The sequence below is a fragment of the Sulfobacillus sp. hq2 genome (assembly GCF_002903155.1).
GTDB classification, from domain to species: Bacteria; Bacillota; Sulfobacillia; order Sulfobacillales; family Sulfobacillaceae; genus Sulfobacillus; species Sulfobacillus thermotolerans.
Genome location: NZ_NWUL01000047.1, coordinates 461371 through 514495 on the forward strand (window position 1 = coordinate 461371; position 53125 = coordinate 514495).

A 53125-nucleotide genomic window follows, 5' to 3' on the forward strand; every position below is an offset into this window, starting at 1 on the left:
GAATATATTCATGAAGGCGCATTATATGGCCATTTACCGCAAAAGCAATTAAGCCCGGAAGAGATGCGCGCGCTGAAAAAAGTTGGATGGACCCCGCGCGACTACCGCGATAATCCCATTATGGAAGCCCCTCAGTCCACCATTAATTGGGATCAATTAAGCGCGGAACATCGCGATCATGTGTTACACGCAATTAGCCACCGGTTGCCACAAGGAGCGCCATGGGCGGGCAATCGCCAAGCTATCTTAGAAGAATTAATCGCGTCGGCTTGGGACGAAAGGGAAGAGGAGATGCGTATTCTCTTAAATTCGTGGACATTTGCTGCCGCTTGGTCTGGCCATCCCAACCAAAACGACCGGCTCGTTGAAAGCCGCCAAACATTTTATTTTTACACAGCCAAAATGCGTGATACCGCCGAACAGGCTCTGCATTTAGCGACAGAGCCTCCGGGAGATGATGATGCTTTTTGGGGATTTGTCGAAGCGCTTAATAGCTAGGCCTATCTATAAATATTTGGCCATAAACACTTCCGCCACCATGCGGCCTTGGATCACAAATTGGCCAGGCCGCGCCGCTTCCTTGTGATATCCATGATGCTCATAAAACCGGATGGCTCGCTCGTTACTTTCAAATACCGATAATGCGATCTTTTGCACGGCCCCGCGTGCCGCCCATTCTTCCATCGTAGCGATTAATCCCGCACCCCGGCCTTGACCGCGAAACGCTTCACTTAAAGCCATTCCAAAGGTCACGACGTGACGATTTTTACGAAACGTTCCGCGCACCGCTTCTAAGGTGCCAAACACCTGTCCTTGGCTTTCCGCCACCAATACCAATTGCACGGCATCATTAAGCTGCGTTAGAATGCGCCGTTGTTGTTCGGCAGAATAATAGTCCTCTTCGTTGGCAATATACACCTCTTCTCGACCCACGGTGCGAATCAGCGAAACAATATCGTCCGCGTCATCGGGATACGCGGACCTTACCACGTAAGGCATTCCGCTTTTGTCTATGTACAGTGACTTGATGGGCATGGGACTGATGTGTCCTCCTGATAATGGCCTGTCTTGTTCTAGACAATAATTCTCCATGCCCATACAAATCTCCTGCTACCGACCGACGCGGTCGCGACCGTCTAGGAGAGGTGCCAACCAGCTCTACAGAAATTAACCACGTCGTGGGAAATTCAAAGCACCGTGGACGTTCATGAGGATGAAACTTTCCCCACGCACGAAAAGAGTGAGAAAACCACTGAATATGAGTGGCATAGAATGTGTGCTGACCCTTGAGGGTGACTTCATATAGAGTACGCATGCACACAGCATGGACCATAATGGGCTTTTCTATTCGGATGAGACCAAAACTCTTGACATGGCCTGCAAAAATCGGCGAACAATTTTGGCCATAGCCACTGCGTCGACCAAAAAACTGTCGTGCCCCCACGGCGAGTTTAAGGTCTCAAAGCGAGTACGCACACCAGCCTCGCGCAAAATTTCTGCGTGCTGACGAATTTCATCATATAAATATAATTGGTCACTGGTAATGCCTACCATCCATACGGGTACACTGCGCATGGCGTCCACCGCCTCATCTTCCAACAAATCAAAGCGGTCCATGGCTTCGGTAATTTTTAGATAGGTGTTGGCATCAAATCGGCGGACCAGTTTGAGACCCTGATAACGCAAATATGAAGAAATCTGAAACTCCTCACGTTCGGCGGTTTGATAATGGCGACCAAATTTCTTGTCCATTGAAACGGGACTTTGATAAGAAATCATATCCGCCATCCGGGCTAATGCTAAGCCATGCGTGGGATAAGAACCACTGAGATAATAATCGCCATTGTTGAACGCGGGGTCGCTTGTGATTGCCATGCGTCCAACCGTGTGAAAGGCAATAGCCCACGGAGAATGTCTAATCGGTGAGCCAATCGCCAAAATGCCGCGGATATCTTTGGCATAGAGGGCGCCATAGGCATAGGCTACCATCCCCCCCATGGAACCTCCAATGAGAATCGGACGATCGGCCAATTGCACCGCCTCTTCTAACAAAATCCGACTAGCCCGTGCCATATCATACAGGGTAATGCGGGGAAACCTGCTGCCATAGGGATGCCCATCTGGGCCTGGCGAATGCGGGCCGGTTGTCCCCATTGCCCCCCCTAAGACGTTTACCGAAATCACATGATACTGATGTAAATCAATGGCCTTCCCAAAACCGACCATAGCATCCCACCACCCTGCCGCATCTTGGTAGGTATGCCGGGTCACATGGCTATCCCCTGTGAGAGCATGGAATATTACGACGGGAATTCCCGAGCCAATTTTTCCCCATTCCTCATAGGCCAGAAGCAATTCTGGCAGGGATTCCCCGCTGTCCAAAACAAAGGGGCCTTTGGCGCGGTAAAATTGCAGCCGCGGCCAAGGAAACCCCTGACTAACCTGCCATGGCCAAATTGGATAAGGATATCTCCCCATAATGTGAAGCCCTCCTGCTCCCCTCGTCACGGTGCGGGAGTCATGCACCATTCCCCGTGATGTCGCGTGATGAGTTCTCCCTTCACGCCTGAACATCATGATAATATCAAACTCTGTCATCGACAGCGACCCACGAGTCGACACCTTGGTTAGACAGATTCTGACCCACATGGAGTAAGCCAGGGCCCGCTCCGCCTTCTTTCTTTCCTTAAAAATCCGCGCGCTTTTCCGTACCTTACCTTGACAATCTAAAAGAAACCCATTAGAATTTGCATAAAATTTCATCGCTATTCACGATGACTGAGGCTGAGGGAATGGATTGTGTTTTAGCGAGCGACGCATGGTGAAAGGTCGTCACAATCGTCCCGTCCCATCTCAACGAGTGACCGTATAGGCGAGTTCCTCACGTTATAGAGGCATTGGAGATACATCAAGGCACAGCTTTGATGTAACTAAGGTGGTACCGCGAATCCCATTCGTCCTTAGGGTTGAATGGGTTTTTCTTTTTTTATTTCCTTAAGGGGGCAATATCATGCGAAAGATCGTCATCGTAGGTTCTGGCCATCTCGCGCGCGCTGTGGTAAGCCGTTGGCAACAAGCCCGTGCGTTAGATATTCATGTGTTAGCGCGTTCAAACAAATATTTATCCAAAGGTTGGAGCCTTGACGAGCAGGCGCTCGTGACATTTGACACATCTGTACTGCGTGACGCTGACTTGGTCTTGCTCGCCGTCAAACCTAAAGACATGCCTGGTACATTAAATCAATTAAAAGATGAAATAGCGCCTCATGCCGTAGTTCTCTCCGTAGCCGCTGGCATCAGTATTGACCAAATTCGAAAGATTTGGCCCGACCACGCTATCGTCCGAACCATGCCAAATATTTGCGCGGAAATTGGCCGTTCTGTCACCGGCGTATCCTATTATCACATTACCGATCACGACAAAGCCTGGGTCAACGATTTGCTCACACTTCTCGGATACACCCAAGAAATGCCAGAACACTTACTTAATCCCATGACAGCCCTCTATGGCAGTGGCCCGGCCTATGTCTATATTTTCATTGACGCGATCATGCAAGCGGCACACGAATTAGGAATTCCTGCAGAACACTCTCGATCGTTCGCAGCCTATATGGTTCAAGGAGCTTGTGAGATGGCCCTCACCGACCATGACAAAACCCTTGGACAATTGGTCGACGAAGTTGTCTCTCCAGGCGGCACAACCGAAGCGATGCTCAAAGTTCTCCGCAATGCCGGATGGCAAGACATTCTCAGTCAAGCACTCCAAGCCGCTGGGGAACGAGCGATTCAGCTGGGCCAAAACGTGGACCCCGTAAAGGCCCCCTCGTAATCCAAGGAGGCGGATATCGCCGCCTCCTAAATGCGTGTTTGGCCCATAACGGCCGCGGCTAATGCTCCTTGCATACCGGACGCTGTCCCTAGTTGTGCGGGAACGATCCGCACCGCAGGAAACATCGCGTCCATACTAAAGCGCTGAGTATTATCATGAATCGATTGTATCCATTCGTGGTGATTGGCCATGACTCCCCCGCCTAAGACAATCATTTCGGGGTTATAGAGATTCACCAAATACGATAGGCCCAATCCCAAATAGAACGACGCTGTATCTAAAATCGACTGACATGTCGCATCCTGAGCGTTCGCACCTGAGAAGACCAAAGCCGCATCGATCGTCTGGGATTGCTGCAGAAAGGGGCTGTCTGCTAAACGTTCCGCCGCCATCCGAGCAATAGCTGTTCCTGATGCCAATGTTTCTAAACAGCCGTGTTTGCCACAGCGGCACAAGGGACCATCCGGCTTCATGACGATATGGCCGAACTCTCCCGCGTTGCCTTGAACTCCCGCATCGCGCATGCCATTCACCACCATTCCGGCTCCAATGCCCGTAGATATGGTGACATAGACCATGTGCTTCAAACCCTTGCCTGCTCCGTATAGCCACTCTCCCATGGCCGCTGCCGTGGCGTCGTTTTCAACCACTGTCAATATGCCCGAGCGCAGACGGAGACCCCCTTCAATATCCAACCCCTCCCATTCGGCCGGCAAATTGGCGGTCTTAAATAACTTCCCTCCATTTAACGGTCCGGGGGATCCGACACCAATGGCGCGCAATTGTGCCCGTTCAATGCCTAGCCGCTGGCACAAGGCATCAATTTCCGCAGTGATGGCATCAAGCGCCTCGCCTCCCCCGGGTAAATCAGCCGTCACTAACTGACTCTCTAAAAGAATGCGACCGCTGGCATCCCCTATGCCGACCGCTATTTTGGTCCCCCCAATATCGACCCCTGCAAAGTAATCCAATATAGTTTCCTCCTATGTCGCAATCAACCCGTACGCATTGCCTGCCGATATCGACCCTTGCTGATTTCTCAATAAAAATCGTAAAATTGCTCTGAAGAGGAAGGGTCATTATCCAAGGCTTTTATTGCTGAGAAAATGATTCTTTGATGCATGGTTGTTCCCACCGCGGACGCACCTGAAAATTCTGGTTCCTCAGCTCTTCTGTGGGTGCATAGCCGTGACCCTTTCTTTTAGGAATGATTATACCAAAACACCAGGCTTCACCATGCCCTGATGCGCTCGCTGCATGACTGTACTGAAAATATCGATTCGACCATATTCGCCAGACGCTTTTGATAATGGCGCACGTTGCTAATCCCAGCAAGGACTACTAAAATTAGCAACAGATGAACAGCCTACTCAAGATGAACAGACGAAAGAGGTAGTTGACACCACAGAGCACACTTGGGCGCGCATCTCACCCATTAACCACGAAGGAGCGTTGCAATGAATTCTCAAAATTTAGATCTTCTTTCTGTCAACACGATCCGCACACTAGCCATCGACGGCGTACAAAAGGCTAATTCTGGCCATCCAGGGTTGCCCATGGGTACCGCCCCGATGGCTTATGTTTTATGGACGAAATTCCTTAAGCATAATCCTCATAATCCGACATGGTTCAACAGGGACCGATTTGTTCTGTCAGCGGGACACGGCTCCATGTTACTCTACGCCCTACTTCACTTGACGGGGTACGACCTCTCATTAGATGATCTGAAGAATTTTCGTCAACTTGGCTCCAAGACTCCGGGTCATCCCGAGTACGGACATACACCCGGTGTAGAAACAACGACAGGACCTTTAGGGCAGGGATTTGCCACCGCCATTGGTATGGCCATTGCCGAGCGCTACCTCGCCGCACGCTACAACAAGCCTGGGCTCCCTATCGTCGATCATTATACGTATGCCATTGTCTCCGATGGCGATTTAATGGAAGGTATCAGCGGCGAATCGGCTTCTTTGGCTGGCCATCTGAAACTCGGCAAATTGATTTACCTATACGATGATAACCACATCTCCATTGAGGGCACGACGGACATCGCTTTCTCAGAGAATGTTCTCGAACGCTTTCAAGCATATGGCTGGTATACGGATCGCGTAGCCGATGGTAATGATACCGAAGCCATTGAACAGGCGATTTTAAGGGCACAAGCTCAGGACCGGCCCTCGTTAATTGCCGTACGGACTCATATCGGTTATGGTAGTCCGAACAAACAAGATAAGCCGTCCGCGCATGGCTCCCCCTTAGGCGAAGAGGAAGTGCGTTTAACGAAAGAAGCTTATGGGTGGCCTGTGGATAAAACCTTCTACATCCCGGAAGAAGCCCTCGCCCATTTCCGCGAAGCGGTCCCGCAAGGTCAGGAATGGGAAGCCGAGTGGAACCATCTTTTCAGCCAATATCAAGCCAAATATCCTGACCTTGCCCGGGAATTCGAACAATCGTTAAAGCAAGAACTCCCTCAGGGGCTATTTGAGCATTTACCCACGTTTAAAGAAGGCGACATGGTCGAAACCCGGTCCGCCTCTGGTAAAGTCATTAATGCACTAGCCCCTCACCTACCCAATCTTATTGGGGGTTCCGCGGACTTAGCGCCCTCGAACAACACCCATATTCAAGAGGGCGGTGATTTCTCGGCCTTTGACCCCGCTGGGCGCAACTTGCATTTTGGCGTTCGCGAATTCACCATGGCGGCGGCGTTAAATGGCATGTCTCTGCACGGCGGTTTGCGTGTCTACGGCGGGACGTTCCTCATTTTTTCGGATTACGCGAAACCCGCCATTCGCCTCTCCAGTCTGATGCATCAACCCGTGATTTACATCTTTACGCACGACTCCATTGGACTGGGCGAAGACGGTCCCACTCACCAACCGATTGAACAATTAGCTGCACTTCGGGCCATGCCGAACATTTTGGTGATTCGTCCAGCCGATGCCAACGAGACGGCCGAAGCATGGAAAGTGGCGTTAACCACGCACGATAAGCCCATTGTATTGGCTTTAACGCGTCAAAAAGTCCCCACAGTCCCTGCAGCGAAAGCCGAAGGATTGACGCGCGGTGGATACATTCTGGAAGAAAATGCAGCCGAACCGGATTTGATTTTAATAGCCACAGGTTCTGAAGTCGGATTGGCCCAAAATGCCTATAAGATCTTAGCAGCTGAAGGCCACCGCGTGCGCGTGGTATCGCTTCCGTCGTGGGAACTCTTTGAAGCGCAGCCCCAGTCTTACAAAGACGCGGTATTGCCCCCATCGGTCACGCGCCGCATTGCCATTGAAGCTGCTTCAACCATGGGTTGGGAACGCTTTGTCGGCAATGATGGCAAGATTATTGGCATGACAACCTTCGGCGCCTCCGGAAAAATTGAGGACTTAATGGCGCATTTCGGATTTACACCCGAACACGTGGTGGAAGAGGCACATGCTCTCCTAGCGCGTTCCTGAACAATCTCTCTTGATGTGAGCAAAGGGGAAATGACGATGAGTACAGCGATCCACCGTTTAAACGAACTGGGCCAAAGCATTTGGTATGATAACGTCCGCCGCGGACTTATCGAGTCGGGTGAATTGTCCGACCTGATTGCCCAAGGTGTTTCAGGCGTCACGTCCAATCCCACGATTTTCGAAAAAGCTATCAATGGTTCGCATGATTATGATGCCGCGCTGCGTCAGCTTGTCGCCCAGCGCGCATCTTTGGAAACGATTTATGACACGCTTGTTTTAGAAGACATCGCGAATGGCGCTGATCTGCTGCGTCCCGTGTATGACCGAACTCATGGTCTCGATGGATACATTAGTGTGGAGGTGCCGCCAACTTTGGCGGCCCAAACGGATAAAACGATTGAAGAAGGCCGACGTCTGTTCAAAGCCTTAGGACGTCCCAATGTGATGATTAAGGTGCCGGCAACCCCCGAGGGCATCCCAGCCATTCGCCAACTGATTGCCGATGGGATCAACGTCAACGTCACCTTAATTTTTAGTCTCGACGCTTACCGCACGGTAATCGACGCCTACCTCTCAGGACTAGAAGACCGCGTCAGCCGCGGGCAACCTATTAACCACGTTGCATCCGTCGCCAGCTTTTTCGTCAGCCGCCTCGATACCTTGGTGGATCAATTAATCAAAGAAAAAGGCTTGCCCCAAGAGCTGGCGGGTAAAGCCGCCGTGGCCAATGCCAAGTTGGCCTATGAGCTCTTTACCCAGCTCTTCAACTCACCCCGTTTTGAAGCCCTAAAAGCCCAAGGCGCCATGGTGCAGCGTCCCCTGTGGGCCTCCACAAGCACCAAAAACCCATCATATCCTGACCTCTTATACGTCGATACCCTGATTGGTCCGGACACCGTCAACACGCTCCCTCCGCAAACGGTAGCCGCCGTTTTAGACCATGTCACCGTTAAGCGGACCGTCGACGAAGATCTCGCGGGCGCTCACCAAGTGATAGATACTTTGGAAGCGGCAGGCATTTCGATGCATGCGGTGACGGACCAATTGTTGCAAGAAGGCGTCGAGAGCTTCTCCCAGTCCTTTGTCACCTTATTCCGGGGTCTGAAGCGTAAGCGCGCCGCGATTGTCAGTGAGCTTGAGCCCGTCGACTGGTCGCAAGATATTCTTCATGCAACGGCCGATGCGGTGGTAGAAGAGCTCACCAAACAAGACGCCGTGGCCCGGGTATGGAGTCACGATGCGTCGCTATGGAAGACCGATCCAGACCATCAGGCGATCATCCGCAACGCGTTGGGATGGCTAAGCGTGCCGGAAAAGGTGGCCCAAGATCTGCCCAACCTCAAGGCCTTTACCCAGAGTGTTATTGACGACGGGTACACCGACGTTGTGGTGCTAGGTATGGGAGGAAGTAGCCTTATCTCCGATGTATTGCTACACACCTTTCCGGCCCCAGCACCCTATCTGCGCTTGCACGTGCTGGATTCAACCAGTCCCGACGCTGTGCAAGCCGTGAGAAACCGCTTGCCCTTGGCGACTAGCCTCTTCATTGTCGCTAGCAAGTCTGGCACCACAACCGAACCTCAGGAATACTTCCGGTACTTCTGGGAAGAAGTCAGCGCGATTAGCAGCAAACCTGGAGAGCACTTTGTTGCCATTACCGACCCCGGGACATTGCTCGTTGAGGAAGCGGCATCTCATGGATTCCGCAAAACTTTTTTGAATCCCGCCGATATTGGGGGGCGCTACTCGGCCTTGTCATGGTTTGGTATGGTTCCTGCTGCACTCAGCGGCGTGGATTTAGAGGCGTTGCTCACCAATGCGCAAGACATGCAGCAACTATGCCATGTCGCATCGGTGAAGGATAACCCTGGCGCCTTACTCGGAGCCTTGATGGGCGCCTTTGCCGTAAGCGGTCGTGATAAGATGACCCTGCTTATGCCCGAAGCCCTCAGCCAGTTCTCGGACTGGATTGAACAATTATTGGCCGAATCCACCGGCAAAGAAGGCACAGGACTTTTGCCCATCGCCCACGAACCAGCGCTGCCCGCCCACGAATACTCCCATGACCGGCTATTTATTGCCTGCCAATTGGAGAGTGAACCCGATTCGGACCTGGACGCCCGAATTCAAGAGTTACGTCGGGCTGGCCATCCGGTGGTTGTATTACCCATGGCCGACCGCACCGCATTAGGCGGGGAACTATTCCGCTGGGAATTTGCAACAGCGATTGCCGGATCGGTACTGCGTATCGACGCTTTTGATCAGCCTAATGTCCAAGAAAGCAAGGACAATACCAAACGTGTCCTTCAAGAATTCAAAGAAAAGAAGGCTTTGCCCGAGGAAGAACGCGTTGGCTCCCAAGCCGGGTTCTATTGGTCTGCAGCGCATTTTGCTATTGCGCCTGGATCCTCTCTTGCCGAGAGTTTGACGGCTCTTATGCGCACATTCAAGACCAATGACTACGTTGCCATGATGGCCTATGTCGATCCCAGTTCCACATCATGGGAAATGCTACAAGCCATTCGTGCAGAAATTGGTCGGCAATGGAATGTTCCGACAACGCTTGGATTCGGTCCACGCTTCTTACACAGCACAGGCCAGTTGCATAAAGGGGGAAATGATCACGGCCTCTTTATCCAAATTGTTGCAGATGCGGGCGCCCACGTTCCCATCCCAGGCGAGCCATTTGATTTCCTGACTCTCATTAAGGCTCAAGCCATTGGTGACTATCAAGCCTTGCGCAGCCATAATCGACGCGTCATTCGCATTGTCATGACAGAATCCACGGTAGAAGGATTGAAGGTTCTCGAAAATACTGTACGGGCCCTCCGTACAAAGTGAGGCGACGCATGATGAAGATTGGCATGATTGGATTAGGTCGCATGGGCGGAAATATGGTCAAGCGTTTAACGCAAAATGGGCACGAAGTGGTAGCCTATGACCGCAGCCCGGATGCGGTCACAGAGATTGCAAAGAGTACGGGAGCCGTAGGAGCGGCATCAATTCCCGATCTCGTCAATAAACTTGAAGGTCGCCGTGTCGTGTGGATGATGGTCCCCTCTGGCGACCCGACGGAACAAACCCTGGAGACATTGCTAAGCCTGCTGTCTCCAGGCGATATTATTATTGACGGAGGCAATTCGAATTTCCGTGATTCCATGCGCCGCGCAAAATTAGCGCATGCCCAACAAATTGAATTTATTGATTCGGGCACCAGTGGTGGCGTTTGGGGGTTGGCGAATGGCTACTGCCTCATGGTGGGAGGCTCTGATGATGCTGTTCACTACTGCGAACCCATCTTCACCACCTTAGCTCCTGAAGACGGTTATTTGCACACCGGTGCCGTCGGCTCCGGCCACTTTGTCAAAATGGTACATAACGGTATCGAATATGGCTTGCTCCAAGCCTACGCAGAAGGATTTGAAATACTCAAAGAAAGTCAATTCCCGCTAGATTTGCCGGCCATCACCAAATTGTGGAACCACGGTAGTGTTGTCCGTTCATGGTTATTAGAACTGCTTGAAGATGCCTATGCCAAAAACCCAGGTCTCAAGGATATCCGGGGTTATGTCGAAGATTCCGGAGAAGGTCGGTGGACTGTGCAAGAAGCCATCAACGAAAACGTCCCCGCGCCCGTCATTACCGCCTCGTTATTTGCCCGTTTTGCCTCCCGGCAGGAAGAATCTTATGGTGCCAAAGTCATTGCCGCATTGCGCAATGAGTTTGGCGGGCACGCCGTCAAAACTGAGTAAAAAGTGACTTGCGAAAGGGACGGAGAGAAGACATGATCGATATCCACAGCACAGCGAATCCTCTGCGGGAGGGGCTCGTTGAGAGCCGCCGTCCACAGCCTTTTACCATGATCATCTTTGGTGCCGCGGGGGACCTCGCGCACCGCAAGCTATTTCCTGCTCTCTACAACCTGATGGTGGACCATTGGCTTCCCCATCAGGTCAATGTTGTAGGATTTTCTCGGCAGCCCTTTGATGATGACAATTTTCGCAAGGAGATCAAACACTCCATCGAACAATTTTCTCGTCAACCCTTAAATGCCGATGTGTTTGACCAATTCGCAAGTGGCATGCATTATATCTCGGCCAACTTCAACGATCCGCAAGCGTATATCGAATTGCGCAATCTCTTAACCCGTCTCAATGAGGAACAACATTTGCTGGGCAATTACTTGTTCTATCTCGCAACCCCTCCATCTTTTTATCCCATTATTGCTGAACATCTTGGAGCGGTAGGGCTAAACGTTTCGCCTAGTGAGCAAGGATGGGTCCGGATTATCGTGGAGAAACCCTTTGGCCGTGATTTAGCATCGGCCATCGAACTCAATGCCCAATTACACAAGGTCTTTGATGAAACGCAAATCTTTCGCATCGACCATTATCTTGGAAAAGAAACGGTGCAAAACATCTTGGTATTCCGTTTTGCGAATGGGATTTTTGAGCCGTTGTGGAACCGGCAATACATTGACCATGTGCAGATTACCGTTGCCGAATCGTTGGGAGTCGAGGGACGCGGCACCTATTATGATACGGCAGGAGCATTACGGGACATCGTGCAAAACCATATGATGCAGCTGGTCTCCCTTATTGCCATGGAACCGCCTGTTGTCTTTGAGGCCGATGCCGTCCGCGACGAAAAGGTCAAAGTGCTAAAAGCCATTCGGCCACTATCTACGCGTGACGTCACGCAATTCACCGTTCGCGCCCAATATGACGAAGGCTACGTGGAAGGTTCCATGGTGCCTGGGTACCTTGATGAGCCGGATATCCCTTCAGATAGCCGCACCGAATCCTATATGGCCATGCGCCTTTTAATTGACAATTGGCGATGGGCCGGAGTCCCCTTCTACTTGCGCACCGGCAAACGGCTCGCTAAACGGGCGACCGAGATTGCCATTCAGTTCAAAAAAGCCCCGCACCGATTTTTCAACCAAACTGCCACCCCCGACTTGGAACCGAATCTGCTCACGCTGAAGATTCAGCCGGACGAAGGCATCGCGCTGCGCTTTGGCGCCAAGGTCCCGGGACCTGTGGTACGCATCCGCACCGTAAACATGGACTTTCTCTACGGCACCTCCTTTGCTGACCAAGCCCCAGAAGCCTATGAGCGCCTATTGTTGGATGCGATGATTGGAGATTCCACGCTCTTTACCCGCAAGGATGAAGTGGAAGCCGCTTGGTCCCTCGTCACGACGATTTTGAACGGTTGGGAACGCGCCAAAGGTCCCATTCCAACTTATGAAGCGGGTACCTGGGGCCCTCCAGAAGCCGATGAATTGATTGCCCGTGACGGATTTCGGTGGCGGCGGCCCTAACAACGTCATAAAGCGGAGGGAAGACACGAGTGGAAAGCCAAACATTACATTGGAATCATCCGAATATCATGGGACCGGAGCTGCTTGAACTCCTGCGCACCTCCGTGCCGCAATCCCTCGGCGGTACTCTTCCGGTCACGGCGACAGTACTGACTTTAGGATTGTATGTGAAAGGCATTTTACCCACCGATTGGGCAGAGCTGGCCGGAAAGATTTCGCGGGTTCATCCCTCTCGGGTTCTCATCATCAACCCCATCGTTAATTCCGCCAACGCTCCAACCCACGTTGATGCGGAACTTTCAGCCACCATTACATATCGGCGACCGCATGAGCCGCCTATCTTGTTTTCCGAATGCGTCCAAATGAATCTCCAAGGCGGCTTGGCCAACCACTGGATCGATTTAGTTCAATCCCTTATCAAATCCGACCTTCCCGCCTATTTGCTGTGGTTAGGTATGCCGCCTCTGCCAGGATTTCGTTGGGACTTATTAAGTACAGGGTTTAGCCATCTCGTCATCGACACCGAACAAACGGGGATTGAGCCGTGGCATCATGTGATGTTGCAAAGTCCTCGTTTAGGGTTGATGATTGATGATCTCTATTGGCAACGCCTAGGGCTATGGCGCGTCCATTGGGCCAATGTAACGGACCGACCCGAGGCCCTAGCGGTAGTCAGCACGCCTGAAAGTATTAGCGTCGTATGGCCGGTGGAGAAATCCACGGGATGGCAGATGCTTCTCGGATGGCTTGTGAGTCGACTGTCGTGGCAAATCGTCGATATTGCGCCCAATCGGCTCCTCGTAGCCACTGAATCTGGGGATACCATCCCTGTCCATATCACAACGGGGGCGGATCCCGGGATTACGTTTTATCAAGGCAACCGGCGTCTGTCATCGCAAGAAGCACACAATCAATTGACCACTCAATTTGAGATAGGATCTGACGTGTTGTATGAGATCAGCGATCCGTGCAATCTAGCTGATCCCGTGTCTGATGTGGTAAAACTGTTGAACCGCGGTCATGACCAACTTTACGACGAAGCGATGTCGGCTTTGCTTCTAAGCGAACGCCCCGAGCAATAACGATACCTAAAAAGGGAGAGAGCACCATGTCGGACCCGATTCTTCATGTCGGCCCCACTACGCCAGACACGATCCATGATTTGGCTCAGTGGTTATGTCAGGAGGCCGAGTTAGCCATTCGCGACCGCGGACGGTTTCTTTTGGCGTTGTCTGGTGGCTCGACGCCGCGCCAACTCTATACCCTGTTAGCCGAACCGTCATGGCAACAGCGTTTGGATTGGGCGCACACTCTCGTGTTTTTCAGCGATGAACGCGATGTGCCTCCAACCCATCCCGATAGCAATTTTAAAATGGCCTCAGATGCCCTGTTATCCCATTTAAATCCCGTACCTCAAGCCATTTACCGTTGGCATACCGAATATTCTCCCGCGATGGCCTTAGCAGACTATCGACACCATTTAACGTTGGACAATACCTTACCCGTGCCCCCTACCTTAGATGTGGTTCTGTTAGGCTTAGGGCCAGAAGGACACACGGCTTCACTATTTCCTGATCGCCCTGTCCTAGATTCCGAAGACATTGTGAGTCACACCTATGTGCCCACGCACAATTCATGGCGCTATACGTTTACACTTCCGCTGTTGAACGCCAGTCGCCATATTGCCTTTCTTGTCACGGGTTCGGAAAAACAAGAGATTATTGACCAGATTTTCACGCACCAAGCAGCGGTTCCCGCCAGCATGATTCACCCGGTCCCAGGTGACGTGCATTGGTTTTTAGACAGCGCTAGTGCACAACGCCTAAATCCCAATATTCTGCCGTCGTGACCATGCCAACATCCCCTATCCTATTGCTATGGGATATCGACGGTACCCTGTTGTTAGTGCCAGGGGCAGGAGCTTCGGCTATGACTCAAACGTTCCAGCGTTTGTTTGCAATTCCTAATGCTTTTGCTCATGTAGAATTTGCCGGGGGAACCGATTCCTATATTGTCGACTCGGCGTTCCAGCAGCACCATCTCGATCATCAGCAGTATGGCATGCTCTTTAAGACCGCATATTGTCGCCAGCTTTCTCGGACGCTTAAGGAATACCCCGGACACATTTTGCCCGGGGTCTCTCAGTTATTACAGACCTTACATAAGGACCCCCGTTTCGACCTGAGTCTAGCCACAGGAAATTACCACGACGCTGCCTACATCAAATTGGCGCACTTTGGTCTTGACCACTACTTTCCCACTGGCGGATTTGCTGAAGATGGATATACTCGCGATGCCATTATGACGGCAGCCAGGAATAACGCCGAGCTCTATTACCAAAAACACTACACGTCCTGTGTGGTGATTGCAGATACCGTACAAGATGGTCTAGCCGCCAAACAGTGTGGCTATCCTCTCCTTGCCGTAACGACAGGCAAACAAAGTATCCAAGACCTGCAGACCGTGACGCCCTATGTGGTCCCATCACTCGACGATTCGTCCCTCGTCCATCTTTTACTAAACATAGCCCTCTCGCATTAAAAAGGGACAGGCCAATGCCTGCCCCCCGTTACGTGATCGATACCGACCCTTGCGTCGTCACCATGTTCCACGGCCCCGCAATGATGGGAAGCGCTACAGTCATTTGAACTGTAGCGGTCAGCGTGCCTTTCTCATCTAAAAATGACATGGTACGCAGCGGCATTTGGGGAAGTTCACTTTCCAAATCGGTCATAAAAAGACTCTCAGCCTCATTCGCGGGACCATGTTGACTCTGAACCGCTAAAAGCGCACTATCCATAGCATCTACCAACGCTTGATGTCGCTCCATCAATACAGCGGTATCAATAAACATGGGAAGCACTCCCATGACTAGCATCAACCATAAGAGAGTCCAAATAAATACGTTACCACCACGGTGCTGGAGCATTGTTATTCACTCCCGTTTGCTCGACGGCTGAACGCGTCGACGATATGGTGTAATACGGCCACATCGTCGCTTGAACGGGCAACGACACGGTCACCTCATCGAGACTTCCTTGCTGAACATATTCTGCCGTGGCCCCTGACGGATTATATCCCTCATTAGTAAGGGTAAGACGCACATATTCTTGAGCGAGCGTAGGATTTCCCGTGGCCGCCCATTCTTGCGCCGCGGCTTGTGCCGCATTGCCAGCGATATCGCTCACTTGCGCCCACTGGAAAATGCCGATTGTTCCAAAGATAACGGTGAGAACTAAAGGCAGCACTAATAGGATTTCGATAAAACTATTGCCCTGGCGGTCCTGAACACGCCTTACGGGATCGTATTGAGATTGCTGGTGATTTGATTGAATGCGCCGATTAGCGCATTGCGCAATGCTTCTATTGGCAAAATCATAGCCAATACGACAATTATGATCCAAAGTGTTATCGTGTGATCGCGTAAGAGAAAAATCTACGATTGGTGCGGCCTTTCGGGTTCTCCGATGAATTGTATCATAGCATTGATAACTCCGTCCTCGCCAATTGACACGGTTATTTTATTGATCAGCCGCCGAGCAATCTCTTGCCGCGTGGCAAAGGGCAAGGAATCCAGATGGGGTCCCATACGCGTTCTGACATCCGCAATCAGTGTTGCCAATGACGGCTGAAGGGTATGCAAAGCCGTCTGCCGTTCACGCAGGCGTTGTTCCTCACCTTTGAGTGTTTTCAGATCCCGTTCGGCATCTTCTAAGGTGATCAAGTCCTTCCGCACTAATTCTAACAAGCGATGGCGACTCCGTTGCACCCGTTGCAACTCGTGTGCGATCTGTTCGTCTTCGCTTGGTCCAGTGGGTTCATGCTCGGTTGTTTCTTGAGCCGCCCGCCACCCTTGGGGATCATCAATCACTTTGACGATGTCGTGCCATACCGCCTCTTCCAACGAGTCGGCAGGGATCCATGGGAGAGTACACAGAGTGTCACGGCCTTGAGGCGTAACGGTTTGGAACTTACGGGGATAGCGACGAGGGCAAAAATAGTACCGATATGTAGTGCCCTTCACGGTTCGAATATTTGTGCTCATCATGTGCCCACACACACCACAATACACGAGACGACGCAGAAGCATCGGCACTTCTTGCCGTCCCTTCCAAATTTTTTGGTAATGGTAAATCACCTCACGTGCCTGCGCCCATTGCGTAGGCGTCACCAACGCAGGCACCTCAATCGCTATCCATTCGTCGGCATGACGCTCGCGATTATGATTCCCCGAATCGTATCGATGCACATAGGCGATTCCCGTATAGGCTGGATTGCGCAAAATCTTACTAATGGTATCCCGCCACCACACCGTGCCGCGTGGCGACGGGATCTGCTGCTGGGCCAACCGTTGGGCAATTTTCCCTGTGCTCAAGTGTTCATCGGCCGCGAGTCGAAAAATTTCTTGCACCACCGGTCCGGTGACGGGATCAATCGCGAGGGTTTTGGTCTGCGTATCGTACTTATATCCATAGCGTTGCATGCCCGCCACCAACTGTCCACTATACGCCTTCGCTAACCATCCTCGACGGGTGCGCTCACGAATTTTCTCCCGTTCAAACTCCGAAATCGCGCCGCGCAGAGAATAAAACAAACGGCCTTCTGGCGTATGTTGCCACTCAAAGTTGACAAATTCCAACACCACCCCCCGCCGTTCAAATTCTTCCGTTAGCAGGAGTTGATGTACCAACTTGCGCGACAAGCGATCAGGGTCAAAAATCACCAATCGGCTAATCTCGCCGCGCTCCGCCGCTTGCCGAAGCGCGGTCAACTGGGGACGTTCCAAGAGCGTGCCGCTTACGCCCCCGTCGATAAATTCCTGCACCGGCTCAACCGTGATTCCAATGTGCTTGCGGCATGCTGCTACTTGGGTTTCCAAACTCGCGCCATGTTGGGCTTGCTCCTCCGTACTGACCCGTGCATAAATAGCAATCACGAAGACGCCCCCTTGGATACTTGTCGTCCTCCGTGGGAGCCCTGCTGTTTGATCGCGTGAATCGCCACACAGCGCGCCTTATCTACCATAGTCGCCAACGGTGTATTCTCGTGACGCACAACGACTCTCTCGCCAACGTGTCGCATTTTTTCGCCTCCAAACGTTGATACGCCTGTCACATGGGCGCAAAAAACATCACCCCCCTATGGTTATAGGGAGGGTGAACCGTCGTGAGTGTTGCGTGCGTTAACGCATGTGACTTCCCCATAGCAGGCCCCACGTCACCACCGCCACGCTCCAGAGCCCCGGTCCCAAGGGCACATCGATATGCGAGGGCCACGGGCCCATGACAATGCGTCGTACTGCCATTCCTAGCCCAGTCAGCAGATACCCCATGGTGATGATTGCCACAGCTGGAATGCCCCCAAAGACAATGCCGAAGGCAGCCATACTCGCAACATCTCCGAGGCCCAACCAGTCCCGCCACCATAGGGCGGTCGCCACACCGCCGATGATTGCGCCTGCCGCGAGATGCCCGATCCAGAATCCCCTTCCTCCTGAGGTCATAGATGTGGCAATCGTTCCTATCAAGCCCACTCCAGTCGCTAATCCCGTGGCTTCAAACGGCAACAATTGGTCTCGCCAGTCCCGCCAGATTTGGTATGTTGCGACTCCACACCAGGCCAAGATCACCACCACCGCCACGCTGTGTAACACGGATCCACCTCCTTAGTCACGCAAAAAACGACCGCCTCAGCGTGTGAGCGGGACGAAGTGTAGATTAGCAATCCCAAACGACTTGTCGGAAGCCCCCTCAACTCCCGTCTCGGCTCTTCCTTCCCTGAGGGTCACCCATGCCGAGATTTGCCGCCTCCGTCCGCACTCTCATTTGGACCGGGGGACGCAAGATTAGCAGTAATAATCATACAAAAACTTACATACTCCCCAGCATTGCCATGCTAGGGACAGGCAATCCCGCTCTCATCCGCAGCTATCTGTATGAATCCACGGAGGCTGATCGGGTGTGGCTCCGGCTTTGTACGTCGGCAGAGCCTCCGTCTAACCGAAGAGATGTTCGTCCATCCACGTGATAATCGTGACAAAGATAGTGAACGTTTTCGGGGCGTGTTTCGTCATCGGGTGGATTCGGCGACCACGCGCAATCCAAAAAACAGGGATCGCTTTGGGGATCAAGATAATAAGGCCGCCCGAGTAATTCAGGAATCGTGTCATCCTGAATTTCTAACCACCAGTGCGCACGGGTCCCATGAAGAATCCAGCGCCATCGAGATTGGGCGGGGCAATCGGGATTTTCGACTTCTACCACGTTGTCGGACCCTTTGTCTTTTTGGAATTCATCATATAAGAATGTGAGAAAGGCGGTTTCTAACTGTTGCCGCGCGTCGGCTGTCAATTGGGCACTGGGGCGCGGGGCCACTCGGGCAGATCGACGATGGTATTTGCAGTCACGCATGCACGGTGGCCTCCTTGTCTCAGAACAAGCTCACGAGTAAGTTTTAGGCTGATCGTATCCTAACGTTGATCCACCAGGGAATAATGGACGTATTTGCTCGTCCATGCCAGGTTTTCTTGACATAGTGGCCCGCAAATGGTCGAACTAGATAAAACGTACGCCGTTCGTGCCGGTCGTTCTTGTACGTTACAAATTAAGGAATGGGTCTACTAGGCCTCCTCAATGTCATCGAGTTGAGGAGGCGCGGTAGTTGGCGCCCCGGCTTCATACACGTGGATTGCTTCGGTTTGGCCTAACAATTTTTCTTCCATTGCGACGACTAATGAACCGACACAATAGTTCATGCGTTTATCGGGCTCAGGATGATGTGGGTCACAAAAATCGTCACACAATCCGAGAAACAAGCGACTCTGATACGGAATCAAATCATAGGGGCGGTCTTGGCCTAACTCTGGGAGGCGATCGTCCCATACTCGTAGTCGCCAGGCGGTGGGCGTCCCTATAATCTGCCATCTCCAGCTTGCTAATTCCGTGCGATTCCAATCGGGATGGCTCGCGTGCAATGGCTCCAGGTTGATCTCGGGGTGATCCGAGCCGGGCCCGAATCGGGGTTTCGAGTGCACGTGCCCCTTTTCACTAAAATGCCATAACTCCTGATATAACTGGATGAAAAATTCGTCACAGTCACAGGGTTGCGTGTGAGGCATTGATACTCCTCCTTGACGTGATCCTAGAGAGAACGGATCCGAAGCGTTAGAATTTATTCGTGGATGGATAGAGTCCATCGTTAATCCACCAGGGAACAATGCTGGTGTTTACCCGATTATGCCACGTTTTGGTGACATAGTGGCCATAGATCGGGTAGCCCGTGATGACCGCACCCGGTCCGTGACCCTTGGAAGTCACTACTCCTGTTGCATTGCCATTATTGACAATCACTTCGAGTAAAATAGTCCAATTCTCAAACGGCACAGTTGTTTTCCACCAATGATCGTAAACAGGATGCCCATACCGGTCTTCCCCAGATGCTTGGGCATCCGCCACGGTATATTTCACACAATCTTGTGCGGCTGCTGTATTCTTCCAGTTATGGCGATATTGCATATGCTGCCAGCCCCATCCTGGCTGTGCCCCCTGGTAAAGTATTACAAACTGTCCTGTATAGTTACCATAGGCATCCCAAATGGCTGTATTCGCAGGATAGGCCATTGGCGCGACGGTCGAAGGCACTGCGGAAGGGGTAGAAGCCGTTAAGTCATGATGTACGTCAAACGTATAAATGGTGGTTTCTACGTAAGCAATTTGCGCTGTATTTAAGCCATGGTGCGCTAAGATTGTCGGAGAGACATCCACATATCCCGAAGTCGTGTTAATCTGTTCTGTTTGCCGAGCCACTTGCGCGGCTTGAACACGTTGAGTGGCGGTCAAGGCGGGTCGACTCGCCGGAGATGTTTGAGCCAAAACCGGACCCGACGTGATTAAAGGGATTCCGATAAAGGCGATGGAAGCCAGTACGCCCACTCCTAATATCCCTTTGTGGGGCAACCTATCGCCGAACAATAAAAACCTCTCCCTTAGATCGTTTTATGTCCTAGGGTTTCTGAAGAAGATCACACAATCCTGCTTAAGGCAGTAAAAAACGCTCGACATAACGCGACGCTTTTTGCAGGATGAATCGACCGGTTAGAATGAGTGATAGGGTTATCTAGTGCAAGTCGTTGAGCAAAGGACCTCATGGATGCCTCTACGCAGAAAAAAGAATCTACCGCACCCACCAATGCCGACGCACGACGCCGTGAGCGTCGGGAGTGTCCACCGTGACACGCAACAGGCCCGCCTGCGTCAGCCGATCGAGCCAATGCCAGGCTGTTCCCCGCCCGACATGCCAGATGGCGACCAGTAAGTCCACAGTGACTGGCATCCCGGACGGCCACTGACGCACACGCTGTGTAATCGCCGCCCATGTTGGTTTGTCAGACGCAGGGGGAAGCGGATTCTGGGGCAGGCGAAGGTGTCGGGGAGGCGGTGCGACAGAATTCCGGGGTCGCGGCTGCCATACGCGCCCCCACCACGCCCGCCACGACGGGGGCATTTGGAGGTCATCGGTGTTCGGCGTCATCGCCCTCACCTCCTTGACAATTCGAGTTTCTCATTGATCGGCTCTTGGAATCCCAGCATAGTCCCTGCACGATATCAGAAAGAACATGACCCGTTATATAACTGGTTTAGGTATTGTCAAGAAACAAGGCTTTTCTGCACTAATGAGTGTCATCGGTAAATACGGCATGTGGGGTCTGAATTAGATACACGCACAAGATGCACGCTATCTGAAAATGTGGTCGCGCAAATTCCCCACTTACACGAAATGCGGAAGAGCCATTTTTATTTGACTATAACCGCTAGCTAGTTCTTGCTGAAAAAGTCTCTTTGTGTTTAGGAACCTCTCTGGGAGTTATCGGCCGAGGCCTACCTTTCGCGGGCCGAGGACGTTAGCCAGCCTGCCGCTGGGCCCAGCGGCGCACATTATGAGCGAAGATCCCTAACCCGATCCCCGTCGCCACCGTTGAGCTCGGCGAAACGCGGGGGTGCGTCCCTCGAGGAGGCGCGCCTCCGACTTTTTGCCCCGCTTGGGAATGGCGATGGTCCCCATGTCGCGGTCACGGCCCTCTTGTTGATTGCGGGCGCTGTCGTCACCCCGGTCGGTGGCGACGATGTCCGGATCGCGCCCAAACTGGGCGCGATGACGATCCAAGGCAGGGCCCAGTGCCTCAGCATCCGGCGGGTTCCCGGTGTGGACTGAATAGTCCGTCACAAATCCATTTTCCGCTTCCGTGATTTGCACTTTATAGCCCAATGGCACAGGCTGCCCCCGTTGGCCTTTTTTAATCGGACGCGCATCGTGATCCGCTACGCTCACCATTCGATCGGGGATCCGTTCGCCCGCAGTGGCCGCACGACTTTGGCGGATGACCGTCTTGAGATCCTGCAACGCATCCGTGACTCGAGCAATCCGGTGGGCGGCGACTTGATCCTCCATCGCAATCTGCTTCTTGGCTGCGTCGAGCAATTGGGCCACTGCACGACCTTGAGAGAGGCCAATCTTGGCCACCTCTTCCGTGATGCGACGCACCTCGGTAAGGGCCTCCCCCGTGCGTCGCTTGAGCACCTTCCCAATTTCGAGGATCCGACGTTTCACACTGCGTGCGCGGTCCCGAATGGCGATCGGGGCTTTTTGGATGGCGGCGTGCAATTGGCGGGCCCGTCGCGTGACCCGGCGAATGGCATCCGCTAGCAAACCCGGATCGGTTGGATGGTGAATGTCGGCGTCCGTGACCGTGGAGTCCATTTCTATTTGGCCATATACACCATCCGAAATCGGCGCCCCCGGATCCCCTGATCCTCTCGAAGTCGGGCCGTGACGGCCCGATTGATGACCCCAATGCCGTCCGTCCCCAACCGTTGGCGCCAATGCGTGAGCGTGGTCGGATGCGGCAAGGCGTCCACCACCCCAAAGTGGCAAAACTTCCGCCAGTGAAAGCGATCGGACACTTCCGGATGAGATCGCGGTCGGATAGCTGATAGCGGTCCTTTAAATAAAACAGCCGGAGTATTTGGGCGGCGGGTACGGATGGACGACCCCGAACGGGGTCGAGTCGATTTAGGAGGGGAGCCAGCCTCGCGGGATCCGCGAGCAAGCGATCGACGACGGTCAATTCCGCGGACAGCGTCCACACCTCCGGGGGCATTGCGGCCGTCAGAAAGTCTCATGGTTAATGATCTGAACGTTGCATATCATGTCCGAAGCAGGAATGAGACGTCGGGATCGCGAATCCCTGCTCATCGGGGTTCCCCCCTTCGAATTGGAATACTGGGTGCTGGATAAATTCGACAATTGAGCCAGGAATCCCTTCTTTTATGCGGCTTTCAAGGATCGGTAGGGTGAAACTTTTTCAGCACGATCTAGCTACATAATGATAGCACGGCACCTATTACCCATATGTTGCGTTCTACTAATTTCAGTAATGTGATGTTTTTCCGCTCACATCTTGGAACTGAATGACATTGCGATGAATTCGGTGAGTAAGAAATTTCGGCGGTATTTCACTTAGGTTATTCTAGACAAATTTTACCCACACCTAACATCTACTAAAGTAAACATTTTTAGTTATTTTCTCATCTTTTTCGAATTACTTTCTGTGATTTTTACGTCTTAAAAGACATTAGACAACCCGTTTCTATTGGGTGTACGCTATCGTTAATAAAAACTCCCAAGACTGTCACGGAGGAACAATCATGACAGAACAAGAACTGAAAACCTTTTTTGGACATACCATAGCCAAACTACGAATGCAAAAGTCGATGAAGCAAGAAGAGTTGGCGCAACAAATTGGCTGCACTTCACGGCATATGTCCTCCATCGAACGCGGAGAAAAAATGCCCCGACCTTACTTAATAGTCGAATTAGCTCGAGTCTTAGAGGTTCCCGTTCGGAATTTCTTTCCCGGCGACGACAAAGACCAATCTATCTTCGAGTTACTTCCATGGCCCTATCAAGAAACAGCGCGGATTATGATTCGTCGATTGGAGCTATTAAGTTGTGATAACAGGAGGAAACACTAATGAATCTCACTTTCAGCGAGGCGTTTATTCTTAATTCTGCGACAGGAAAGGGTCAAATCGTCCCATCCCATGCCTTGGACGACCTATATGGAGCTTCTCTCCCACAGTTGCCAATAGTAGCTACGCTAGAACAATTGACCAAGCACATTAGCGATGTCGCTAACGCAAAAGGTTTAGCCTTGCCAAGTCGCGAAGCTTTATCCAATGCTCGTGGTACATGGTTTGAAACTCTTGTGGTGGCAAGCGCTTGGAACTACATCATTAATTTGGGAATCACCGATACGCTGGTCGTGCAATTACCGAACGTTCAACGTTTCGACTTTCGGAATCTCTTTGATCAGTCAAGTCAGTCTATGCTTGACGACCTTGAACGCTCTCTCAGGCGACACGAGGTGGATGTGGAAATGGTCACATCAAATCCCGACTTGATTGTCATTAAGTCTAAAGACATGTTGTCACGACTAGCTCCCCGAAAAATCGCCAACCTGTCATTGGCTAACCAACATTACTTGAGTGGATTTTACGAAAATCTCAGAACAAAATGTCCTTGGGACTCTATTGTCGCCGGGATCGGGCTCAAAACATCTGTCCGACCTGACCGACGACTTCAGTTGGTGCATGAAGGTAATATCCTAAAATCAACATTCGCCCATCTAAAAATGCGACATTGGAACAGAGACTTCCGTTTTCTCTACGTCGTCGCATCAAGCGAAAAGTTCAATGATGCAGATAAAAAAGCGCTAAAGACTGCCGCCACACATACCATCGTCAATGTAGATGCAACACCAGAACGTTCGGTTGATGAATTGTATTGGCTCACTGAGTTTGAAGACGTTGAACGTATGCTAGGCGATGTAATCACAACCATTAACCGATAATTGCCACCGCATTTTGAGCCTCAAGCGTGTAATAGCTGTCCAAGACCACTTTTATCTGATCGGCAAGCAACTCAGCCAGTCGAAAGGCAACCCCGTTGGAAATCATCTTGAACATCTTGTCTAATGGAGTCCCTTCTTCGAACTGATACCAATCCGGCACGGATTGAAGGCGCAATGCTTCTCGCACTGAAATTCGGCGAGGCTCAGTGGGGTGAAGATGCACTTCGTTGTTCCCATAAGCTACCGTCGGACTATAACGAAAACGATGTAGGCGCTTAAATGACTTGCGACGGTCGTCTCCTTCGGCAATGACCGTGAATTTATCCGATCTCGGTTGAAAAAACACATGATTGGGCAGTCCACTAGTCGGTACATCTTTGATGGCCGAATGAACCGTAAGGGCATATGGTACTACCAATTCATGAATGAAGTCCTCTTCATCTACTTGAGTCCCGTAATCCCATGTATCGATCCAATCAAAATTGGCTTTCGCCCTAGGATAGATAGGTTGTGGAAACTCGAAGGTCGGTAACCCATGAATGCGAAGAGCCGTAGCAATAGCATGTTTCACGCCCACTAAAAAGACCCGTGACCGATCTTGGGGGATGCCGTAATCCAAGGCATTCAGCACTTGAAAATCCACCTCATACCCAAGATCTGCGAACTGAGCCATCAAAGGAATTAACGCTTCTTCACGATTTTTTCGTATTTTGTACAAACCCTCGACATTCTCAAATAAGAAGAAATCAGGATTTACGGTGGCGACTTTGTCTAAATAATCCCAAACCAATTGCCCGCGGGCTCCAGCAACACCAGGTTTATTCGCATTCCCAACCGAAAAATCCTGACACGGAGGGCCCCCGATAATTCCAGCAGCTTTAGGAATACTATCAGGACTAACTTTCGTAATGTCAGCGGTTTGAATGGTATCTCGACGCCCTTCTCCATAGCGAAGCCTTAAATTATAATTATGAGCTTGCGCGAAATAAGGCACTAATTCACAGCCCCAAACCACATCAAAGCCGTGTTCCATGAAGCCAAAGTCCAAAAAACCCGCCCCAGAAAATAATGAAACCACCGAATATCCTGCCATTGGCAACGCCTCCACACTAATCAATTTTGACAAGACAACCGCTTTCATGCCAGAGAATGAACTCTCCAGCCCATTCTATCTCCATCCAGGTGAGGTAGATTCCTAGTTCTGGAATCACTGCGACAGGATCGGTGTCTACAAACATAGATTTTATCCATTTTCTCCTCATAACCTTATTATGGGGCGAACATTTGGAACTGTCGAGACCTTTACTTGCCCCCCCGTTAAGCTTATGGCCAAAAGGGAGACAGACGGATGTGATTCAGAATGTTTCTGCTATGTCAACTAAATCCGCGCAACACCCCCTGGTTAAAGAACGCCATGACTGGAAACACCCTAGTCATGGCGCGGTGGAATCCGACCCCTCAATCCGTTTCCTGGCATAGCCTCTGTCCTTTTCCTCCCTTCAGTTGACATAATATCATGACTTGACGGCCTGTCAAACAATGACAATAGCAGGACCCCAACAAATGAGCCTCCCTGCTCAAGCCGTTTGCGCAGGAAATGATCAAACATCGTCTTGATTGGCATTTGCTGAGGATGCGGCATGGTCTTTGCAATTGACGGGGCATGTGCAGCCACACACATTGGTAGACAGACGCGCCCTGCCCACCCTCGAAAATATACGCCAAGACGGGATATACAGGCAAAAATTCCTCTTAAATAGATTGTGGTACACACAAAAAGCGGCTGGGCCTCGTACAGACCCAGCCGCGACACACTCTAAGGCCATTACACATCTCACGTGTGACACGTTCGTCAGGGCGTCGTCCTCCATAATTCTCTTGCAAGATATCGGCCGTGGCAGTAAAGGGCCAATGGCCTGTGGGCGGAAGCTACCCCTCGTGCTCTCACCCTCTCACGTAATACCACAGGCGATGGCCCACCTAGACACACGGCCACCCGAGAGCCTTTCACACGCTTTCCACCATAGTTGTTTTGTCTGCCGCTAGATTGTCGCACAGATGCACTATCACAGGTCTCCCCCCGCTATCTGTCCCTGCGACGTTAGTTAGACGTATTGGATGCATTGGCCCCGGTTCCGCTGGTGACGGTCACCACGGGATACGGACAAAATGTCGGATCGTAGGCTTCTGAATACTTCGGCGGTCCGTCCGGCACTCGTGTTTGCGTACACTCAGTGCCATCAACGCAGGTGGTCGTGACCTTGTATTGGGTGGCCCTGTCAATAGCCCACCCGGGCCCCGGCAATAACGTATCGGGCGTGGCCCCGCCGGCTTCAACCCATGTATCGCCTTCTGGAGCCGCAATGGGTTGCCCGTTGTCTTCACGCATCACGGGGTTGGGCATACATGCGACGGCTGTTGGCCCGACGACCTGGGTGGTGGTCGTAATCGTGGTGCGGGGCACACACGATGTTGTGGTATGCGCTTCTTGCGCGGGAGCACAGTGGTCTCCAATAGTCTCTTGCCGCCACTCGGTTTCGATTTGCATGCGATACGCCGTATAGGAATAATATTCCGGCACCGCATGCCACTGGGTGACTGCTTGCTCTTCGTAACGGATCTGGTCCACCATCCCCCCATAACATGTCGTGTTGATGCACAACGCCCGAGGGCTCCATATTTCCGTCCACACAGGAACCCTTTCGTACACCGTATACGGCTCTTCCTCATACCGCACACCGGTGAGGGTATACGGAATGGAGATGTCATAGGTATAGGACACTGTTTGCGTCACTGGAGTACACACCGTTTGTGTGGTATAGGTGGTCTGGGTCTGAAGTTGATCATCGTAAGGACACGCTGGAGGCGATGAGCTAACAATCGGCAGAGGCGTGGCCGTTCCCCCAGACGTTGGTCCCGTATAATGGTATGACGGCCTGGTGTGCTGGGTGTGGTTCGATGTTGACGGATTAGATGATGGAGCGGGCGATGATGCCGTAGAGGTTCCCGTCACGCATGCCACTTGTTCTGTGCCTTTAAGTGCTCCGGAGTGCGCCCCCCAGATATACTCCGTTTGCGTTCCATTGTTGCACGCGCCAAACGTCCATTGTTGATGGGTTCCCGCACACTGGCTGGCCGATCCGGTACACCCCGGCGTGCCCTGGCACACCCCGTCTCCGTCAATCTGACTTTCCCCTGCGGGGCAACTCGACGCGCAATAACTTTCATTGTTGCCGTTATACGCCACGACTCGCCCTTGCCCACATGAATTATAAGTCACTTGCCCGGTGTGTTGACTCGCTTGTGTGTCCGGTCCCGACGTGTTGATGGGATTCGTAAAAGATCCTCCGTCCTCCCATGCGCCACTGGGCGTAGCACTCGCACTGTTGGACGCTGAATTGCTCGCAGTCGATGAAGATTGCGAACTGCTCGACGACGTGGAGGAACTACTAGCACTACTCGATGACGAGGAACCCCAATGGCACAGGGTTGCCGTGGAACATTGCGACCCTGACGCATTGCCGCTATGACAATCGTGATATTTCCCGCCGTAATAATTGCACCATGTCGCTGAGCCACATCCGCTGCATCCCATGTTTTCCCATGCCGCAAAACTTGGGTGCGACAGCCCTAAGATGCCGCTCAGGACGATACCCACCCCTGCCGCCAGCAGTAGGCGGGATGGTCGTGCGAGGCGGTAGAGGGAAACGAATTGACGCATAGGGCACTCCTTTCTTGACAATATGACCGCTATGTTGCCAGCGGCGTGCGATACCGATTACTTGCGACGCACTACCGCTCATCGGGCAAAGTGATAGGGCGTTGGCCGGGCACTAAGTCAAATTCAGTTTGACCGATCATCCAAGTGCTTGTGCGCGGCGTCCTGCCTACCCTATCCATGAAGACTTCCCCCTCCATGGTTTGGGTCACTCGATGCCCTGCGAGGCTTTCGTAGAGCCGGACCCGCATTGGCACAAGTAATTGAGCCGTGACAGGCCATCGCGCTGACTTCGGGGGGGTGAGCTGCCGCACGCTGATGGGATAACTAGATGGATACGATGTCACCACGGTAATCGTTCCTCCATAAACATACCGCCGCGATGCCCAATCCCCATAGACTAACAAATACCCATAATCAGCGGCGAGCGTGGAGGCTTCGCTCGGATCTAGGCGGCCAATCACCTGTAGCGGATTGTTGCCCAAGGCCATCCGCGCCGCGTCTGCGGCGGTTCTGATGCCCGCCTGAAGAACCTGGGGTGTCAGACCGGGCACAACGCGCTCAACGTGATGAAAATAGGCCGCATTGGCCCGCGTGGTCCCCTGAATCCCGGCGACCGTCCAATGGGACCATGACGAAGGTGCGGACGGCGCGTGAACAAGGCTCGCTGTAATGCGACCTTGGGTGGCGGCCAATGGCGAATGAACCGTGTGCAACCACTTCTGAGCATATTGCACAACCTGCACGTTGGCTTCGGGAGAGGGAGTAGCCCGCCTTGGTGGAGACATACGGGGGATTCCCCACATCCATACCCCTATTCCAACAAGCCCTGCCACACCGATTCCGACCATGCCATGACGCATTGTGATGGGCATTTTTCTCCCCTCTTTCCAAGACAAAGCCGCCGTGTATAGAACTCACACGGCAGCTACGATAGTGCAAGGCAGACTACCCTTCGTAAGAAACCGGTATCCATCCCCACCCGCTAGGAGCCGCGACATCCGGCACTAAAGCGAGCGTCAGGTCCACGTCCATGGGGGCAAATTGTCCGGTCGTCAGGAGCGAAGCATTCGCCGTTGATGGGCCGTAGCCCCACGCCACGACTTGCATGGGGACGTTGAGTTCCACGACCCCGTTAGCGGTTTTAGAAAGCAACAGCTCGAGTGACGACGACGATGGCGCCGGAATCACTGCACTGCTCGGCACAGACGATTCTAAAGTCATTTGCAACAAGAAACGCCAGTCGTTCATCTGGGTATAGATGTTTTCACCTTCCATAAGATTCGTGACTTCCGTTTGTTGCCACGCAGAGGGCATGAGTCCCCAATCCATTTGCTTCAACGCTAAGGCCGGATTATTGATGTAAACCGGAATATCTTGAGTCGCCACCGTAAGCCCTGCCGCCCACACGCTTGACGGAAGCGTCAAACCCAGACTTTGGGCTTGTTGGGTAAGGGTTGTGACGGCGGTCGATTGTCCGATCACGGTGTTTTGTGTGAAGTGATATTGTTGCGCTAACGTTGTCAGGGCAGCCGTGTACGGCACCGAGTAGGTACGAAACGTGTTGGGAGTCAGGACGTTCGCCAGATGGTGTTGCGCTTGAACCCAATCATCCCACAGCGACGCGGTGGTTACCGCTTGCCCGATCACGGGCCCCGTAGCATTCGGACTCAAGGTCGCTCCTATCGCCCACCCGGTGCTTGTGGGAGGTGTCCATTGGACTTGATTTTGATCTTCCAAGGTTTGTGCTATAGGCAAAGGAGTCCACGTTGACGTTGGGGAAGGTTTCACCCAAAACTGCACATTAAATGCGATTTGCTGTTGGTCCAGCCAATTGACGGGGCTAATCGTCGCCGTGATGGTCATCGGTTGACCGGCTCGCACCGGATGGCTCGCGCTGATTTCTTGTCCGTTTTGTGTCAGATTAGTAATCCGAATAAAGCTTGTCGGGGGCATGGCGTTTGCGTCTGCCACGGGGGGTGCCATGAGGGGACTCTGGACGGCTCCCACGTGCCAGACCGCAAATTGCGCCGTATTAGGCGCTGACGGATCTTTGGCATAGACCACATACGTATAGCGCCCCGTTTGCGCCGGGGTGAAAGTAAACGTGGGATTCGCCGTGTAATTGGAGCCGATCCACTGTCCACTCGGCGTTTTATACCAAAACTGATACACGGGGTTTAATAAATGCGTCGCCGTGGCCGTTAATGTCACCGGAGCGCCTGCTGTGGGGGTGAGAGTGCTGGCCATCAACGTCACGCGACTATCTACATTGGCGATGAATTGCTCGTGTTGCGCAGCTCCCCATTGATGCGCCTGAATTTGGTTCGCGTCCAGTGCATAAACCACAACGGGGTACGACCCGGCCTGGGCATCTGGGATCGTCAGGGTATTTCGGGTCGAATAATTTTGTACCACACGCCAGCCTGCCGTCGTGTCCTCCCACCATTGAAACTCTGGCTGCCCTCCATTCCCATTCGCATGCGCGACATAAGTTAAGGTGGTACCCGTGTTCTGAGCACCGTTGGGCCCTTGCACCGTAAGCCCACTCAGGGAAGGCCACGCGGCTGCCACCGGCATCGATAGACCTATGACCATCACACTCGCTACAGCACTGCTTAAGACCCGGTTTTTCCACACTTTTGTCAACATTAGGCTATACTCCTTTCTCCTGTACGAGACGACCTCTGAGTGCAACAAAAAAAGACTCCTGTGATTACAGGAGTCACTCCCAACACGCCCGCACACAAGAATGGGAATGGTGGAAAAGGGGATGCAGAAAAATCGCGTGATTTTTGTAGGCTGAGCATACCAATGCCCGGGTTCCGAAGAGACTATAGTCATTGTACCACGATGGAACGTTGACCACAAATCGGAGGCGAGGCCGTTGCCCAGAGGCGTTGGGCCCACCTCCGATTTGTGCGGAAGGATCGCTAATCGCGCGGGCAGGGCGCATCGGTGAGGCTTGGCGAGATGAGGGACCCTGTGGGCATCATTAAGCCTTCTTGGCCCATCCATCACGAATCACCTGCCAGACCCCTTCGGTTGCGAGCGGAGTCTGGCCCCGAATGGCCACCCCCATACTACTGCTTTTAAACAGAGCGTCTCCTCGACCGAGCAGGGTTTCGGCCCCGGGGCTATCTAAGATGACTTGCGATCCCACCGTGTTGGCAACTTTCAACGCTAACCGAGTGGGTAAGTTGGCTTTGAGCGTCGAATCAATCGTTTCCGCCAAGGGGTGTTGGGTCGCAATCCACAGCAACAGACCGGCTCCGCGAGCTTTTTGCCCCAACCGCCCAATATTGCGTTCCAATTCTTTGAGATCGTCCTTCTCCAATTGGTCCTTGAGGTCCTTATATTCATCCACTACCAAGAGACGATACGGATATTGCGTCCACCCCGCCGCCATCGCTGCCGCCAGATCCTCGACCCCCCCATGGGCAAACTCTTCAAAGCGAGCATCCGCTTCGTCCGCCCATTGTGCGACGAGTTGGCACACCTCCTGGGGCGTTTTGACCAACGCATCAACATGGGGCGCGTGCTTAGCCCACGGGAATGACGCGCCCGCCTTGGGATCCACGAGCGAAATGCGCAACCGCGTCGGCGGAACCGTGATCATGAGACTGGCTAACCATCCCACCAACGACACGGTTTTTCCGCCGCCCGTCGTGCCCCCCGCCAATAAGTGGGGCCAAGTGGCCGCATCCGACCAAAAGGGGGTGCCGTCCGATTTCACCAGGCAGCACACAGGCAAGGCCATGTTTTTCAAAGACTGCCGCGTCTGTTTATCCGTTCGAGCCAACGCCGTCACCAAGTCCACAAACTGCCGATCCGGGCGGGGACGCTCTACGGCAATGACTCCGGGTGCCCCCTCCACATAGGCCATCCGCAAGGGTAATTCGCCGTGCCCTAATTGCCCCGCAAGGGTCGCGGACTCGCCCAAAATCCTCTTCGCCAACGCTGCTGGCGGCCGAATTTTGGCCACATCCACCGTTAAGCCCCGTTGGCCTCCGATCGCGACGGTATCGGGAAATCCCAAGTGCCCCAACACGCGCACTACGTCCTGCACCCGTTCGGGGGGAATAGGACCCGACAGGACGGGGAGAGGGTCCGCCGCCGCTGCCCGTAGTTGTCCCCATCTCAGTCCGTCCTGGCCCCATTGGGTCGCGTCAGGCAGCCCCTCGACTGTTGACTTGGGGGGTTCCACAGGCGGAGCGTCTTCCCCCCTAGGACTCGAGGCTGACTCGCGTCCTCGCCGCACAATCCCCTCCGCGCTGACCGTCCATGTGCCTGTGATTCCCGCATGATGTAACGCGGTTTCAGCCCATTGGGTGGCCCATTGCACCCACTCTTGCATGGTGCCTGCATGAAATCCCATGGCCCAATGGGGGTGAATGAGCCCGTCGGCAGCGACCACGGTCATACGACGCGCCGTCGTCCCATCCGGTAAGGTCGTCCACGCCACATCGGGTTTGCTCGTAGCAAATCCGGCATCCAAGACGTGAGCGGCGTGGGCTAAATCTGCCGTCGCAGCGGGAGAGTCAGTGAGCATCACCCAGGTGCGTTTATGCCGAGCCCAGGCCTCTTTTTGTGCATCCCCCCGGTGGAGCCACTGGGCGACACTAATCACGGGCCACCGCCAGACAATCCAATCGCGCCAAACATCGCCGCGACGGGCCGAGGACGGCACGTTATAGAGCCAGACGGCTGTGCCCCACGCCATCCATGCCACAATCAGCAAGGCAACAGCGAGCCCGATCCAGAGCCCCCAATGCGTCGCGTAGCCCCCTAACGCCCGGGGAGTGAATGGGGTTACGCCCTTCGCCAGCACGCCTTGCACAGGCGGGACAGGCGCCAATGCCGACCGCGCAGGCATTCGACTAATGGATGAAGAATGCGTAACAGCCCGCCCCTGCGTCAAGGCCGCCCACGCGGCCCCTCCGTGCCATCGCAACGGCGGGACAATATGGTAGTGAGCCAGGAGAGTCCACACGATGCCTATCCCCAGTACAATGACCACCAGCCCCGCGATCAACGCCATGGAAACACCTCCTTTAGCCTGGCGTTGCACTCAATTGATTCGGCGCTCGAGCCTGCTGCAAGATGATCGACCACGCATCCGGGTTCCACAGAATGGCCCCGACCATAGGGACTCCATTCCACATGTTTTGGGCATCCCACAAATACTGCACGCCATAACACCCGTGGTGCGAGCCTATCGCAGGCCACCATACGGTAATCGTGGTAGGGAGCGCCGGGGCTCCCGGCACCCATGCCAACGTCCACCCCACAGGGTTTTCCACCCGGTGCTGAATCGCTTGCCATGATTCTGTCCCGCCTGCCACGGGCGGCCACAGCGTCTGCCCCCCATATTCGACGGCATCCGTCCAATACATCATCGTATTGGCCGGGCCATAACCGGGGTTCTGCGGATCACCGTCAATCGGCAAGGGCACCCAGACCCATGCTTTGTGAGGCTGGCGAAAGCCCCACCAGAGGACAGGAACGCCCTCGGCATTCTGGGCGGCGTCATTGGCGATAGCCCACATCCCCGAATGACGCAGCGCAGGACTGGGACTCAGTTGTAAATAGGCCGGAGGCATGGGCATTCCGTCGCGATGAGCAGTGCGCACTAACGCACGCCACGCGGCGGCCTGCGCCGGAAGAATCGTCGGGGGAACGTTCGTCGTTCGGACCTTTTGTGCCGACGCGCCGACAGGGGGTGAGGATATTCCCGGTGGGGGTGTGGCTGGGGATGGTGTAGTTCCCCCCCAGCCACACCCCACCATGCTCACGCCGCCCACCCCTGCGCACAAGACATACTCCCATTTACGCATCGTGATGCTCCTTCACTGGGCTTATTGAACCGAGGCCCGCTCCATCGGAGGGGCGTGCAACGATCGGCACTACACCGGACTCTGCCTATCACGCGGCCGCCGCGATCTCGACGGCAGTTTCGCCCGCCGACTCCAAAATGTCCACCCATTCAGCTTGCCACGTCTCGGCGGGCGTGGCAGCCAATCCCGGCAACGCCGAAAACGGCAATAAGGAAGGGGTGGGAATGTTCATTGCTTTCACGGCTTCTGCGTAGTTGGCGACCCCAGGAAGCTGAGGCGTTCCCACCACATACGTCGCATCTGTCAAACCGTGGTTACCCGCTGCGGGGCAGTGATTGAGCAACTCCGCCGCCGTGCTCCACGCTACATTACCCATCACCCCTTGGGCCTGTACCCACCCGGCTCCCGCGTAATAGGCCGCTGATGCTAGAAACCAATTTCCCCCAAACATGCGAGCATTCTGCGTTAAGTATTCTCCAGCCAGTATCAGACTTGCTTGCGCATTATGGCGGTCTCCCGGCTGATACCCAGGCAGGGCTTGGGCTGTACCTAACTGAAGTTGCATCAAACCGTAGGCTCCTCCGTCACTCGCTTGGGGATCGCCTGTCGGATTTTCTTTTAACAACTCTCCCGCCAACCAAATAGCGGGCACTCCGGTTTGATCACTCGCGACCAAAATATCGTGCCAGTAGTGGGCAACGGTGTTTTGGTCACTGAAAGATAAATATGCGGGCGACGCGTTCACGGCGACTTGGGCTTCCGAATCGTCGTCGCCGCGCCACCGATGATGTTGATAATTGGCCGGCATCTGCGCCACAAATACCCACGGGAGCAAAAAGACCCCGATAATCCCGGCGATAATGCGTCGGGTGCGTCGCCGTTGTTGACGGGCGCGCACGGACGGTGACCTGCCCATGATTACGGATGCTCCTGAATTTGATAGCTAATGCGCCAGTCATCCGGTTCGTAGACAGGAAGCCCTTGCCCCATCAGCCATTGTGTGATGGCCTCGATACCCTCCGTCACCACGATTTGCGGCACGGCTACAAGTAATCCTTCGCCTTTTATCTTCACCCATTGCTGACGCGCGGTGGCGTCAAAATCTTCCACGTGCGTACGCACGGCTTCAGCCCCCTTTCTGCGTGAGTCGCTCTGTGTAGAGAAGACTCACACAGAAAGGCCGCCTCATGGGGCGGCCTTGTCAAGACAGCGTGTTAGCCTCGGGTCTTATATAACCGCGCCTCGTCCGGTGGAACTTCAGCCCGCGCCGTCACCCATTCATCGTGCCACAAGCGCAGTAAGACGGTTTGTTTAGGCAACTCAACCAGAGTTCCCGCCACCGGCGCGGGCATTTGTAACGCCTGGGCCGCACTTTCTACTTGGGCTTTTTCAAGTCGTAGGAAGGCTTTCAACGGCGTCGTAGCCCACAGGGATTGACCGACAGATGTGGACCACAGGGGATCGGGCGTATTGGTAGCCAACAGCATCACACCATTCCATTTCCGGATCGTCGAGGCCAGATCCGCCACCGACGATCCCAAAATGGGCTGGGTCATCACCCGCTGACCTTCATCCACCACAATGGCCGTCCATTGCCCGGCCCGGCGCTGACGCCGTAGCCACTCCCAAATGGTATGCCACACCAAAACATAACGGCCCGCTGTTTCGGGAGGCAAATGGCGGGCGTCCACCCCCGCGTGTTGAGCCAGGTTCCCCAAGTGCCACACCGTCAGAGGGCTGGGGATGGTGTCCCAGACTTCGGGACGCCCCGCGAACAAGTATCGTTGTGATCCGTGAATGTACACCCACAATCGTTTGGCAGCGTTCATGGCGTCCGGGTCCTCGGTCGTGATGTTCAATTGCTCCCAGACCTCGGCCATAGTCGGATGGGGGGCATGGGGGGTGCGGGTCCATGTGGCCGGGTCCTCAGGGGAGACTCCGTATCGCTTCCATACGGTAATGACCGCTCGCTCCACGGCGGACTTCGTGACCAGATCAAAATCCCCCAGAATCTGGGTCAAGCGGCCTACCGTGTCTAACATCCGGTCCCACCGCCGCGCATCCGTGGCCTCGTCCCCTACGGGCGCGGGAATGGCAAGAGGATCAGGGAAAGCACTGGCTTGTGTGCCAGACACGTCAATCCATGTCCCTCGTTCGGCCTCACACACCGCCCGGTACTCCCCGTCCACATCCAGCACGACCACACGGAACCCTTGGGCCAGCAGCCCCCGAATAACTGTTTTCATCCAAAAACTTTTACCCGTCCCCGTGCTTCCGACCGCTAACAAATTGGCCGCCGTCCCGGCAACATCTTGGAAAAAATCGACAAAAATGGGGTGCCCTTGTGCCGTGTGGCCAACATAGACCCCTCGGGTCGGATCGTCCCCGGTGAGGCCCCACCCCGGCCATACCAGTGATGCCGCACGTTCGGCGGTCGTGACACGCGGTTCCCACGTCGGAGATGACGCGTGCCCCCCAATCCACCGTTGAATGCGGTCGGACCACGTCGAGCCCGTCGCGATAGGCAAGGGCCCCGCCCCCCACGCACGCACAGCCGCCCATTGCTGGTCGTAAGGCAACGGTCGCACTTGCACCCCCAAGGCTTGCCAGCGGGCAAGCAACAACATCACGTCTTCCTCTAACAGATCGGGCGTAGAGGTGACGAGGACGACGGTATCCACGTTAACCAAAGATTCCCCTTGAAACACCAGTGCATCCCGCATGGCTTTAAGTCCCGTGAGGGCGGTCCATTCGTCCCGGCGTGGCCCGGTTTCTTCTTGGGCCAGATCCCGGACGGCCATTTCTAGGCGACGGATTTTGCGAGCCAGTTCGCCGTTTAACAGCAAAGGACTTGGGGTGACGCGCCAGACCCATTGCACCAAAGGCCAGGTATCGGACCGCAGGGGATGCGCCGCCAATGCCAGGCGGTCTCCCACAGCCCCTTGTGGCCACTCGACCACCGCAAACGCCCGGTGTGCCACGGGTGATTGGGGGCGAAAACACTGAATCGCATCCCGTTGCTCTTCCCATCCATCCATCGGTTGGGCTCCTGTCCCGCCCTGACGGTCTGAACGCCGAAACCACCACCCCATCATCGTTCAACGCGGCAGAACACGGCGCTTCCCTCCTTTGGAACCCAATCGAGGCAGAGGCGCCAACCTCAGCCCCGTGTGCACGTTATCCACCCATCGGCTATAGGCCGCCGCTGGATTCGCGGCGTCCTGTGTGATGGCTTGGGCGCTCGCTGCGGATACCCATTGCCAATCGCCGGGCCCCGGCACAGCCCGCCAGGCTTGTTCTACGGATTGAAAATGCACCCATGCGGGATCTCGACGCGGATCGGGCCATCCCATACGCAGGTAGACCTCCGTGTTGACACTGCGGGGCCCCACGGCCTGCACCCACCACTGCCACCGCGCCACCATGACGGGATCGGGGGTCGTAGCTGGCATCACAGCTGAGCCGGGCAATTGGGCGGTGCGAATATCCAGCACCAATCCATGCGCCGCCGCAACACGCACTGCTTGAGCCAGTCGATGATGCCATGCGTCCACCTGCGACGCATCCACAAGGTTTGTCGGGGGCAGGACGAGGCGAGCGACGGCCCACGTCGCTCCTCCGACCGACCACACCGGGTCGGGTGCTTGGTTCGCCGGAATCCCGGGTGACAGCCCGGGCGGATTATCCGTTAGAACGTGCCGCTGGCGCCACCGAAGCCGCCGTGCCATCATCGCGGGCCCATCCACGGCAATCCACACCCCCAAGCCACTGCTGAGTACCAACGCGATAGCCATAGCGACAAGCCACCCCAACAACGGCGTGACAAGGAACAATACCATCGGAACAAGGATCGCCATACCGCCCAAGAGGATGGCCAACCCGCTGAACGTCATTTTGCCAATCACGTGCGCATCGGTTCGAGGATCTAAATCAGGAATGACAGGGCGGTCTGCCACGGGCACATCATCCTTTCTGTCCTATTGGCCCTGCACTTGATGACGCCAATGCTGCGCAACGGGTGGAAAATCAGGATAGGTGCCCCGTAGAGGCCTTGGACGATTGTGCTACCCATACGCCTTGCCGTAATTCTTCCGTACGCCCGTACCGTTGACGAGTCAAGGGCGCATGGTGCGTGGTCGGGTGGGCCAACGTCGTCGCCACCGTTGGAGGGAGCATTGCGCCCGAGCGCGCTTGAACGGAAACTTGAGCCCCGTTGGTATGTATCAACGGCATAGCTCCGTGCTCCGCCCAGCGATCATCCGAATACTCTGTGGTGAGAATGGTCGCCGCCAGCGTTTTAGCCCGAGTGTCGACCCATTTCTTAATCTCTTGCGGATGCGCTTGAGACAACGGGGTGCCATCGGGTTGCACCTGGCTCGTGACCTCCGCCTGTGCCTGCTGCGCCGCCTGCGTTCTCGCGTCCCCTTCATGCATGGCTCGCCACGTCATAGGGTCATCTGCGAGGCCCGCTTGCGCCCACGTTTTATGCAATTCGGTCGCAACTTCAGCAGCGTGACTGGGCGATCGAGCAGTTCCTTGCCAGCCTGCACCGTCCGCCGTTTCTTGCCACCGTACCGTTGCGGCGGCGTCGGGGACTGCCATCGGGGTTGTCTGCACGGCCCATCCCGCAGGATGCGCAAAGGGGGAATCCGTTGATCCGCCCATACGGGTAGTATCGGCACTGGTGATTTCGGTGTCACGCCACCCGGCTTGCGCCCCACGCCACGCCGCCCGATCCTTGTATTCCACAGCGGCATCGCTCACATGGGCCCCGGCCGTAGTGGTGGACTCCCCCCATTCGGCCATCGTCGTCCCCCACCTTTGCACAACATCCCCAGCAACACCGGGCAAAATCACTCCCAATTGTTCCAGCCGTTGCCCCGTCGTTTGCGCACGTTCCCCTAATTGAACCGCCCTGTCGCCTGCTTGTCCCGCCAAGACCGCCACGTTTTGGCGCATGGCCGTCCACCAATTGGCGAGGTCGATTTGCACGTGGCGTAATAACAACCACGCCGGCATGGCAAACCCGCGCCATCCTACGACAATCCATACCACCGTCCACCCCAAGCTGAGCCACGGTGCAAGCCCTACAAAGCCGGGAGATAATCCCAACGGCCCGTGAGGCCCCCCATCGATGGCGGCAATGCCTCCGACCCATATCCACGCGCCCAATTGCAACGCAAAGGCCCTAGCCGCCACGCCTAATACCGCCCACATCGCCTCAGGAGACCACGGGTCCAATACGGCGATCCACGCCCACACGGGAGCGATTCCCAGCCAGACCCCGGCCCCTACCAGCAGGAGCGTCCAGAGGGCCACAGCGACCGTCACCGCCACCATCAAAAGAATCCCCACATTGAAAAACTGATACACAAAATTTGCAACATCGCGATAAATGGACAGTTGCCCGCTGATCATCCCTTCGCCGCCCGTAAAGGCCGTAGTCAGCGCATGCGCGACTCCGCTCGCGACGCCCAAAACGCCCGGGGCTGCAATTAAATCGCCAATTTTCGTCAGGCTCACATGACTGGGCCCGGACAACCCCCAGATTGCGCCCCAGATCCAAAACGGGTTCTGTAATGCGGACGGAGCAGCCCCAATCGACGACGCAATTGCAGTCGAGACCCGAGGCCCCCACGCCCCCCACAAGGTGCGCAGAAGGGGGGGCAACACGGACGGCGTGGCGAACACAAATATGCCCGTCGCAAGGGGGGCCCACAGCATGACGGAGCGAGGTCGTTGACCCCCGCGAAAGGCTACGAAGACTCCAAGCAAAATACCCAACGCCCAAATCGCTGCAACCAACACCGTCCAGACCGGCGGTTCGTGCATGGTGAGAAGAGTGTGAGTGGGCGTCCACGGATCACTCCACCCGGGGGTGCCTTTGGGATGCACCACGCGCAGCAAAGCTGGAAGCCCCGCGCTATGGCCAGTCAGATATTGCACCAGGTCCGTGAGCATTTTCCCGAAGTGGTTCCCAAACAGCAGAAACAATAACAGCACGAAGGGCAAAGACCAAACCCAAACGTTGACCGTATGCCCAATGTTGTTAAATCCGCTCGTAATCCCTTTTTCCGCGCCGTTGGAGACCGCGCTGGTGAGCGGGCCAATTAACCCTTTTAGCAATGATCCCATGCTCCGCCTCACTTAATTCGACTGACTTGCTGGCCTTGATTGCACGAAAGAGGCCAGTGGGGTCCACACATGGTCCCACGCCGCCGACCCCACCCCCTCAATCCCCAACGGCTCTGAGGGTAAGATAAGCCGGCGTGCCCCATCTCCTTTGGCCGTCCCCCGTGCGGCAATCCAGGTATTCAGAGGCACTTGGGTCGTGGAGGCCCCATTCGCCACCACGCAAATCATTAAATCGGCTGTGACGGTGGGAGGCGTCAGCCCCGCGTCGACCACAACGGCTGCGTCGGGCATCATTTTTAAGGCTTGCGGCCACTTGCGGGCCGCGTTCACGAAATTCATCGGGGTGCCCATCGCCCAGACCGTGAGACGATCCGTGAGTGTGATCACGGTCGGCGGGGCTCCGGCTGGCGTCCCCGCCTGCCACGAGGCTTCCCATCCCCACCCGGGACGGACGTGGGCGGTCCGAATGAGCGACAGCAACCCCGGCTGCGTGAAATGCCCATCAAGCAGGCGCACGGGCGTTGTTTGGTGCCATGCAAGCCATCGAGCCAAGGCCAAAGCCACCGACGACGTACCGGCTTTGCGGGCGTTGCCCCATACCCACGCGATCCACGGAAGTCGGATGGCCGACGGGGCGGGCTCGGACGGTGGCGAGACAACCCGCAAGGCAGTTGGCAGGGGCGAGCGCTTAGAGGATGGAGGGGCTCCCGCCCCTGCCGTGTTGTCTACATCGCCGAGCGGAGATGTAGACGCCAGATTAACGCCCGGCACTGGGCGTCGTGGGGGCAACGTTATATCCGAGGATGGTTGATCCCATCGCGATGGGCGAGCCGGACGCCAGTGCACCACAGGTCGCAACTGTCTGCGGATCGTCGGCCTGGTGGGATTCTCTCTCCGACCTGACGGGGCGTCTCTTTGGGAGGCAGTGGCATCGAGAGGATCCTCGGTAGGAGGTGGCGATGCTACTGACTCCTTCCGAGATCCGGACGCCGCATCCCCCTGGATGTTAGTCTAAATTGTGGACACCTCGAATTGAGACAAGATGATACAATCATTCTCAATTGAGGTGAATCCGATGGCCAATCAATATGATCGAACGTTTAAAGAACAAGCGGTGCAGCTCGTGTTGACCCAACAAAAAAGTGGCGCCCAAGTGGCGCGCGAACTCGGTATTCCCAGCAAAACGTTGTATGGGTGGATTGCCGCCTACAAAGCCGACCCGGTCGAACCCTTTGTCGGGAGTGGGCATCTGAAGGCGGAAGACCAAGCCCTGCGCGATTTGCAGCGGCGTATTCGGGATCTCGAAGAGGAAAATGCGATCCTAAAAAAAGCGATGCGCATCTTCACCAACGATCGGAAGTAATTTTTCAGTTCATTCATGAACACCGCTTCACCTTCTCGATCACGAAGATGTGCCAGATCCTCGACGTCTCGCGAAGCGGGTATTATGCCTGGTGCCATCGTCCACCCAGTCCCCGGGCGCAAGCCCGGGCCCGGCGGGTCGAACGGATTCGAGAGGTGTTTACGACATCGGGCGAACGGTATGGTAGCCCCAAAATCACCGCCGTGTTACGGCGGGAAGGCGAGCGCATCAGTCAAAAAACGGTGGCGCGGTTGATGCACGACCATCGGTTGCGCTCTCGCGTGACACGGAAATATAAAGCCACCACAAATTCTCGGCATACGTTGCCGGTGCATGAGAACGTGTTGAATCAAACGTTTACCGCGGATCGCCCGCATGCGGTGTGGATGGCGGATATTACCTACATCCCCACGGAGGAAGGATGGCTCTATTTAGCGAGCCTTCAGGACTTGTACACCCGAAAAATTGTGGGATGGGCGGTGGATCGGCGCATGACGCAAGATTTGGTCATCCGGGCCTTAGACCGTGCGGTGATCCACAGCCGGCCGCCGGCCGGCGTGCTGCATCACTCGGATCGCGGTAGCCAATATGCCGCCGCGGCGTACCAGGAACGGCTTCAGCAATACGGCATGACCGCGAGCATGAGTCGCAAAGGAAATTGTTACGATAACGCCATGATTGAATCCTGGCACAGTCTCCTCAAGAAGGAGCTGATTTACCTGACGAGATTTCGAACACGGGCAGAAGCGGAAGTCGCGATATTTACCTATATCGAGATTTTCTATAATCGGCAGCGGATCCATAGTGCCCTGGATTATCAGACTCCGGCCGAAGCCGATGCGGCGTATCATGCGCGATACGGCTAATGTCTCAATTTCGGGTGTCCATTTTATTGACATAGGTCCACCCGTCTTCGAGTCTTCAGAGCCGACGGGGGGCTGATCGGGAGCAGGCTCGCAGGACGAGAGGGACGTCTGCCGAGCCTGCTCCTGTTTCATCATGGCGAGCGTTCGAGCCGTTTCAGCTTGAATCCGGGCGGTTTCCGCTTCCATTTGGGCGATTTCTTGCTGAATCCGGGCGGTATCTTCTTGGTCCTTTTTGATCCGTTCGGCCCTTATCCGGGCTTCTTCCGCTCGGGCTTGCTCTAATGCTGCACGTTCTGCCGCTTCTTTTTCCATGCGTTGGCGTTGCGCTTCGGCTTCCAAACGGGCTTGCTCCACCGCTTGCCGGGCGGCTTCCACCCGGGCTTGTTCAGCTTTCTTCCGTTCGGCTTCCTGCTTCAAACGGCGGGCTTCAGCTCGAGTGCGGGCCTCTTGTTCCCGTAACTGAACCGTCGCATCATCGATGGATAGCGCACTTGGGGAATTCGAAGATCTGGACGCTACCCGGCCACCGGGCGCGGTTTGAGCTACACTAATCGCTCGATGAATGCGTCGCTCCCACGATTCCGAATCGGCCACCATCGCGGTGCCGACGCGTACAGCCCCTAGCGCTTCCCAAACCCGCCGGGCCCATTCTGCTCCCGTTAGGGCGTCGGGGCCCTTGGGCCACGCACACCAAAATCGATCGGGCCCTGATCGGACCAAGACGGCATGAGGACTCGCGAGGCGCTGAAGAACCGCCCCAGCCACCGCCATGTCTAACGGTTGCTCGTCCGAACTATACACCACCCCGACCATCCATGTCCCCGCGAAGTGCATTCGAGTTTGCCACAGGGCTCCCACTTCTGGCGTCCATGCCCCCGTTTCGGGATCACGCACGTTGGGGGTGTGGGGAGGCCATTGGACAGGATTGCCCACGGGCCACTGGAGTTGTAAGGGCCGAGTCGGGTCCCACGACTCATCTCCGATGCGGACGGTCGTGCCGTGGCGCGCACATTCGGCACATGCTTGACGCCAGACTTCCGCCTCCCGCGATCCAACCAATGGCAACGCCTGCACCGGAATCTCCAGTACGCTGGGCCAAACCTCTGCAGCTCGCGCCACGATTACCAACGCAAAGGGATACCGATACACAGGGTCTTGGTCGGCATCGAGCGTAGGATCAATCCGGCAAACCCAGTCAGCCATTAATGTTGCCCCCTTTGGGATGACTCAGGCGAGTTGCGGAAAACCTTCCGCGCTCAGCCTGCCTTGACGCCGCGATAAATGAGTTCGCTACTACCTGCTGTAATCAGGCCCAGCCACGGATTCCAATAGACTAACCCCATGATGAGCCCCCATCGAAACACCGTTTCGGGCCATGTGCCCACCGTAATGTTGGGAATGGGACTTTTGATCCACAGATTCAACGGCCAGAACCACTGCACCCCTTTGGTGTTCAAAATGTCGACCAACATGTGACTGGCATATCCAGCGCCCCATCCGATCCGCAACCCCGGCCCCCAGATGTGGTCTAAGGCACTGATCCAGCCAGGATGCCCGATCCCTGCTCCCAGCGCTAGGAGCAATCGCCCCACCCCCGCAGCCCCCCACGGCAACAGAATCCACGTGGTCAGCATCAGCGCCACCACCGAATGGGCCACCCCCCGATGCCGCACCCACCCCGTCGATCGGGCAACCGACGAGGCGGTCGACGCGCCCAACAGATGGCGGGTCAGTAACGCTTGGGGATGATCTAAATCGGGGGCGAGGCCCCCCAACCCTCCCAGGATAACCAGATCAGGGGTGACAGCCGCATGGATCAGGGCCGCCGTGGTGACGGCGGCCCCCACCCCGGCCACAATATGCGTTTTGCCTAACATGAATTAGCCCCCTGCTCCGGAGACAGGAGGCGTCGTCGTAGCAGTCGAACTGACGGTCGTGGTTAAGTGGGTCGAGACTTGCGTTCCTACGTGGCTCCCAATCCCAATGAGTGCATTCACAACGCCGACCCACGCTCCCGACATGACCAACCCCACCACCACAAACCCGATCATAATGTCCAAGATGGTGGCAAACATTTTCGGAACGCCCGCGATGGTGTTGGTGAACCCGGGCGTATATGCTCCGCTTTTATCGTTACCGCCTTTGTAATGCGCAAACAACTCTTTCATCAACCGCACAATTCCCACAACCAAAACTACGACGCCAAACAACCCAATCGCCAAATTGGATGTTGACACCAAGAGACTGACGAGGCCGGTCCCCGTATGTGTCGTCGCGTGCCCCAAGGTGCTTGGTAGCACGTACCCTGTGGCTACCAATAGCTCATGTCCTCCCATCAGCAATCGGCGGCGGGGACCCCGGCGTTCAGGCCGGGGAGGAAGCCGCCTCCCTCCTTTCGAGATTTGCTAGTTTTTGAGCATACTGCCACCCGTCTCCGCGTTGGAGCAAATGGCAGGATCGCCAAGATGCCTCAATGCGAAGGCCGTCCGCCGTGGTGACGACAAAACGCCCGTCCGCCCGAACCGTCAAGCGTCCCGCCCACGTGCCAACCTGCTTACCCCGTCGCTTCTGTGTGCGAACAAGATCCCCGGTTCGAAAGCCGAAGTGGACTTTCTTGCCTGACAGATAGCGAATCGGGAACCCGTGCTTGTCCGTGCGACAGCGTTGACGGTTGCCCCGTCCCTTTGCGGTCCAAACCTGCACATACGCAGGAAGGCTGGTGAACCGATCGGGCGTGCTTTCGCCGGCGCAGAGTGCGTCGTAGTAGTGTTCCTTCGGGAATCCGTGGTTAAGCCGCTGCATCTTGGTTCGAGCACCCGACCCGGCTTCGACGGGCAATCCCGTAGCCTTGAGTTGTTCGTACAACCGCCACCGGGTGGCGTTCATCATCGCCACATCCTTGAGCGGCTTCCGGGCTTGCACCTGGATATCGGGATACCCGAACTCTTCGGCCGTCCGACTCCCCTTAACCTGGTTGCAGGCGTGGCACGCCAAGGCCAAGTTGCTGACCCGATCCGTCCCCCCGCGGCTCTTCGGAATGATGTGCTCCACCTCCAGCGGTACATCGGTGGCCCCGCAGTAGACACAGGCCCGCCCCCACTTTTCCAGCAGGTACTCCCGCACTTCGTAGCCCAACAAGGTGCCTTGCTGGTACTCGACTCCCGAGATTTCCGGGTTCTCCAGTTTCTGCGTGTCGAAGCGGACGTGCTCCACGCTGAGATCCGTAAAGGGAGCGAGCTTTCGGAGCTTCACTAGAACATGGAGGGTCTGATCCACCCGAGCCTCCAGGGACGGAGGGAGCCAGCCCGCCTTTCGCCGGCGGTTCTGAAACCGGGGCTTTCGATAACGGGTCTTGCGATGGCGGCGTCCGCGCCGGAGGGCTCGACGGGCATCCAGCTTGGCTTTGATGCCCGCTTTGTGGACAAGCTCCCCAAAGAATACAACCTTTGATCCTTTGGCCCCCTCCAAGACGAGGGCCACGCCCGTCGTTTTGCTGCCAGGGTCGAATTTGACGCGCAGCGGTTGGAAGGTAGATCCTTCCGCCGTGCGATCCTTTAGCCGGATCGTGAACGGAGCCATTTTATGAACAATGGCCCGCCCCCGTTCGAGCAACTGACGCGCACGCTTTTCGGTGCAGGACATCAACGGATTCTTCTGTCGGTCGAGGACAAAAACCATGATACGGCCTCCTTGCTACTCCCCGTAAGGGGCTCGTAACGCTTCCTTACGGAAGTCTCTCCTCGCCAAAGTTCGGTCGGGTCGATAACGCCTCGCACACGGCTCGCACTACCCTCAGCTGGCGTTTAGTGCGAAGCCCAGAAGACTTGGGGCTGGAGAAGCACCCCAAGGTCTGCACCGACCGAACGGAGTCTCGTGAAGAGACTAAGGCTGGTCAACCGTGGAGCTTACGACAAGCTCCGCCCTTCAGGGCGGGGTGGTTGACAGGCACGACAATAGATAGCAAACAACACGCACCGCCACGACTGTGGCGGTGCGTAGGGGCGGTCGACGCGAATGGGACCAACGGACTGGGATCCCTCGGCGTGGACGCCAGGACTTGACGCCCGGTGTTGGTCAGTTCGATGTAATGGTCACAATCGGATACGGACACGCATTCACATAGTACACTTCTCGGGCCACCCAATAGGGCGAACCGTCCGCGACGGTGTCCCACGTGATCCCGTCTTTCGTGGTGACGAGATAGTGCCACCATTTTTGCAGTTCTTGGGATTCAATGCCCCATCCTGGGCCGGGAATCAAGACCCCCACGGCCCCCAATTGCTCCATGTTGCCCCAGAGCACCGGCGCGGGTTGGGCTGGATACCCGGCTAAACTCGATCCGCCCGGTAAGTTCTTCGGAGCATTGAACGGAATGACCAACGCATTTTGCGACGGCGGCGCAATCCGCGCCACCCACCCGGGTTCCCCCGGTGCCAAGGTATCCCCTGTGAAGCCGACATCCGAATTCGGAGCCACCACCGACACAGGCGGGTTGGGCATACAGCCGTTGAAATACCAAGGGGTCACCGGCGTGATGGTCACGTAGCCCGCCGGGAGCGTCGGCGGCACAGATCCCGGCGGAGCACCTGCTGTCTTTGAGCCATTGGGACCGTGCGGATTCAAGGGTTCGAACGGCCCGCGACCGAGACTCACGTGATTCTGATTGACCGAATTGCTGAGGAGGGCACCCGTGCCCGTGACGGGGGAGATCTTGGAGGTGATGGTGGTGCCTCCTGTTGCGACCGTGCCAATCCCACTAGCGGCAAAAGCCATGCCGCCAGCAAATCCTAGACTAACCGCGAGTCCCCCGGCTAGCAATACTAGCTGGGGGACTCGCGGGGCAATAGGTGAGTGCTTATATTTCATAAACGACCTCCTTGGTGGTTTATGCCTGTACAGAATACACCCCCACCACATGGGAACGGGCCACTGCTTGCGAATCAGCCACGAACCATTGTCCACTGCCTTTCCCGTTCGACATATACTCCAGTTGTATCTGTGATTCCAGATAGTATTGGTTGCCGACCTCGTACTTACTGTGATCCCACGTGGCAAAGACCTTATGCACTTGAATCACATTCGCCAACACCATCGACCACTCGGGAGCTGGCATCCCGTTTGGTAATACACCTCCCTCTGTCTCCCAATTGGCAGCCAGTACACCTTGGGTCTTGGTTGTAGGTGTGAGCACTTGCGTCCACGCACTATAGGTGTACTGACGTTGAGGTGCATTTCCTAACGTCATGGAGGTTGTATAGTCTGGTTCGATCCCACTTCCAAAAGACTGCAATCCCGTCACATTGCTTACGGTTGGGTGAGCCGGGCCCAACACTAATTTCAAGGTTGCAGCAGGATCGTTACCGTTCTCGGCATTTGCAAACTCCGCCGCCACTTCCACGCCTTGCTCGAACACCGCCTGCGTCATGCCGGGGAAAGCGTGATGAGCTTCTATCACCGGCCAAAGGGCCTTCACAAACGCCGTGACGCCTTGGACGGAGCCGTTGGCGGGCAAATTCGGAATATGCACACCCGCTGCTGTGAGCGTCGCAGGAACCGTCGGACCGCCGTATTTCTTTTGCAAGGGGCCGTTTAAGGCTGTTAGGGTGAACGTACCCGCATTCGGTCCCGTCAATGCGACCCCCGGAATGTTGGCCGCTTCCTGCTGCAACATGACATCAATCCCGTGTTCGTCGTACTGCTCGACATACGCGGCCGGATTCGACTTCGCCTCGGTTAGTGGAGGCGAAGCTACCATTGGCACTGCGTGCATCTTCGGAGTCGTTGTCTTTGCAGGGGGATGCGTCCCGGCCTGTTGGGTGCCACACCCCGCGAGGCCGCCCGCCAACAGAGCGGCTATGACGCTAGCACTCCAAAGTTTAATGGTGGTCATAATGATCTGCCTCCTTATTGGTGGTGCGTTCCCGCAGGGGATGCACAAAAAACGCGGGTGTTCCTAGCGTGAGGCATAGGAATGCCCGCGAATCCTTAGTTGTTAGGAAAATGATAACAAAAATGGCGGGTTGATGCAAGAGACAGCCGCTTGCGATGCATCAGGCATGGGCAGAGACACATGCGCCATGCCGCCCAGTTTCTGCCTTTTTAGCCAATTCCTTAATAGCGTGGTGATATCATGTTCCACGCGTGTTTTCTTCTGAAATGTTGTGATATGCTGAAGATAATTGGGTAACCGAGCTATCGTATCGAAGGGAGATCGATGATGAAGTATCGCGGCAACACTTTGATAATTGGAGGGCTAGGAGTCGGACTAGCTTCCTTGTTGTTGTCTGGGTGCGGATCGACCGTGGCTACGAAAGCTGCGCCGCCTCCCGTAACCTCTTCGACATCCACTTTTCCCCAGCCCCATGCCGTCAAAGCATCTCCTCGGGCGTTGCTCACACCCGCCGCGCTGTTAGCCGTGGCCGCGTCGACGCAACGCCAAGAACCAGTGCATCTGACGACGACCATTACCAATACGCTGGGGAATGCCAATATCCAGATGGTGGGCGCGACGGACCCGGTCGATCACGAATCCGCATTTACCATGCACGCGACCCTGAGTGGCGTCAGCGGGGCCGCACCTGTGACTATCGTGACGCACATAGAGAGCATTGGTTCCCATGATTGGGAGGAATCGACGCCACCTGGGGGCGGTTGGCACACCGAGACCGTGTCGCAGGTGAACCCATCCTTTCCGTTAGAAGTGCTCCTGCCTTACATCGTAAACGTGCATGCCGTGCCCAGCAAAGCAATCGATGGGCATCTTACGCACGGGGTCCGTGCCACCTTAAACGCCCACGGGGTGCGACTCCTCGAAGAAATGGGATCCGCCAAGGCGATCAGTGCAAGCCAGCAAATAATCCAATCCATCACCTTTACGCTCTGGGTGGGCCCGGCACACCATCCGCGCGAAGTGACGGTCGTGGAACATTGCATCCAAGCAGGGCACCCCTATGAGGTCTTTGAAACCATTCACTACACGCAGTGGGGGCGCGGCATCCATCTCAGTCCGCCCACCACGCCAGCCTGAGGGCGGGATCAGGCCAAATTAGCCCGTTACGCCAACGACTGACCACAGGTGGCGCAAAATTTTGCGGCCGGATCGACTGGAGATCCGCACGAGGGGCAGGCGGTTTTGTTTGTTCCCCCACCGTCTTGTTGCAAGGCCCTCTGCGCCGCCTCCAATTGAGCTTCACTCTCGCGAAGCTGGCTCATCAATTCCGATACCGTCGCGTCTGATGCGACCACCGTTCCTTGGGATTGCAGAGTTTCGTAAACCACCTGCCCTAGGCGTGCAAGGGCTCGATCGCGGGTGGCTTGGGCTTGATTGACGGCAGCGCGTAATTTGGTCAACGCGAGTTGATGATCCACTTCTTGCGCCGCATTGCTCACTGCGTTCATGGCTTTATCTTTTAGGCTTTTCCAATCAGGCATAAGGAGCCCCCCTTCCATATACTAGACATATGCTATTGTAGCAGAATGCGCATGTAGCGCACTCTAATCAATTCCTACAAGAATTGGTTCGTTCAGTAGCACGAGTGCTCCTTATTGGTGGTGCGTTCCTGAAGGGAGGCACAAAAACAACACCGATCTTCCTAGCGTGAGGTATAGGAATATCTGCGAGTCTTTTGTGGGTAGGAAAATTAAACAAAAGAGGCTGAATGATGTAAGGGTGTAAGGTCCGGCATCATACGCTGTCCGAGCGGGGCACAGAGGTTTTGCTGGACTTCTGAGGCCCCATGTGACTGCGGCGGAATCTCTGGGCCGCGAATCTAGAATGTCACTGGCGGCCCCGTGAGGAGTTCCTAAATCTTTTAGCAACACGTGTCTAACTATCGTCGGTTCGCCTTCGGCTAGTGGATACTTTGAGGCAAGACGCCAGGGGAAGTCTATAGATATTCCCCTGTCCATACTATGATCGCGTAACACCGTGGGCCGTTAAACGAAAGGTTAGCTACGGTTACTCCGTACGTCAGATTGCAGGGTTCGTAGACCGACAGACATTCGCCAAGAACACTCTAACCTTCGAGGATCCTCTTTACTTATCGACTATAGGCATTTGCTCCCATAGGCCTACAAAATAAAAGAGTCAAGTCGGTAAGATTAGATATCGAATTTTAGTTGATCGTCTACCGATTGCGGATGGCAAACCCTCACTTCTTCCTTGTTGTCGATATATCGAGAGTTGAACCTCCCCGCCCTAAAGGGCGGAGATTCTGGGGGAACCACGATGGCTGCGTCCACGGGCCGTGAGGCCCTGGTGTGCTGCACCGGNATCCGCGAAGGAGGCGAAAGTCCGGGGGACGTCGGAATTGCCACCGATCGTGTCTTTTTTAGGGCCTAAACATGCCCTGCGTTTATGCAAGTCAGGGCGCTTTCCTAGGTCTGGCTTAGACCAGGAGCCACCATTGGAGCTTGACAGCTCCCTTCCGATGGTGTCCACTGCGCCTGTGTGTGACGACGGCAGGTTGGCGCTCGAAGGGTATACGAACGGAAGGGGTGTCGAACCGCAATGCATCACGAGGTCGACAACGACTGATAGGCTGTAGTAAGCGCGGTAGATGTTGAGGCTCTACACGATTAGCGGTTTATGAGTTCATCCGTGCCACCAGTTATGCCCAGAAGGATAAAGCGCGGCGGGAATAGCTCTACCGTTATCTGTTTAGCGCGTTACCGTTCATAGCGTTCCGGTATTCATGGTGGGTAAAGATTTCAGGGCCGTTTAGGCCCTAAACGCGTGCAACCGGTGCTGACCAGCGGAACGAAAAACCGACATCCCCCGGTTTACCTATTGGGGGCGTAGCTTGTGGTTCGATCCTTTTCACGCCCTCGAGTTGAACCTCCCCGCCCTAAAGGGCGGAGATTCTGGGGGAACCACGATGGCTGCGTCCACGGGCCGTGAGGCCCTGGTGTGCTGCACCGGATTCGCTATCGCTTATCCCACCAGCAATTTCCCGGGGTTCAGCCGGACTACGCCTTAACGTTCCCTGGAGGGGAACGGGACGGCGATACGTGATCCGTTGGGGTACCAAAAACTCCCCGGGGCGAATCTCCCCATGCATTCCCTTGTTGAGGATGTTCACCGCACCGACGCCATCGCGGTGGGCTCGATAGCCGCAAGCGCGACAATGGTAGGTGCGGCCTGCCACCTTGTTCAGATGGCCACACTGCGGACACGTTTGAGACGTGTACGCTTCACTGATCTTGATCAATTGGATACCATGACGCCGGAGCTTGTATTCGAGGTACTGTTCCAAACGCCCGAATTCCAATGCCCCAACATCCTGATTGGTCCGCCGGGATCGGCGGTGCCTTTTTTTGTGGTTGAGGGTACCGAGGGCTCCCGCGTACAGAATCGTAATCCCGTAAGCGACACAAAAGGCGACGATCTGATTGGCTGCATGATGGAGAGCATTGCGTGTCACGCGCTCGACTTTTTGACTCATGCGGTGTTGCGCTTGATTGAGCCGTTTGCGGCGACGTGACCCCGGTTGTGTCCGAGCCCGCTTTTTGCGAAGCTGAGCCTGCGCTTTGGCGCGGCCCTGCTTCACCGACCGCAGCCCGCGTCCGGAAATGGCCAAGGCTTCTTCGCCATCGGACACCATACCGAGATGAATGACGCCAATATCGAGCCCTCCCGCTTTGCTGGAGGGAACCGGCACGGGCTCCGGCATCGTGCGGGTGACGGTCAGATAGATCGTCCCATACCCCAACTCGGCTTGCACCATCGTACCGGTCGGCATGGCCTCCGGAAGATGCACCCGAATCGGTTCACGCCCACGCCCGAGGGGCAAAAGCAGAGACGAGCCTTCCTTTTTCAGCGATTGGCCTTTGAAAATCGGGTTGAAATAGCGGCGGAATCGCCAGGGATACCGGGCCTGCTTATCGCCCTGTTTTCGTTTCGTGCGCACCCCGTCGATCGTGGCGCAGAACTTTTCGATGAGGGCTTGGACGGTTTGCGAGTGCAGGGGGAAGCGTCGTCTGAAATGCGCCTTGAGTTGGGCTTCGGTGGGCCATCGCCAATGGCGCCGTCGACAGAACCGATGGATTTTCACCAAGCGGGTCCAGAGATCACCCGCCGCCCGCCGAGCCGCCGTAGCCTTGGCCCACTCAGTCGGCGATAAGGACACCCGATAGGTGAAGACGGTCGTTTCTTGCATGGAATCCCGCCTTTCTTGACGAACCGTTACGGCTATTATACACTTGGTCTATGGCTACTTCAAGCGACTATCGCACTGGCCGACATTGCGTCTTCAACCTGCATGTGCATTTGGTGTTCGTGGCCAAATATCGGAGGCTGGTCTTCACGAAAGAAATCTTGGAGGACCTGCGAGCCATCTTTTCCGACGTGTGCCAGGACTTCGAAGCGACCTTGGAAGAATTCGACGGCGAGCGGGATCATGTGCATTTGCTGATCACCTACCCGCCGAAGGTGGCCATTTCTCGCTTGGTGAATAGCCTCAAAGGCGTCTCCTCCCGCCTGATCCGGAAGAAGCACTATCCCAGCATTGAGCGAGCGCTGTGGGGGGGCAGCCTCTGGTCCCCCAGTTATTTTGCCGGATCGGCTGGAGGAGCACCCCTCTCCATCATTCGGCAATACATCGAACAACAGGAAACCCCGGATTGACTCCTGCGGAGTCAGCGCCTTGTATCTCCGCCCTGAACGGCGGAGTTTTACGGCGCATTCTGATAAA

General features: G+C 55.2%; 46 protein-coding genes (1 of these 46 cut by a window edge). 14 read left to right on the forward strand and 32 right to left on the reverse strand.

All coding sequences use genetic code 11. The features are described from left to right. On the forward strand, positions 1-498 hold the 3' portion of the coding sequence (locus CO251_RS15700) for a hypothetical protein (protein WP_103376725.1). 63 nt of this gene lie to the left of the window's left edge; the window shows 498 of its 561 coding nt (coding positions 64-561); its start codon lies off the left edge, out of view; its stop codon occupies positions 496-498. Between the two features lie 6 nt (positions 499-504). Here CO251_RS15700 and CO251_RS15705 read toward each other — a convergent pair whose 3' ends face one another. Beyond that, a complete protein-coding gene (locus tag CO251_RS15705) occupies positions 505-1035 on the reverse strand; it encodes a GNAT family N-acetyltransferase (RefSeq protein ID WP_158246392.1) in 531 nt (176 codons plus the stop codon). Between the two features lie 309 nt (positions 1036-1344). Beyond that, on the reverse strand, positions 1345-2478 hold the full coding sequence (locus CO251_RS15710; protein ID WP_103376727.1) for a homoserine O-acetyltransferase: 1134 nt from the start codon (positions 2476-2478) through the stop codon (positions 1345-1347). A 532-nt stretch (positions 2479-3010) separates the two neighbouring features. Between CO251_RS15710 and proC the strand changes: the two genes are divergently transcribed. Next, complete coding sequence (gene proC / locus CO251_RS15715) at positions 3011-3829, forward strand: pyrroline-5-carboxylate reductase (RefSeq protein WP_103376728.1); 819 nt, start codon at positions 3011-3013, stop codon at positions 3827-3829. Positions 3830-3855: 26 nt separating this feature from the next. Here proC and CO251_RS15720 read toward each other — a convergent pair whose 3' ends face one another. After that, positions 3856-4800 (reverse strand): ROK family protein, encoded by a 945-nt coding sequence (locus CO251_RS15720; RefSeq protein ID WP_158246393.1) that lies wholly within the window; start codon positions 4798-4800, stop codon positions 3856-3858. A 486-nt stretch (positions 4801-5286) separates the two neighbouring features. Here CO251_RS15720 and tkt point away from each other — a divergent pair, with 486 nt between their 5' ends. From tkt to CO251_RS15755, 7 genes are read left to right on the forward strand one after another with little or no spacing between them, the layout of a single operon-like run. Continuing rightward, on the forward strand, positions 5287-7281 hold the full coding sequence (tkt, locus tag CO251_RS15725) for a transketolase (RefSeq protein WP_103376730.1): 1995 nt from the start codon (positions 5287-5289) through the stop codon (positions 7279-7281). A gap of 36 nt (positions 7282-7317) precedes the next feature. Further along, a complete protein-coding gene (locus CO251_RS15730; RefSeq protein WP_103376731.1) occupies positions 7318-10122 on the forward strand; it encodes a bifunctional transaldolase/phosoglucose isomerase in 2805 nt (934 codons plus the stop codon). A gap of 11 nt (positions 10123-10133) precedes the next feature. Beyond that, positions 10134-11033, forward strand: a complete 900-nt coding sequence (gene gnd / locus CO251_RS15735; protein ID WP_103376804.1) for a phosphogluconate dehydrogenase (NAD(+)-dependent, decarboxylating) — start codon at positions 10134-10136, stop codon at positions 11031-11033. Positions 11034-11065: 32 nt separating this feature from the next. Further along, positions 11066-12607 carry a glucose-6-phosphate dehydrogenase gene (gene zwf / locus CO251_RS15740; RefSeq protein ID WP_103376732.1) on the forward strand — a complete coding sequence of 514 codons (1542 nt, stop codon included), beginning with the start codon at positions 11066-11068 and terminating at the stop codon, positions 12605-12607. 29 nt (positions 12608-12636) lie between these two features. Then, complete coding sequence (locus CO251_RS15745; RefSeq protein WP_103376733.1) at positions 12637-13689, forward strand: glucose-6-phosphate dehydrogenase assembly protein OpcA; 1053 nt, start codon at positions 12637-12639, stop codon at positions 13687-13689. 26 nt (positions 13690-13715) lie between these two features. After that, positions 13716-14456, forward strand: a complete 741-nt coding sequence (pgl, locus tag CO251_RS15750) for a 6-phosphogluconolactonase (RefSeq protein ID WP_103376734.1) — start codon at positions 13716-13718, stop codon at positions 14454-14456. Positions 14457-14458: 2 nt separating this feature from the next. Beyond that, positions 14459-15148 (forward strand): HAD family hydrolase, encoded by a 690-nt coding sequence (locus CO251_RS15755; RefSeq protein ID WP_103376735.1) that lies wholly within the window; start codon positions 14459-14461, stop codon positions 15146-15148. A gap of 28 nt (positions 15149-15176) precedes the next feature. Here the strand turns inward: CO251_RS15755 and CO251_RS15760 are convergent, their stop codons facing one another. From CO251_RS15760 to CO251_RS17860, 10 genes are all read right to left on the reverse strand, one after another. Continuing rightward, entirely contained in the window at positions 15177-15536 is a 360-nt protein-coding gene (locus CO251_RS15760) for a pilus assembly protein TadG-related protein (protein WP_103376736.1), read from the reverse strand. Continuing rightward, positions 15514-16011 carry a TadE/TadG family type IV pilus assembly protein gene (locus CO251_RS15765; protein WP_158246394.1) on the reverse strand — a complete coding sequence of 166 codons (498 nt, stop codon included), beginning with the start codon at positions 16009-16011 and terminating at the stop codon, positions 15514-15516. The genes CO251_RS15760 and CO251_RS15765 overlap by 23 nt, the downstream gene beginning before the upstream one ends. A 32-nt stretch (positions 16012-16043) precedes the next feature. After that, the gene (locus CO251_RS15770; RefSeq protein ID WP_103376738.1) at positions 16044-17543 is read right to left on the reverse strand and encodes a recombinase family protein; all 1500 of its coding nucleotides are present in this window, start codon (positions 17541-17543) and stop codon (positions 16044-16046) included. Between the two features lie 246 nt (positions 17544-17789). Beyond that, positions 17790-18260: a hypothetical protein gene (locus tag CO251_RS15775; protein ID WP_103376739.1), complete on the reverse strand. Its 471-nt coding sequence runs from the start codon at positions 18258-18260 to the stop codon at positions 17790-17792. Between the two features lie 274 nt (positions 18261-18534). After that, positions 18535-19017: a hypothetical protein gene (locus tag CO251_RS15780; protein WP_103376740.1), complete on the reverse strand. Its 483-nt coding sequence runs from the start codon at positions 19015-19017 to the stop codon at positions 18535-18537. 209 nt (positions 19018-19226) lie between these two features. Beyond that, complete coding sequence (locus CO251_RS15785) at positions 19227-19724, reverse strand: hypothetical protein (protein WP_103376741.1); 498 nt, start codon at positions 19722-19724, stop codon at positions 19227-19229. A gap of 46 nt (positions 19725-19770) precedes the next feature. Beyond that, complete coding sequence (locus tag CO251_RS15790) at positions 19771-20577, reverse strand: hypothetical protein (protein ID WP_103376742.1); 807 nt, start codon at positions 20575-20577, stop codon at positions 19771-19773. A gap of 202 nt (positions 20578-20779) precedes the next feature. Then, entirely contained in the window at positions 20780-21136 is a 357-nt protein-coding gene (locus CO251_RS15795; protein ID WP_103376743.1) for a hypothetical protein, read from the reverse strand. A gap of 420 nt (positions 21137-21556) precedes the next feature. Continuing rightward, positions 21557-22363, reverse strand: a complete 807-nt coding sequence (locus CO251_RS15800; RefSeq protein WP_103376744.1) for a transposase — start codon at positions 22361-22363, stop codon at positions 21557-21559. A 2-nt stretch (positions 22364-22365) separates the two neighbouring features. Then, a complete protein-coding gene (locus tag CO251_RS17860; RefSeq protein WP_103376745.1) occupies positions 22366-22785 on the reverse strand; it encodes a transposase in 420 nt (139 codons plus the stop codon). A 525-nt stretch (positions 22786-23310) separates the two neighbouring features. Between CO251_RS17860 and CO251_RS15810 the strand changes: the two genes are divergently transcribed. Continuing rightward, positions 23311-23637, forward strand: a complete 327-nt coding sequence (locus tag CO251_RS15810; protein WP_103376746.1) for a helix-turn-helix domain-containing protein — start codon at positions 23311-23313, stop codon at positions 23635-23637. Continuing rightward, a complete protein-coding gene (locus CO251_RS15815; protein ID WP_103376747.1) occupies positions 23637-24515 on the forward strand; it encodes a Cfr10I/Bse634I family restriction endonuclease in 879 nt (292 codons plus the stop codon). Before CO251_RS15810 ends, CO251_RS15815 begins: the two co-directional genes overlap by 1 nt. Here the strand turns inward: CO251_RS15815 and CO251_RS15820 are convergent. The 12 genes from CO251_RS15820 to CO251_RS15875 all read right to left on the reverse strand — a co-directional run bounded on the left by CO251_RS15820 (position 24505) and on the right by CO251_RS15875 (position 40976). Continuing rightward, positions 24505-25608, reverse strand: coding sequence for a DNA cytosine methyltransferase (locus CO251_RS15820; protein WP_158246396.1), 1104 nt, complete (start codon positions 25606-25608; stop codon positions 24505-24507). The two genes, CO251_RS15815 and CO251_RS15820, sit on opposite strands and share 11 nt — an antisense overlap. 1008 nt (positions 25609-26616) lie before the next feature. Continuing rightward, positions 26617-28236, reverse strand: a complete 1620-nt coding sequence (locus tag CO251_RS15825; RefSeq protein WP_146039113.1) for a hypothetical protein — start codon at positions 28234-28236, stop codon at positions 26617-26619. Between the two features lie 71 nt (positions 28237-28307). Further along, the gene (locus CO251_RS15830) at positions 28308-29108 is read right to left on the reverse strand and encodes a hypothetical protein (protein WP_103376750.1); all 801 of its coding nucleotides are present in this window, start codon (positions 29106-29108) and stop codon (positions 28308-28310) included. A gap of 73 nt (positions 29109-29181) precedes the next feature. Further along, entirely contained in the window at positions 29182-30885 is a 1704-nt protein-coding gene (locus CO251_RS15835; protein ID WP_103376751.1) for a hypothetical protein, read from the reverse strand. A 343-nt stretch (positions 30886-31228) separates the two neighbouring features. Continuing rightward, positions 31229-33274, reverse strand: coding sequence for an FtsK/SpoIIIE domain-containing protein (locus CO251_RS15840; RefSeq protein WP_103376752.1), 2046 nt, complete (start codon positions 33272-33274; stop codon positions 31229-31231). 13 nt (positions 33275-33287) lie between these two features. Next, entirely contained in the window at positions 33288-34070 is a 783-nt protein-coding gene (locus tag CO251_RS15845; protein ID WP_103376753.1) for a hypothetical protein, read from the reverse strand. Between the two features lie 88 nt (positions 34071-34158). Continuing rightward, on the reverse strand, positions 34159-34986 hold the full coding sequence (locus CO251_RS15850) for a lytic transglycosylase domain-containing protein (protein ID WP_103376754.1): 828 nt from the start codon (positions 34984-34986) through the stop codon (positions 34159-34161). 2 nt (positions 34987-34988) lie between these two features. Next, positions 34989-35192 carry a hypothetical protein gene (locus CO251_RS15855; RefSeq protein WP_103376755.1) on the reverse strand — a complete coding sequence of 68 codons (204 nt, stop codon included), beginning with the start codon at positions 35190-35192 and terminating at the stop codon, positions 34989-34991. Positions 35193-35284: 92 nt separating this feature from the next. After that, positions 35285-37108: a VirB4 family type IV secretion system protein gene (locus CO251_RS15860; protein ID WP_158246397.1), complete on the reverse strand. Its 1824-nt coding sequence runs from the start codon at positions 37106-37108 to the stop codon at positions 35285-35287. 60 nt (positions 37109-37168) lie between these two features. After that, positions 37169-38026, reverse strand: coding sequence for a hypothetical protein (locus tag CO251_RS15865; protein WP_103376757.1), 858 nt, complete (start codon positions 38024-38026; stop codon positions 37169-37171). A 70-nt stretch (positions 38027-38096) separates the two neighbouring features. Next, complete coding sequence (locus CO251_RS15870) at positions 38097-40205, reverse strand: hypothetical protein (protein ID WP_103376758.1); 2109 nt, start codon at positions 40203-40205, stop codon at positions 38097-38099. A gap of 12 nt (positions 40206-40217) precedes the next feature. Further along, positions 40218-40976, reverse strand: coding sequence for a hypothetical protein (locus CO251_RS15875; RefSeq protein ID WP_103376759.1), 759 nt, complete (start codon positions 40974-40976; stop codon positions 40218-40220). Positions 40977-41280: 304 nt separating this feature from the next. Between CO251_RS15875 and CO251_RS15880 the strand changes: the two genes are divergently transcribed. Further along, positions 41281-42434, forward strand: a protein-coding gene (locus CO251_RS15880; RefSeq protein WP_255398171.1) for an IS3 family transposase whose coding sequence is annotated in 2 segments (ribosomal slippage) — positions 41281-41527 and positions 41527-42434 — 1155 coding nt in all. Because the reading frame shifts where the segments join, the coding sequence is not laid out codon by codon here. Between the two features lie 1256 nt (positions 42435-43690). Here the strand turns inward: CO251_RS15880 and CO251_RS15885 are convergent. The 5 genes from CO251_RS15885 to CO251_RS15905 form a co-directional block, all read right to left on the reverse strand. Beyond that, the gene (locus tag CO251_RS15885) at positions 43691-44311 is read right to left on the reverse strand and encodes a metal-dependent hydrolase (protein ID WP_103376760.1); all 621 of its coding nucleotides are present in this window, start codon (positions 44309-44311) and stop codon (positions 43691-43693) included. 3 nt (positions 44312-44314) lie between these two features. Next, positions 44315-44752 carry a hypothetical protein gene (locus CO251_RS15890; protein WP_103376761.1) on the reverse strand — a complete coding sequence of 146 codons (438 nt, stop codon included), beginning with the start codon at positions 44750-44752 and terminating at the stop codon, positions 44315-44317. A 46-nt stretch (positions 44753-44798) separates the two neighbouring features. Next, positions 44799-46112 (reverse strand): RNA-guided endonuclease IscB, encoded by a 1314-nt coding sequence (iscB, locus tag CO251_RS15895; RefSeq protein WP_103376762.1) that lies wholly within the window; start codon positions 46110-46112, stop codon positions 44799-44801. Positions 46113-46508: 396 nt separating this feature from the next. After that, entirely contained in the window at positions 46509-47300 is a 792-nt protein-coding gene (locus CO251_RS15900; RefSeq protein ID WP_103376763.1) for a hypothetical protein, read from the reverse strand. A 19-nt stretch (positions 47301-47319) separates the two neighbouring features. Then, a complete protein-coding gene (locus tag CO251_RS15905) occupies positions 47320-48324 on the reverse strand; it encodes a hypothetical protein (protein ID WP_103376764.1) in 1005 nt (334 codons plus the stop codon). Between the two features lie 324 nt (positions 48325-48648). Here CO251_RS15905 and CO251_RS15910 point away from each other — a divergent pair, with 324 nt between their 5' ends. Further along, on the forward strand, positions 48649-49461 hold the full coding sequence (locus CO251_RS15910) for a hypothetical protein (RefSeq protein ID WP_146039114.1): 813 nt from the start codon (positions 48649-48651) through the stop codon (positions 49459-49461). A 26-nt stretch (positions 49462-49487) separates the two neighbouring features. Here the strand turns inward: CO251_RS15910 and CO251_RS15915 are convergent, their stop codons facing one another. Together CO251_RS15915 and CO251_RS15920 are read right to left on the reverse strand one after the other, a co-directional pair. Next, positions 49488-49865 (reverse strand): zinc ribbon domain-containing protein, encoded by a 378-nt coding sequence (locus tag CO251_RS15915; protein ID WP_103376766.1) that lies wholly within the window; start codon positions 49863-49865, stop codon positions 49488-49490. A gap of 1415 nt (positions 49866-51280) precedes the next feature. Then, positions 51281-52591: an RNA-guided endonuclease TnpB family protein gene (locus CO251_RS15920; RefSeq protein WP_103376767.1), complete on the reverse strand. Its 1311-nt coding sequence runs from the start codon at positions 52589-52591 to the stop codon at positions 51281-51283. Positions 52592-52641: 50 nt separating this feature from the next. Between CO251_RS15920 and tnpA the strand changes: the two genes are divergently transcribed. Beyond that, positions 52642-53058 carry an IS200/IS605 family transposase gene (gene tnpA / locus CO251_RS15925; protein WP_103376768.1) on the forward strand — a complete coding sequence of 139 codons (417 nt, stop codon included), beginning with the start codon at positions 52642-52644 and terminating at the stop codon, positions 53056-53058. The last annotated feature ends 67 nt before the right edge of the window (positions 53059-53125 follow it).

What these genes read in the sequence shown, in the direction of transcription:
- CO251_RS15850 (WP_103376754.1), bottom strand. Translation starts at nt 34,986, where the DNA reads ATGGGCAGGTCACCGTCCGTGCGCGCCCGTCAACAACGGCGACGCACC.
- CO251_RS15885 (WP_103376760.1), bottom strand. Translation starts at nt 44,311, where the DNA reads ATGTTAGGCAAAACGCATATTGTGGCCGGGGTGGGGGCCGCCGTCACC.
- CO251_RS15870 (WP_103376758.1), bottom strand. Translation starts at nt 40,205, where the DNA reads ATGGGATCATTGCTAAAAGGGTTAATTGGCCCGCTCACCAGCGCGGTC.
- zwf (WP_103376732.1), top strand. Translation starts at nt 11,066, where the DNA reads ATGATCGATATCCACAGCACAGCGAATCCTCTGCGGGAGGGGCTCGTT.
- CO251_RS15825 (WP_146039113.1), bottom strand. Translation starts at nt 28,236, where the DNA reads ATGCGTCAATTCGTTTCCCTCTACCGCCTCGCACGACCATCCCGCCTA.
- tnpA (WP_103376768.1), top strand. Translation starts at nt 52,642, where the DNA reads ATGGCTACTTCAAGCGACTATCGCACTGGCCGACATTGCGTCTTCAAC.
- CO251_RS15830 (WP_103376750.1), bottom strand. Translation starts at nt 29,108, where the DNA reads ATGCCCATCACAATGCGTCATGGCATGGTCGGAATCGGTGTGGCAGGG.
- CO251_RS15920 (WP_103376767.1), bottom strand. Translation starts at nt 52,591, where the DNA reads ATGCAAGAAACGACCGTCTTCACCTATCGGGTGTCCTTATCGCCGACT.
- iscB (WP_103376762.1), bottom strand. Translation starts at nt 46,112, where the DNA reads ATGGTTTTTGTCCTCGACCGACAGAAGAATCCGTTGATGTCCTGCACC.
- CO251_RS15905 (WP_103376764.1), bottom strand. Translation starts at nt 48,324, where the DNA reads ATGACCACCATTAAACTTTGGAGTGCTAGCGTCATAGCCGCTCTGTTG.
- gnd (WP_103376804.1), top strand. Translation starts at nt 10,134, where the DNA reads ATGAAGATTGGCATGATTGGATTAGGTCGCATGGGCGGAAATATGGTC.
- CO251_RS15835 (WP_103376751.1), bottom strand. Translation starts at nt 30,885, where the DNA reads ATGTTGACAAAAGTGTGGAAAAACCGGGTCTTAAGCAGTGCTGTAGCG.
- CO251_RS15820 (WP_158246396.1), bottom strand. Translation starts at nt 25,608, where the DNA reads ATGGCAGGATATTCGGTGGTTTCATTATTTTCTGGGGCGGGTTTTTTG.
- CO251_RS15810 (WP_103376746.1), top strand. Translation starts at nt 23,311, where the DNA reads ATGACAGAACAAGAACTGAAAACCTTTTTTGGACATACCATAGCCAAA.
- CO251_RS17860 (WP_103376745.1), bottom strand. Translation starts at nt 22,785, where the DNA reads ATGAGACTTTCTGACGGCCGCAATGCCCCCGGAGGTGTGGACGCTGTC.
- CO251_RS15900 (WP_103376763.1), bottom strand. Translation starts at nt 47,300, where the DNA reads ATGAAATATAAGCACTCACCTATTGCCCCGCGAGTCCCCCAGCTAGTA.
- CO251_RS15840 (WP_103376752.1), bottom strand. Translation starts at nt 33,274, where the DNA reads ATGGCGTTGATCGCGGGGCTGGTGGTCATTGTACTGGGGATAGGCATC.
- CO251_RS15785 (WP_103376741.1), bottom strand. Translation starts at nt 19,724, where the DNA reads ATGCCTCACACGCAACCCTGTGACTGTGACGAATTTTTCATCCAGTTA.
- CO251_RS15915 (WP_103376766.1), bottom strand. Translation starts at nt 49,865, where the DNA reads ATGCCTGATTGGAAAAGCCTAAAAGATAAAGCCATGAACGCAGTGAGC.
- CO251_RS15780 (WP_103376740.1), bottom strand. Translation starts at nt 19,017, where the DNA reads ATGCGTGACTGCAAATACCATCGTCGATCTGCCCGAGTGGCCCCGCGC.
- CO251_RS15795 (WP_103376743.1), bottom strand. Translation starts at nt 21,136, where the DNA reads ATGACGCCGAACACCGATGACCTCCAAATGCCCCCGTCGTGGCGGGCG.
- CO251_RS15755 (WP_103376735.1), top strand. Translation starts at nt 14,459, where the DNA reads ATGCCAACATCCCCTATCCTATTGCTATGGGATATCGACGGTACCCTG.
- CO251_RS15710 (WP_103376727.1), bottom strand. Translation starts at nt 2,478, where the DNA reads ATGGGGAGATATCCTTATCCAATTTGGCCATGGCAGGTTAGTCAGGGG.
- CO251_RS15860 (WP_158246397.1), bottom strand. Translation starts at nt 37,108, where the DNA reads ATGGATGGATGGGAAGAGCAACGGGATGCGATTCAGTGTTTTCGCCCC.
- CO251_RS15730 (WP_103376731.1), top strand. Translation starts at nt 7,318, where the DNA reads ATGAGTACAGCGATCCACCGTTTAAACGAACTGGGCCAAAGCATTTGG.
- tkt (WP_103376730.1), top strand. Translation starts at nt 5,287, where the DNA reads ATGAATTCTCAAAATTTAGATCTTCTTTCTGTCAACACGATCCGCACA.
- CO251_RS15815 (WP_103376747.1), top strand. Translation starts at nt 23,637, where the DNA reads ATGAATCTCACTTTCAGCGAGGCGTTTATTCTTAATTCTGCGACAGGA.
- CO251_RS15910 (WP_146039114.1), top strand. Translation starts at nt 48,649, where the DNA reads ATGATGAAGTATCGCGGCAACACTTTGATAATTGGAGGGCTAGGAGTC.
- CO251_RS15800 (WP_103376744.1), bottom strand. Translation starts at nt 22,363, where the DNA reads ATGGACTCCACGGTCACGGACGCCGACATTCACCATCCAACCGATCCG.
- CO251_RS15760 (WP_103376736.1), bottom strand. Translation starts at nt 15,536, where the DNA reads ATGCTCCAGCACCGTGGTGGTAACGTATTTATTTGGACTCTCTTATGG.
- proC (WP_103376728.1), top strand. Translation starts at nt 3,011, where the DNA reads ATGCGAAAGATCGTCATCGTAGGTTCTGGCCATCTCGCGCGCGCTGTG.
- pgl (WP_103376734.1), top strand. Translation starts at nt 13,716, where the DNA reads ATGTCGGACCCGATTCTTCATGTCGGCCCCACTACGCCAGACACGATC.
- CO251_RS15845 (WP_103376753.1), bottom strand. Translation starts at nt 34,070, where the DNA reads ATGCGTAAATGGGAGTATGTCTTGTGCGCAGGGGTGGGCGGCGTGAGC.
- CO251_RS15705 (WP_158246392.1), bottom strand. Translation starts at nt 1,035, where the DNA reads ATGCCCATCAAGTCACTGTACATAGACAAAAGCGGAATGCCTTACGTG.